The organism is Shinella zoogloeoides (genome assembly GCF_030733845.1).
GTDB lineage: Bacteria > Pseudomonadota > Alphaproteobacteria > Rhizobiales > Rhizobiaceae > Shinella > Shinella zoogloeoides_C.
Window position 1 is genome coordinate 3,702,501 of sequence record NZ_CP132311.1, and the last position, 57,148, is coordinate 3,759,648.

General features: G+C 64.9%; 46 protein-coding genes, 1 tRNA gene and 2 rRNA genes (1 of these 49 running past the window's edge). 30 read left to right on the plus strand and 19 right to left on the minus strand.

Translation table 11 applies throughout. The features are described 5' to 3' along the window. The first annotated feature begins 16 nt into the window (after nt 1-16). The 3 genes from Q9316_RS19140 (at nt 17) to Q9316_RS19150 (ending at nt 3,389) form a co-directional block, all read left to right on the plus strand. Nucleotides 17-2,812 (plus strand): 23S ribosomal RNA (locus Q9316_RS19140). Nucleotides 2,813-2,998: 186 nt separating this feature from the next. Continuing rightward, a 5S ribosomal RNA gene (gene rrf, locus Q9316_RS19145) occupies nt 2,999-3,113 on the plus strand. 199 nt (nt 3,114-3,312) lie between these two features. After that, nucleotides 3,313-3,389 (plus strand) — tRNA-Met (locus Q9316_RS19150). Nucleotides 3,390-3,479: 90 nt separating this feature from the next. Here Q9316_RS19150 and Q9316_RS19155 read toward each other — a convergent pair. Further along, on the minus strand, nt 3,480-4,424 hold the full coding sequence (locus Q9316_RS19155) for a LysR family transcriptional regulator (RefSeq protein WP_306033145.1): 945 nt from the start codon (nt 4,422-4,424) through the stop codon (nt 3,480-3,482). 170 nt (nt 4,425-4,594) lie between these two features. Here Q9316_RS19155 and araD point away from each other — a divergent pair, with 170 nt between their 5' ends. Further along, entirely contained in the window at nt 4,595-6,337 is a 1,743-nt protein-coding gene (gene araD, locus Q9316_RS19160; protein WP_306033146.1) for an L-arabinonate dehydratase, read from the plus strand. A 92-nt stretch (nt 6,338-6,429) separates the two neighbouring features. On the opposite strand, the gene Q9316_RS19165 is transcribed toward araD, so the two are convergent. Then, entirely contained in the window at nt 6,430-8,448 is a 2,019-nt protein-coding gene (locus tag Q9316_RS19165; protein ID WP_306033147.1) for a methyl-accepting chemotaxis protein, read from the minus strand. A gap of 607 nt (nt 8,449-9,055) precedes the next feature. Between Q9316_RS19165 and Q9316_RS19170 the strand changes: the two genes are divergently transcribed. The 3 genes from Q9316_RS19170 to Q9316_RS19180 all read left to right on the plus strand — a co-directional run bounded on the left by Q9316_RS19170 (nt 9,056) and on the right by Q9316_RS19180 (nt 12,504). Continuing rightward, the gene (locus tag Q9316_RS19170; RefSeq protein ID WP_306033148.1) at nt 9,056-10,453 is read left to right on the plus strand and encodes a DUF2793 domain-containing protein; all 1,398 of its coding nucleotides are present in this window, start codon (nt 9,056-9,058) and stop codon (nt 10,451-10,453) included. Between the two features lie 67 nt (nt 10,454-10,520). Next, the gene (locus Q9316_RS19175; protein ID WP_306033149.1) at nt 10,521-10,979 is read left to right on the plus strand and encodes a YbaK/EbsC family protein; all 459 of its coding nucleotides are present in this window, start codon (nt 10,521-10,523) and stop codon (nt 10,977-10,979) included. Between the two features lie 232 nt (nt 10,980-11,211). Then, nucleotides 11,212-12,504, plus strand: a complete 1,293-nt coding sequence (locus Q9316_RS19180) for an NCS2 family permease (RefSeq protein WP_306033150.1) — start codon at nt 11,212-11,214, stop codon at nt 12,502-12,504. A 55-nt stretch (nt 12,505-12,559) separates the two neighbouring features. Here the strand turns inward: Q9316_RS19180 and Q9316_RS19185 are convergent, their stop codons facing one another. From Q9316_RS19185 to puuE, 4 genes are all read right to left on the minus strand, one after another. Beyond that, nucleotides 12,560-13,357, minus strand: a complete 798-nt coding sequence (locus Q9316_RS19185) for an SRPBCC family protein (protein WP_306033151.1) — start codon at nt 13,355-13,357, stop codon at nt 12,560-12,562. 158 nt (nt 13,358-13,515) lie between these two features. Then, nucleotides 13,516-14,001, minus strand: a complete 486-nt coding sequence (locus tag Q9316_RS19190; RefSeq protein ID WP_306033152.1) for an ureidoglycolate lyase — start codon at nt 13,999-14,001, stop codon at nt 13,516-13,518. After that, a complete protein-coding gene (gene alc / locus Q9316_RS19195) occupies nt 13,998-15,005 on the minus strand; it encodes an allantoicase (protein ID WP_306033153.1) in 1,008 nt (335 codons plus the stop codon). Before alc ends, Q9316_RS19190 begins: the two co-directional genes overlap by 4 nt. Nucleotides 15,006-15,014: 9 nt before the next feature. Further along, entirely contained in the window at nt 15,015-16,433 is a 1,419-nt protein-coding gene (gene puuE, locus Q9316_RS19200) for an allantoinase PuuE (protein WP_306033154.1), read from the minus strand. Between the two features lie 160 nt (nt 16,434-16,593). Between puuE and uraH the strand changes: the two genes are divergently transcribed. From uraH to xdhC, 4 genes are read left to right on the plus strand one after another with little or no spacing between them, the layout of a single operon-like run. Further along, nucleotides 16,594-16,959, plus strand: a complete 366-nt coding sequence (gene uraH, locus Q9316_RS19205) for a hydroxyisourate hydrolase (protein ID WP_306033155.1) — start codon at nt 16,594-16,596, stop codon at nt 16,957-16,959. A 4-nt stretch (nt 16,960-16,963) separates the two neighbouring features. Next, nucleotides 16,964-18,448, plus strand: a complete 1,485-nt coding sequence (gene xdhA / locus Q9316_RS19210) for a xanthine dehydrogenase small subunit (protein ID WP_306033156.1) — start codon at nt 16,964-16,966, stop codon at nt 18,446-18,448. Nucleotides 18,449-18,451: 3 nt separating this feature from the next. After that, on the plus strand, nt 18,452-20,818 hold the full coding sequence (xdhB, locus tag Q9316_RS19215) for a xanthine dehydrogenase molybdopterin binding subunit (RefSeq protein WP_306033157.1): 2,367 nt from the start codon (nt 18,452-18,454) through the stop codon (nt 20,816-20,818). 4 nt (nt 20,819-20,822) lie between these two features. Further along, entirely contained in the window at nt 20,823-21,671 is an 849-nt protein-coding gene (xdhC, locus tag Q9316_RS19220; protein WP_306033158.1) for a xanthine dehydrogenase accessory protein XdhC, read from the plus strand. Here xdhC and Q9316_RS19225 read toward each other — a convergent pair. Further along, entirely contained in the window at nt 21,661-22,605 is a 945-nt protein-coding gene (locus Q9316_RS19225; RefSeq protein ID WP_306033159.1) for a LysR family transcriptional regulator, read from the minus strand. The genes xdhC and Q9316_RS19225 overlap by 11 nt on opposite strands. Nucleotides 22,606-22,747: 142 nt before the next feature. Between Q9316_RS19225 and Q9316_RS19230 the strand changes: the two genes are divergently transcribed. Both Q9316_RS19230 and guaD read left to right on the plus strand, forming a co-directional pair. After that, nucleotides 22,748-23,989: a urate hydroxylase PuuD gene (locus tag Q9316_RS19230; RefSeq protein WP_306033160.1), complete on the plus strand. Its 1,242-nt coding sequence runs from the start codon at nt 22,748-22,750 to the stop codon at nt 23,987-23,989. After that, entirely contained in the window at nt 23,986-25,329 is a 1,344-nt protein-coding gene (guaD, locus tag Q9316_RS19235; protein ID WP_306033161.1) for a guanine deaminase, read from the plus strand. Before Q9316_RS19230 ends, guaD begins: the two co-directional genes overlap by 4 nt. On the opposite strand, the gene Q9316_RS19240 is transcribed toward guaD, so the two are convergent. Together Q9316_RS19240 and bhcR are read right to left on the minus strand one after the other, a co-directional pair. After that, the gene (locus Q9316_RS19240) at nt 25,330-25,620 is read right to left on the minus strand and encodes a hypothetical protein (RefSeq protein ID WP_306033162.1); all 291 of its coding nucleotides are present in this window, start codon (nt 25,618-25,620) and stop codon (nt 25,330-25,332) included. A gap of 52 nt (nt 25,621-25,672) precedes the next feature. Beyond that, entirely contained in the window at nt 25,673-26,500 is an 828-nt protein-coding gene (gene bhcR, locus Q9316_RS19245; protein WP_306033163.1) for an HTH-type transcriptional regulator BhcR, read from the minus strand. A 165-nt stretch (nt 26,501-26,665) separates the two neighbouring features. On the opposite strand from bhcR, the gene gcl reads away from it, so the two are divergent. From gcl to Q9316_RS19265, 4 genes are all read left to right on the plus strand, one after another. Beyond that, nucleotides 26,666-28,453 (plus strand): glyoxylate carboligase, encoded by a 1,788-nt coding sequence (gene gcl, locus Q9316_RS19250; protein ID WP_306033164.1) that lies wholly within the window; start codon nt 26,666-26,668, stop codon nt 28,451-28,453. A 17-nt stretch (nt 28,454-28,470) separates the two neighbouring features. After that, nucleotides 28,471-29,250, plus strand: coding sequence for a hydroxypyruvate isomerase (gene hyi, locus Q9316_RS19255; protein WP_306033165.1), 780 nt, complete (start codon nt 28,471-28,473; stop codon nt 29,248-29,250). A gap of 33 nt (nt 29,251-29,283) precedes the next feature. Then, on the plus strand, nt 29,284-30,168 hold the full coding sequence (locus Q9316_RS19260; RefSeq protein WP_306033166.1) for a 2-hydroxy-3-oxopropionate reductase: 885 nt from the start codon (nt 29,284-29,286) through the stop codon (nt 30,166-30,168). A 162-nt stretch (nt 30,169-30,330) separates the two neighbouring features. After that, nucleotides 30,331-31,599, plus strand: a complete 1,269-nt coding sequence (locus Q9316_RS19265; RefSeq protein ID WP_306033167.1) for a glycerate kinase type-2 family protein — start codon at nt 30,331-30,333, stop codon at nt 31,597-31,599. 59 nt (nt 31,600-31,658) lie between these two features. On the opposite strand, the gene dnaJ is transcribed toward Q9316_RS19265, so the two are convergent. Both dnaJ and dnaK read right to left on the minus strand, forming a co-directional pair. Beyond that, nucleotides 31,659-32,783 (minus strand): molecular chaperone DnaJ, encoded by a 1,125-nt coding sequence (gene dnaJ, locus Q9316_RS19270; protein WP_306033168.1) that lies wholly within the window; start codon nt 32,781-32,783, stop codon nt 31,659-31,661. 240 nt (nt 32,784-33,023) lie between these two features. Beyond that, entirely contained in the window at nt 33,024-34,934 is a 1,911-nt protein-coding gene (dnaK, locus tag Q9316_RS19275; protein WP_306033169.1) for a molecular chaperone DnaK, read from the minus strand. 485 nt (nt 34,935-35,419) lie between these two features. Between dnaK and Q9316_RS19280 the strand changes: the two genes are divergently transcribed. The 3 genes from Q9316_RS19280 to Q9316_RS19290 are packed head-to-tail and all read left to right on the plus strand — an operon-like array spanning nt 35,420 to nt 36,921. Further along, nucleotides 35,420-36,133: a hypothetical protein gene (locus Q9316_RS19280; RefSeq protein WP_306033170.1), complete on the plus strand. Its 714-nt coding sequence runs from the start codon at nt 35,420-35,422 to the stop codon at nt 36,131-36,133. A 3-nt stretch (nt 36,134-36,136) separates the two neighbouring features. Further along, complete coding sequence (locus tag Q9316_RS19285; protein ID WP_306033171.1) at nt 36,137-36,505, plus strand: hypothetical protein; 369 nt, start codon at nt 36,137-36,139, stop codon at nt 36,503-36,505. Between the two features lie 47 nt (nt 36,506-36,552). Then, the gene (locus Q9316_RS19290) at nt 36,553-36,921 is read left to right on the plus strand and encodes a hypothetical protein (RefSeq protein WP_306033172.1); all 369 of its coding nucleotides are present in this window, start codon (nt 36,553-36,555) and stop codon (nt 36,919-36,921) included. Nucleotides 36,922-36,995: 74 nt separating this feature from the next. On the opposite strand, the gene Q9316_RS19295 is transcribed toward Q9316_RS19290, so the two are convergent. The 5 genes from Q9316_RS19295 to Q9316_RS19315 form a co-directional block, all read right to left on the minus strand. After that, a complete protein-coding gene (locus Q9316_RS19295) occupies nt 36,996-39,224 on the minus strand; it encodes a transglycosylase domain-containing protein (protein ID WP_306033173.1) in 2,229 nt (742 codons plus the stop codon). A 165-nt stretch (nt 39,225-39,389) separates the two neighbouring features. Next, nucleotides 39,390-39,830, minus strand: a complete 441-nt coding sequence (locus tag Q9316_RS19300) for a BA14K family protein (RefSeq protein WP_306033174.1) — start codon at nt 39,828-39,830, stop codon at nt 39,390-39,392. Between the two features lie 101 nt (nt 39,831-39,931). Then, nucleotides 39,932-40,879 carry a lysylphosphatidylglycerol synthase domain-containing protein gene (locus Q9316_RS19305; protein WP_306033175.1) on the minus strand — a complete coding sequence of 316 codons (948 nt, stop codon included), beginning with the start codon at nt 40,877-40,879 and terminating at the stop codon, nt 39,932-39,934. 200 nt (nt 40,880-41,079) lie between these two features. Continuing rightward, the gene (locus tag Q9316_RS19310; protein WP_306033176.1) at nt 41,080-42,471 is read right to left on the minus strand and encodes a dipeptidase; all 1,392 of its coding nucleotides are present in this window, start codon (nt 42,469-42,471) and stop codon (nt 41,080-41,082) included. A gap of 81 nt (nt 42,472-42,552) precedes the next feature. Beyond that, nucleotides 42,553-42,993, minus strand: coding sequence for a MarR family winged helix-turn-helix transcriptional regulator (locus Q9316_RS19315; protein ID WP_306033177.1), 441 nt, complete (start codon nt 42,991-42,993; stop codon nt 42,553-42,555). Between the two features lie 410 nt (nt 42,994-43,403). On the opposite strand from Q9316_RS19315, the gene polA reads away from it, so the two are divergent. From polA to Q9316_RS19350, 7 genes are all read left to right on the plus strand, one after another. Then, the gene (gene polA, locus Q9316_RS19320; protein WP_306033178.1) at nt 43,404-46,391 is read left to right on the plus strand and encodes a DNA polymerase I; all 2,988 of its coding nucleotides are present in this window, start codon (nt 43,404-43,406) and stop codon (nt 46,389-46,391) included. 95 nt (nt 46,392-46,486) lie between these two features. Next, the gene (locus tag Q9316_RS19325; RefSeq protein WP_306033179.1) at nt 46,487-47,536 is read left to right on the plus strand and encodes a glycoside hydrolase family 5 protein; all 1,050 of its coding nucleotides are present in this window, start codon (nt 46,487-46,489) and stop codon (nt 47,534-47,536) included. Nucleotides 47,537-47,849: 313 nt separating this feature from the next. Then, complete coding sequence (locus Q9316_RS19330; protein ID WP_306033180.1) at nt 47,850-48,104, plus strand: acyl carrier protein; 255 nt, start codon at nt 47,850-47,852, stop codon at nt 48,102-48,104. Continuing rightward, the gene (locus Q9316_RS19335; protein ID WP_306033181.1) at nt 48,101-49,273 is read left to right on the plus strand and encodes an acyl-CoA dehydrogenase family protein; all 1,173 of its coding nucleotides are present in this window, start codon (nt 48,101-48,103) and stop codon (nt 49,271-49,273) included. Before Q9316_RS19330 ends, Q9316_RS19335 begins: the two co-directional genes overlap by 4 nt. 4 nt (nt 49,274-49,277) lie before the next feature. Then, nucleotides 49,278-50,192 (plus strand): amino acid--[acyl-carrier-protein] ligase, encoded by a 915-nt coding sequence (locus tag Q9316_RS19340; RefSeq protein WP_306033182.1) that lies wholly within the window; start codon nt 49,278-49,280, stop codon nt 50,190-50,192. 1 nt (nt 50,193) lies between these two features. Further along, on the plus strand, nt 50,194-51,162 hold the full coding sequence (locus tag Q9316_RS19345) for a DUF1839 family protein (protein ID WP_306033183.1): 969 nt from the start codon (nt 50,194-50,196) through the stop codon (nt 51,160-51,162). A 50-nt stretch (nt 51,163-51,212) separates the two neighbouring features. After that, nucleotides 51,213-53,621 carry a glycosyl hydrolase 2 galactose-binding domain-containing protein gene (locus Q9316_RS19350; protein WP_306035361.1) on the plus strand — a complete coding sequence of 803 codons (2,409 nt, stop codon included), beginning with the start codon at nt 51,213-51,215 and terminating at the stop codon, nt 53,619-53,621. Nucleotides 53,622-53,681: 60 nt separating this feature from the next. On the opposite strand, the gene Q9316_RS19355 is transcribed toward Q9316_RS19350, so the two are convergent. Beyond that, complete coding sequence (locus tag Q9316_RS19355) at nt 53,682-53,870, minus strand: hypothetical protein (RefSeq protein WP_306033184.1); 189 nt, start codon at nt 53,868-53,870, stop codon at nt 53,682-53,684. A 163-nt stretch (nt 53,871-54,033) separates the two neighbouring features. Here Q9316_RS19355 and Q9316_RS19360 point away from each other — a divergent pair, with 163 nt between their 5' ends. Together Q9316_RS19360 and Q9316_RS19365 are read left to right on the plus strand one after the other, a co-directional pair. Continuing rightward, nucleotides 54,034-54,615 carry an IMPACT family protein gene (locus Q9316_RS19360; protein WP_306033185.1) on the plus strand — a complete coding sequence of 194 codons (582 nt, stop codon included), beginning with the start codon at nt 54,034-54,036 and terminating at the stop codon, nt 54,613-54,615. 259 nt (nt 54,616-54,874) lie between these two features. Beyond that, on the plus strand, nt 54,875-55,534 hold the full coding sequence (locus tag Q9316_RS19365) for a peroxiredoxin (protein WP_306033186.1): 660 nt from the start codon (nt 54,875-54,877) through the stop codon (nt 55,532-55,534). Nucleotides 55,535-55,584: 50 nt separating this feature from the next. Here the strand turns inward: Q9316_RS19365 and Q9316_RS19370 are convergent, their stop codons facing one another. Continuing rightward, nucleotides 55,585-55,821, minus strand: coding sequence for a hypothetical protein (locus tag Q9316_RS19370; protein ID WP_306033187.1), 237 nt, complete (start codon nt 55,819-55,821; stop codon nt 55,585-55,587). Between the two features lie 98 nt (nt 55,822-55,919). On the opposite strand from Q9316_RS19370, the gene Q9316_RS19375 reads away from it, so the two are divergent. After that, nucleotides 55,920-56,528 (plus strand): TetR/AcrR family transcriptional regulator, encoded by a 609-nt coding sequence (locus tag Q9316_RS19375; protein ID WP_306033188.1) that lies wholly within the window; start codon nt 55,920-55,922, stop codon nt 56,526-56,528. A 4-nt stretch (nt 56,529-56,532) separates the two neighbouring features. On the opposite strand, the gene Q9316_RS19380 is transcribed toward Q9316_RS19375, so the two are convergent. Next, a protein-coding gene (locus Q9316_RS19380; protein ID WP_306033189.1) for an HAD-IA family hydrolase crosses the window boundary here: on the minus strand, nt 56,533-57,148 show its 3' portion. 62 nt of this gene lie beyond the right edge of the window; only the last 616 of its 678 coding nucleotides appear in the window; its start codon lies off the right edge, out of view; it ends in the stop codon at nt 56,533-56,535.

Sequence of the window (57,148 nt, forward strand, 5' to 3'; positions counted from 1 at the left end):
CATAGACAATGAGAACGATTAAGTGTCGTAAGGGCAATTGGTGGATGCCTTGGCATGCACAGGCGATGAAGGACGTGATACGCTGCGATAAGCCGTGGGGAGCTGCGAATGAGCTTTGATCCATGGATCTCCGAATGGGGAAACCCACCTTAAATGCTTGGAGAATCCAGACTGTTCGCAAGAACGGCCTGGGTTTCCAAGCATTGAAATAAGGTATCTTATTCTGAATACATAGGGGTAAGAAGCGAACGCAGGGAACTGAAACATCTAAGTACCTGCAGGAAAGGACATCAACCGAGACTCCGCAAGTAGTGGCGAGCGAACGCGGACCAGGCCAGTGGCAACGGTGAATAAAGTGGAACGGAATGGAAAGTCCGGCCTTAGCGGGTGATAGCCCCGTACACGTAGAACAACCGTTGTCCTTGAGTAAGGCGGGACACGTGAAATCCTGTCTGAACATGGGGAGACCACTCTCCAAGCCTAAGTACTCGTGCATGACCGATAGCGAACAAGTACCGTGAGGGAAAGGTGAAAAGCACCCCGACAAGGGGAGTGAAATAGAACCTGAAACCGGTTGCCTACAAGCAGTCGGAGGCCGCAAGGCTGACGGCGTACCTTTTGTATAATGGGTCAACGACTTAGTGTAACTAGCAAGCTTAAGCCGGTAGGTGTAGGCGCAGCGAAAGCGAGTCTGAACAGGGCGTTCAGTTAGTTGCATTAGACCCGAAACCGAGTGATCTAGCCATGAGCAGGTTGAAGGTTGGGTAACACCAACTGGAGGACCGAACCCGCATCTGTTGCAATAGATTGGGATGACTTGTGGCTAGGGGTGAAAGGCCAATCAAACTCGGAGATAGCTGGTTCTCCGCGAAATCTATTTAGGTAGAGCGTCGACCGAATACCCTCGGGGGTAGAGCACTGGATGGGCTATGGGGACTCACCGTCTTACTGATCCTAACCAAACTCCGAATACCGAGGAGTACTAGTCGGCAGACACACGGCGGGTGCTAACGTCCGTCGTGAAAAGGGCAACAACCCTGACCTCCAGCTAAGGTCCCCAAGTCATGGCTAAGTGGGAAAGGATGTGAGGATCCCAAAACAACCAGGATGTTGGCTTAGAAGCAGCCATCATTTAAAGAAAGCGTAACAGCTCACTGGTCTAAATAAGGGTCTTTGCGCCGAAAATGTAACGGGGCTAAAGCCATGCACCGAAGCTGAGGATTGGACGCAAGTCCAGTGGTAGCGGAGCGTTCCGTAAGCCTGTGAAGGAGGACCCGTGAGGGCCTCTGGAGGTATCGGAAGTGCGAATGTTGACATGAGTAACGATAAAGAGGGTGAGAGACCCTCTCGCCGAAAGACCAAGGGTTCCTGCTTAAAGTTAATCTGAGCAGGGTTAGCCGGCCCCTAAGACGAGGCGGACACGCGTAGTCGATGGGAACCACGTTAATATTCGTGGGCCTGGTGGTAGTGACGGATTGCGTAACTTGTTCAGACTTATTGGATTGTCTGGGCGGGGAAGCGGTTCCAGGAAATAGCTCCACCGTATAGACCGTACCCGAAACCGACACAGGTGGTCAGGTAGAGCATACCAAGGCGCTTGAGAGAACTCTGCTGAAGGAACTCGGCAAATTGCACGCGTAACTTCGGAAGAAGCGTGACCCCATGCTACGCAAGTATTGTGGGGTGGCACAGACCAGGGGGTAGCGACTGTTTATCAAAAACACAGGGCTCTGCGAAGTCGCAAGACGACGTATAGGGTCTGACGCCTGCCCGGTGCTGGAAGGTTAAGAGGAGAGGTGCAAGCTTTGAATCGAAGCCCCAGTAAACGGCGGCCGTAACTATAACGGTCCTAAGGTAGCGAAATTCCTTGTCGGGTAAGTTCCGACCTGCACGAATGGCGTAACGACTTCCCCGCTGTCTCCAGCAGAGACTCAGTGAAATTGAATTCCCCGTGAAGATGCGGGGTTCCTGCGGTTAGACGGAAAGACCCCGTGCACCTTTACTATAGCTTTACACTGGCATTCGTGTCGGCATGTGTAGGATAGGTGGTAGGCTTTGAAGCGCGGACGCCAGTTTGCGTGGAGCCATCCTTGAAATACCACCCTTATCGTCATGGATGTCTAACCGCGGCCCGTCATCCGGGTCCGGGACAGTGTATGGTGGGTAGTTTGACTGGGGCGGTCGCCTCCGAAAGAGTAACGGAGGCGCGCGATGGTGGGCTCAGACCGGTCGGAAATCGGTCGTCGAGTGCAATGGCATAAGCCCGCCTGACTGCGAGACTGACAAGTCGAGCAGAGACGAAAGTCGGTCATAGTGATCCGGTGGTCCCGCGTGGAAGGGCCATCGCTCAACGGATAAAAGGTACGCCGGGGATAACAGGCTGATGACCCCCAAGAGTCCATATCGACGGGGTTGTTTGGCACCTCGATGTCGGCTCATCGCATCCTGGGGCTGGAGCAGGTCCCAAGGGTTTGGCTGTTCGCCAATTAAAGCGGTACGTGAGCTGGGTTCAGAACGTCGTGAGACAGTTCGGTCCCTATCTGCCGTGGGTGTAGGAATATTGACAGGATCTGTCCCTAGTACGAGAGGACCGGGATGGACATATCTCTGGTGGACCTGTTGTCCTGCCAAGGGCATAGCAGGGTAGCTATATATGGAATGGATAACCGCTGAAGGCATCTAAGCGGGAAACCAACCTGAAAACGAGTATTCCCTTGAGAGCCGTGGAAGACGACCACGTTGATAGGCCGGGTGTGGAAGCGCAGCAATGTGTGAAGCTTACCGGTACTAATCGCTCGATTGGCTTGATCGTTCTCATTGAATATGCTCATCTCAGGGCAAACGCGGAGCGTTTGTCCCGACAAGACGAAGGCGAAAGCATTCGTCCGGTTGACGTCCAAAGACGTGTTCACAGACTAAACAAACGAAGGCATCCGGTTATTGCGCACGCAAAACACCGACCCTTCTACCAGCTTCTCAATTGATTGCCCTTAGCCGACCTGGTGGTTATGGCGGGGTGGCCGCACCCGTTCCCATTCCGAACACGGCCGTGAAACGCCCCAGCGCCAATGGTACTTCGTCTCAAGACGCGGGAGAGTAGGTCGCTGCCAGGTCTGCTAAAGGCAATCAACGTTCCTGCAACGCAGGATACATCTTCTCGACACACCTTCGGCCCCGCCGAAACTCAAGGGCCGCTCAAAGCGGTCCTTTCTGTTTTGAAAACCTCGACAAATGTCAGGGCCGAGCACAACAACGGTATTTTGCCAAAGGCAAAAACCGGCGGTATTTTGCCAAAGGGCAAAAACCTGGTAACGCGGGGTGGAGCAGCCCGGTAGCTCGTCAGGCTCATAACCTGAAGGCCGCAGGTTCAAATCCTGCCCCCGCAACCAAACCAAAAAGCCCCTGTCGCAGAAATGCGCGGGGGCTTTTGGCGTTCAAAGAGGCAGAAGGACGCCAAACGCACTCCGCCGTCGCCCACCTCACGCGGCGCCTCCAGACCCCTTGGCCTGCCCGATCTCAACCTCGATCAGCGACAGAAAACGTTGCGCCAAAGGCGAAAGCAGTGCATCCCGGTGGAGGATGATGTTGTACGCGGGAACGCTGACCCGGCGCGCCATGTCCAGCGTCACGATGTGCGCGCTGAGATCCTCCGCCATCAGCAGGTTGGCGACCTCGCGCGCGAAGGGGGCGATGGCGTCGCTGCGCGAAACCGTCGTCAGCGTCAGAAGCACCGAGGCGGAATAGGTGATCCGTTCCGGGAAATCCGCCCGGTCCGCCCGGAAGGCGTCCGCCACCGTCGACCAGATCGGCGATCCCGCCGGCTGGATCACCCAGTCATAGGGCGAAAGATCGCGGAAACCGAGCTGCGCGCGCCCGGCAAGCGGATGCTGCTCGCGCACCGCAAAGCTCAGCACCTCCTCGCCGATCGGCCGCACGTCGTAGGCCGCGGGATCGTCAGCCGCGCTCATCCGCGCCAGCACGAAATCGTATTCGCCCGCGCGCATGCGCTGCATCAGCGTCAGGCTCGGCTCGACGTCGATCTGAAGCTGCGCATGCGGAGCCTGCGCGCGCAGCGCCATCGACGCCGGCAGCGCATAGGCGACGGCCGCCGCCGTCACCGCACCGATCCTCACCCGGCCGCGCAGGCCGTCCGCGACCTCCCGCATGTCGCGGCCGATATTCTCCACCTCCGCGACGACACGGCTCGCGCGCGCCGCCAGCACGTTGCCGAATTCGTTGAAGACAAAGCCGCGCGCATTGCGAGTGCAGACCTGCTGGCCGACAAGCGCCTCGATATCGGCAAGCGTGCGCGAGGCGGCCGGCTGTGAGATGTTCATCTCCTCGGCGGCAAGGCTCAGCTTTCCCCGGCGCTTCAGCGCATCGATGAACCGAAGCTGGTTGAGCTTGAGATAGTGCGCTTTCATGCCGGCAATCTAGCCAGGGCGATATCATGACGCAATTGATATGCAACGATATCGATTGATGATTTGACTGTTATGTGAGTTCCGCGTTCCCTGTGGCGGACAGGGAGGATGGCGATTTGCGCCCGCAGGCGCGCGCACCGCATCGCCCGCACAACAGAGAGCACCACGACATGACATTCAAACCCTCCCCCTGGCCACGCAAGCTGCGTTCGCAGGAATGGTACGGCGGCACCTCGCGCGACAACATCTATCATCGCGGCTGGCTGAAGAACCAGGGATATCCGCACGACCTGTTCGACGGGCGCCCGGTGATCGGCATCCTCAACACCTGGTCGGACCTGACGCCCTGCAACGGCCATCTGCGCGAGCTGGCGGAAAAGGTGAAGGCTGGCGTCTGGGAGGCGGGCGGTTTCCCGCTGGAGGTTCCGGTGTTCTCCGCCTCGGAAAACACTTACCGGCCGACGGCCATGATGTACCGCAACCTCGCCGCGCTCGCGGTCGAGGAGACGATGCGCGCCCAGCCGATCGACGGCGCGGTCCTGCTGGTCGGCTGTGACAAGACGACGCCCTCGCTTTTGATGGGCGCGGCCTCCACCGACATCCCCTCCATCGTCGTCACCGGCGGGCCGATGCTGAACGGCTGGTTCCGCGGCGAGCGCGTCGGCTCTGGCACGGCGCTCTGGCAGATGTCCGAAGCCATCAAGGCCGGCACGATGAGCAAGGAGGACTTCCTCGAGGCCGAGCAGGCGATGAGCCGCTCGTCCGGCACCTGCAACACGATGGGCACGGCCTCCACCATGGCGTCGATGGCCGAGGCGCTCGGCATGGCGCTCTCCGGCAATGCGGCGATCCCCGCCGTCGACAGCCGCCGCCGCGTCATGGCGCAGCTCACCGGCCGGCGCATCGTCCAGATGGTCAAGGACGACCTGAAGCCTTCCGACATCATGACCCGCGAAGCCTTCGAGAACGCCATCCGCACCAACGGCGCCATCGGCGGCTCGACCAATGCGGTGGTGCACCTCCTGGCGATGGCCGGCCGTGTCGGCATCGACCTCACGCTCGACGACTGGGACCGCCTCGGCCGTGATGTGCCGACGATCGTCAACCTCATGCCGTCGGGCAAATACCTGATGGAGGAGTTCTTCTATGCCGGCGGCCTGCCGGTGGTGCTGAAGCGCCTCGGCGAAGCCGGGCTTCTCAACAAGGATGCGCTGACGGTTTCCGGCGAGACGATCTGGGACGAGGTCAAGGACGTCACTAACTGGAACGAGGATGTCATCCTGCCGACGGAGAAGGCGCTGGCGCAGGCCGGCGGCATCGCCGTGCTCAAGGGCAACCTCGCGCCGAAGGGTGCGGTGCTGAAGCCGTCGGCCGCCACGGCCTCGCTGATGGTGCATCGCGGCCGCGCCGTCGTCTTCGAGGACATCGACGACTACAAGCGCAAGATCAACGATCCCGATCTCGACATCGACGAAACCTGCATAATGGTGCTGAAGAACTGTGGTCCGCGCGGTTATCCCGGCATGGCCGAGGTCGGCAATATGGGCCTGCCGCCCAAAGTGCTGAAGAAGGGCATCACCGACATGGTGCGCATTTCGGATGCCCGCATGTCCGGCACCGCCTATGGCACCGTCGTGCTGCATACCAGCCCTGAAGCCGCCGCCGGCGGGCCACTCGCCATCGTGCGCGACGGCGATTTCATCGAGCTCGACGTGCCGAACCGGCGTCTCCACCTCGATGTGCCGGAAGGCGAGATCGAACGGCGTCTTGCCGAATGGAAGAGCCCGGTCGCGCGGCCGGCGAGCGGCTACGGCATGCTCTACCACGACCATGTCGAGGGGGCCGATACCGGCGCCGATTTCGACTTCCTGCGCGGCGCGCGCGGCAATGCCGTGCCGAAGGATTCGCACTGACCGGCGGAGCGGAAACGCTCCGTTCCGACATAGGAAAAAGCCCATCCGCATATCCTGCGGATGGGCTTTTTTACTGAAGCTGGAGGCCTTCCTCAGAATTCCTCCCACTCGCCCTTCGTGTCGAGTGCCGCATTGCCGCTGAAGGCGGTGGCGACCTTGCGGCCGAGCGCGCGGGCGGGAGAGGCATGGCCGGTGTCTCCGGTGCGGACGGAGCGAACCATGCCGGCCGCGGGCGCACCCTCGAGACGGAACTGGCTGACGAGTTCGCGCAGGCGCACTGCCTCGTTTGCCAGCGTGTTGGAGGCGGCGTTGGACTGTTCCACCATCGCGGCGTTCTGCTGCGTCGTCTGGTCCATCGCATTGACTGCGGTGTTGACCTCGGCAAGCCCGACGGACTGTTCCTTGGCGGAGGTCGCGATCGATTCCATATGGGCGTTGATCTCGACGATGAAGCCGCTGATGGTCTTCAGCGCCGTGCCGGCATCGCGCACCAGCTTCACGCCGGTTCCCACTTCGGCCGAGGAGTTCTGGATCAGGCCCTTGATCTCCTTGGCGGCCTGGGCGGAGCGCTGGGCGAGCTCGCGCACTTCCTGCGCCACGACCGCAAAGCCCTTGCCGGCCTCGCCGGCGCGGGCGGCCTCGACGCCGGCATTCAGCGCCAGCAGGTTCGTCTGGAAGGCGATCTCGTCGATGACGCCGATGATGTTGGAAATCTGCTGCGAGCTTTCCTCGATCTTGCGCATCGCTTCTTCCGCGTGGGAGACCACCTCGGCGGATTCGGCAGCGGAGCGGTTGGCCCGGCTGGCGACGTCCTTGGCCTCCTCGGTGCGCTTGGAGGAATTGGCGACGTTGACGGTGATCTCGTCGAGCGCGGCGGCGGTCTCCTCCAGCGAGGCGGCCTGCTGCTCGGTGCGTTTCGACAGGTCGTCCGTGCCGGACGCGATCTCGCGGGTGCCCGTGTCTAGCGTCGAGATCGAGCCGGAAATCTCCGAGAGCGTGGAGCCGAGCTGGGCCACGGACTGGTTGAAGTCATGGCGCAGCGCCTCGAAATCCTGCGCGAAGGCTTCGTTGAGCTGGAAGGCGAGGTCGCCCGCCGACAGGCGCTTCAGGCCGGCGGCAAGGCCGGATGTGGCGATGCGCAGCCGCTCGGCAGCGTCGGCCTCGGCTTTCTCCTGCATGGCGATGCGCTCGGCTTCGGCGCGCTTGCGCGCCTCCACCGCTTCCTGTTCCAGCCGCCGGTTGGCGATGGCGCCCTGGCGGAAGACTTCGAGCGCCTTGGCCATGTCGCCGATCTCGTCCTTGTTCCTGGCGAGGGCGATCTCGGTATCGAGCTGGCCGCCTGCGACCTCGCCCATCGAACTGGCGAGCTTATCCATGCCTCCGATGATGCGTTTGAAGGTGACGAAGCCGACGATGGCAAGCATCAGCGCCAGCATCGACATGGCTGCGATGGTCAGCATCCAGTAGAAGGAGGCGCGGGTGTTCGCTTCGTCCACGGCGCCCTGCGTGCGTGCTTCGAGCTTCACGAAGAAGGCGTCGACCGGCTTCATGATCTCCGCCTTGAACTTGTGGTAGTCCGGCGAATTCAGCATCAGGGCCGCCTTGTCCCGGGCCTGCGGCCCGAGAGTGGCGGCGCCATCGACGAGCGCCATCGCCTCGGTCTCGATCTTGACGAGGGCGTCGGAGCGCTTGCCGGCCTCGTCCAGGAGGGCGAATTCCTCGTCGGTGAAACCGGCCTGCTTCATCAGGTCGTGAAGCGGAACGGCGGCGCCGTCGGGACGGGGCCTGGCCTCGCCGCCCGCGACGAAGTCCCAGTAGATGCGGTGGTAGTCTTCCGGGCGCGGGCGCGTGCCGTTGCGGATCTCGATGACGGCGTTGTACTGGTCCTTGAAGGAGGCGTCGCCCGTCTCGGCATAGGTCCGCACCATGCGCGTCAGGTCGTCGGAAGACTGGCGGAAGCCGTCGGCCAGCAGGTAGGACTTGTATTTCTGGTCATAGGCATTGGTGACGTCGCCGGCCGCGCCGGCATAGCCCCACAGGCTGCCGATGAGCCCCGCAATCGCCACGCCGGTGACCGATGCGAGCACGATGAACTGCGTCTTTATTCTCATGATGAATCCTGGCGTGCCCATGCTTCTTCTGCCGCGCCGAACTCATTTCTGACGTCATGAAGCCATGCCGCACCTGAGTGCCCTGTCCGACCGCATCGTCGGAGTGCTCATGAGATTTGCTTGCATTGGTTATGAAATCGATAATTTTATCCGGTGCGGGCGCGAGTTTTACTGAGCTATCGTAACTATTCTTGATCAATCGCAACTCTGCGTAATCCTGCGGAAGGAATAACACTCAGGATGATCGTCTCAACGCAAGATAACGTTACGGAAGTTGTTGTTTACGCCCGATATAATACTTGCACAATCAACGGTAGAAGGGTGGAAATTTCAAGGATGATCTCCGGCAGGAGGCTTATGTGAAATTATCGCGCTCCATGCGTGAATGTATCATTACACGACGCCAGCCTGTTCGACCGCCGCCCATCCTGTATGTGCCTGGCGGATCGTGTGTGCCGGGCCATCCCGTCCTGGCCGCGGGCCTTCGCCGCCGTGAAGCGCAGGGGAGGCCTGCAGGCTGAGCGGGCGGAAAAAAGGGCTTCGTTTTCCCCGCCCCTTGCCGCGCCCCTATACTTGTCCGGACCCTTTTCGACAGGAGCCGGACGACATGGACACGACTGAAAACCTGAACCTTCCCTATATCCTGCCCGCGCAGGCGCAAAAGCACGTCACCCACAACGAGGCGATCCGGGCGCTGGATGCGCTGACGCAGCTTGCCGTGCTGAGCCGGACGGTCGCAAGCCCGCCGGCCAGCCCCGCGGGCGGCGCGCGCTATATCGTTCCCGCCGGCGCGACCGGCGCCTGGGCCGGTGAGGCCAAGGCGCTGGCCGCCTGGCAGGATGGCGTCTGGAGCTTCTATGCACCGCGCGAAGGCTGGCTTGCCTTCGTGCTGGACGAGAACCGCCTCCTCGCCTTCAAGGCCGGCGACTGGGCGGCGGCGGCCTTCGATGTCGCCATTCCGAACGAGGTCGGCATCAATGCGACGGCGGACGCGACCAACCGGCTGGCGGTCGCCGCGCCCGCCTCGCTTTTCACCAATGAGGGGGCAGGCCACCAGATCAAGGTCAACAAGGCGAATGCGGGCGATACCGCATCGCTGCTGTTCCAGACCGGCTGGTCCGGGCGGGCCGAGATGGGCCTTGCCGGCAGCGACGCCTTTCGCGTCAAGGTGAGCGCGGACGGTTCCGCCTTCAACGACGCGATGGTGGCCGACCCGGCGACCGGGCGCGTCTCCTTTCCGGCTGGCGTCGACGGGCTGCGCGTGCAGCTTGCGGCAAACCGCACCTACCATGTCGCCACGAGCGGCAATGACGGCAATAGCGGCCTGACCGCGGGCGCTCCCTTCGCGACCCTCCAGAAGGCGGTGGACGAGGCGCACAGGCTGGATTGCGCGGGCTACGATGTCACGATCGAGCTGGCGGCCGGCACCTATGCCGGGGCGACTGTCGGCCGGCCGCTGCTCGGCGGCGGCACGCTTTTCATCAAGGGCAACGAGACGACGCCGTCCTCCGTCGTGCTCTCCTCGGGGCTCGCCTTCGGCAACGGCGCGCAGGTGCGTGTCTCCGGCGTGCGCATCGCGATCGCGACGGACCTCATCCACGCGCTGCTGGTCGGCAACGGCGTTTCGCTGCGCCTCGGCAAGGTGGAGTTCGGCGCGGTGGGGGCGAATGCCGACCATATCCATGCCGACAATCCCTGCCACATCCTGCTGGAGAGCGACTACACCATTTCCGGCGGCGCACGCCGGCACATCGATATCGGCGCCGGCCTGCTGACGGCGACGAACCGCACCTTCACGCTCACCGGCACGCCTGCCTTCACGGTTTTCGTGGCAGTGCGCAACGGCGGGGCCGTCTCGCTGTCGAACCCCACCATCGTCGGCAGCGCCACCGGCAGCCGCTACCTCGCCGAGACCAACGGCGTCATCGACACCTTCGGCAAGGCGACGACCTTCCTGCCCGGCTCGACCGCCGGCACCACGCCCTCGGGCGGCATCTACGCCTAGAAAACATCGCACACGATCCTTTTCGGCGGCTCTTGCCTGGGAGCCGCCGGACTGGTTATGAAATGCGATGTCTCTCGAATCCGTCCGCACCTTCTTCGCCGCAAACGCTCCCGATATCGACGTTCTCGTCACCGAGCAGAGTTCGGCGACCGTAACGCTGGCCGCCGAGGCCCATGGTGTGGCGCCCGAGCAGATCGCCAAGACGATCTGCCTGCGCGTCGGCGAGGAGATCGTCCTCCTGGTCGCCGCTGGCACGGCGCGGCTCAGCAACCGGAAATTCAAGGACCGGTTCTCGGCAAAGCCGCGCATGCTGGATGCCGAACAGGTGGTGGCGGCGACGTCCCATCCGGTCGGCGGCGTCTGCCCCTTCGGCCTGCCCTCGGCGCTCCCCGTCTATTGCGATATCTCCCTGCGGCCCTTCGAGGAAGTCGTGCCGGCCGCCGGCGCGACCAATGCCGCCGTGCGCATCGCGCCCGACCGTATGGCCGCGCTCGTTTCGGCCGAATGGATCGACGTCTGCGAGTGACGGACGGCCGATTTCGGCTTGTCGTGAAAGAGTTTCGCTAAAAACCGGGGAAATGACCGGCTGGCGCGAACGCCTTGGAAAAAGCAATATAACGAAACTGTGATCACGGTGGTCTGGCCTTTTGGGGACCGCCGCGCACAGGCGCGGAACGATCCGCGACGGGCCTGCTGGAGGAGCATTCGGCCCGAACTATCGCACGGCGCGCCATCGGCGTTCGCCAGGGGGAGAAAATATGTTTGAACGGCTTTTCAAGCTGAGTGAGCACGGCACCACCGTGCGCACCGAAGTGATCGCGGGTCTCACGACCTTCCTCACCATGTCCTATATCATCTTCGTCAATCCGGACATCCTGTCGACGACGGGCATGGACCGGGATGCCGTCTTCGTGGCGACCTGTCTTGCCGCCGCGCTCGGCTCCATGGTCATGGCGACCATGGCCAACTGGCCTATCGGCATGGCGCCCGGCATGGGCCTCAACGCCTTCTTCGCCTTCACCGTAGTGGCGGCGCTGGGCTTCACCTGGCAGCAGGCGCTCGGTGCGGTCTTCATCTCCGGCATCATCTTCGTCATCCTGACGGTGACGGGCGTGCGAAGCTGGCTGATCCAGGGCATTCCGCATTCGCTCAGAAGCGCTATCGCCACCGGTATCGGCCTCTTCCTCGGCATCATCGCGCTCAAGAGCTCCGGTATCGTCGTCGACAACCCGGCGACCCTCGTCGGCCTCGGCGACCTGAAGCAGACCGGCCCGCTGCTCGCGATCCTCGGCTTCTTCGTCATCGCCGTGCTCGACGCGCTGCGCGTCAAGGGCGCGATCCTGATCGGCATCCTCGTCGTCACGGTCCTGTCGTGGATCCTCGGCGTCAGCGAATTCCGCGGTCTGGTCTCGGCCCCGCCGTCCATCCTGCCGACCTTCCTGCAGCTCGACATCATGGGCGCGCTGCACGGCGGCCTGCTGCACGTCATCCTCGTCTTCGTGCTCGTCGAGGTCTTCGACGCCACGGGCACGCTGATCGGCGTCGCCAAGCGCGCCAACCTCATCCAGGAAGGCAAGCCGAACCGCCTCGGCCGCGCGCTTCTGGCCGACAGCACGGCCATCGTCGCCGGCTCGCTGATGGGCACGAGCAGCACCACGGCCTATGTCGAAAGCGCCTCGGGCGTGCAGGCGGGCGGGCGCACCGGCCTCACCGCGCTCACCGTCGCCGTGCTCTTCCTCGCCGCCCTCTTCATCTCGCCGCTTGCCGGCTCGGTGCCGAGCTACGCGACGGCCCCGGCCCTGCTATACGTCGCCGGCCTGATGATGCGCGAAATGACGGAAGTCGACTGGGAAGACCTGACGGAAGCGGCACCCGCCGCGCTCACCGCGCTCGCCATGCCCTTCACCTATTCCATCGCCAACGGCCTTGCCTTCGGCTTCATCACCTATGTCGTGCTGAAGCTTTTCACCGGCAAGTGGAAGCAGATCCACCCGGCAACGGCGATCGTCGCCGCGCTCTTCGTCATCCGCTTCGCCTTCTTCGCGGAATAAGCGGACGAGCACACATCTGGAACGGGCCGCGCGATGAGCGCGGCCCGTTTGCGTTTCAGGCCTTTGCCACCGCGTCGAGCCAGGTCTGCCATTTCGGCTGCGCGGCGGCGGCGGCCGCGCCAGCCTCCGAGCCGTAGAAGAAGCGGCAGAGGCTGAGGCGGACCGTATCGCCCATGCCGTAGAGGCCGAACAGGCCGACGCCCGGCACGTCGCCGTCGATGCGCAGGATCACATAGCGCTGCACGGCATCCTGGCGCACGACGACGACCTCGCCGAACAGCGTTTCGCCGGCCTCCACGGTCCAGTTCTCGCCGACATCGGCCGTCTCGTGGCCGAGGCCGTCCAGGAGGTTGCGCCAGACGACGAGGGCTTCGCCCTTCGCTTCCGCGGCGAGCTGGAAGGAGGCGGCGGCCTGGCCGGCATGGTGGGCGAGATAGAGCCGCAGCGCGTCGATGAAGCCCGGCCATCCGGATTCGAAGCCTTCCATCTGGCCGTCCCACTGCGTGGAGGTGCTGACGATGGAATGCACCATGTGCACGCGGCATCCACCGCCCGAGCGGGCAGCGATGGTGATGTCGGTGACGATGGGTGGGGCGCTTTCAGCCCAGTCGGCCTCCACATAGCCGAAGCGGTGCGGCGGCTCCCAGCAGGTCACCGTGCCGCTGCCGGTGACACCGGCCATGAAGTGGAAGGTGATCCGGCCGCCGATCTGCCCGTCGATCTCGGCCGTGGTGAACCAGGCGGCATTGCCGGGGCCGGTCGCCATGGCATGCCAGACGTCTTCCGGCGTGCCCGGCACCAGGAAGTCCAACTCCACCCAGCGCTTTCCGCTCGCGTCGAATCTTATCGTCATCGTTCCTCTCCCTCGTCAGGGGAGCGGCCATGCGAAGAGGCCGCCCCGATAGCGCGCAAGGTAGCATGCGGTATCGGGGGCGGCCGTCAATCATCCGTGAAGACAGAAATGCCGGCCCGTGGAGGCGGGCCGGCGGATCCGCATCCCCGGTGGATGGATCAGCGGATCAGGAAGGATTCGGCGTAGAAATGCTCTTCGAGATTCACGCCCTCGCCGCCGCGGTCGACCACGGCGAAATCGGAAACCGCATCGAGCGGCGTCAGGATGCCGTGCCAGACATTGCGGCCGATATTGACGCCCTGTCCTGGCGCGGTGCGGAAGGCGATCGGCTCGGCCGGGCCGCTCTCCGTCTCTTCGGCGACGACGACGAGGAAGGAGGCGTCGCCGAGCGGAATGAAGGCCTGGCTGCCGAGCGGGTGGCGCTCGACCATGTTCAGTTCCAGCGGCAGCGGATAGGGCTCGCCGCGCAGCAGGCTGATCATCGGCCTTGCCTTCTCGCCGGTCGTCTCGATGTTGGCTAGATCGTGGAAGCGCGTGCACTTGCCCGCATTGATCGGGAAATTGTGGGCGCCGTCCTGCTCGATGACCTGGCCGAAGGGCGCGAAGGCCTCGCGGGTGAGCGGTCTGATGTCGATTGTCTTCATGTCTTTCCTCCCTCGGCCACACGGCCAAAAACACGCAGACGGCTGATGCCGCCGTCCGGATGGATGTTCAGGCGGATATGCGTCACGGCACCCGCCCGCTTCACGCGATCGCCGTCGAACGTATGGATACGGTCGGCGGCAAGCTTCTGCTCGGGCAGGATTTCCTGCCAGAACATCGACGCGGCGGTGACAAGGGTGGGGAGGTCCCCTGTCGTGCCCGTCAGGTCGGCGGCCTGCACGGAGCAGGCATCCGGGTAGTTGCCCTTGAAGTGGGCGGTATCGACGACGATGCTCTCCACCGTCGCCCGTGCGGCGAGCCTGACCACGATCCACTCGTGGCCCGGCTCGCGGCGGCGGCTGGTCTCCCAGCCGTCACCCATATTGACGCCACGGCCGGGCGCGAGCAAGCGCTGATGGCCGTAATGTCCGTTCGACAGCGCGACGACCTGCCCGCCGGAAAGGGCGGAGGCGAGATCGATCGGCCCTTCGGCCGGCGCGAGCGCCGGGATTCCGTAGACGCGCAGCCGCGCCACCCCGCCATCGGGGTAGATCCTGAGCCGCACATGGCTGAACAGCCCGTCCGCGGCGCAGTCAAAGAAATGCTGGGCGCTCGGCCCGAGCGGGCTTGCCGCAATCAGCGTCACCCAGTCCGTCGCCTCGTCCGGGCCACCCGGCGCATGACATCCCTCGATGGCGCAGGCCGTCGGGTAGTTGCCGGTAAAATAGGCGGTGTCCACGTCGAAGCCGCGGATGCGGCCGGGCGTCGCGAGCGCGACGATGGCGTGGTCGTGGCCCGGGCCGCGCCGCCGCCGCGTCTCCCAGCCGTCCATCCACTTGCCGTTCTCGTCGTAGCGGCCGGGATGATAGGCGGCGGGTTCGTCGGCCAGCATGCGCGACAGCGGGCCGAAGAATTCGTCCGTCGCGGATATGCCCCTTGCCCCGAGGCTCGCCGAGGCAAGGTTGATCGTTCCGCGCGCGAAGGCAGGCAGGGCGCCGGTCGACATGGTCCGCTCTCAGGCCGGCAGCAGCGCTTTGAGCCGCAGCAGGCCGATCCGCTCGACCTGCTTGCAGGCGGTGGCGAATTCGCTCTCGCGGTCGTTCGCGACGCGCTTTTCGAAGGCCGCGAGGATGCTCGCCTTCGTGTTGTCGCGCACCGCGATGATGAACGGGAAGCCGAATTTCGCCACGTAGCGGTCGTTGAGGTCGGTGAAGCGCTCGCGTTCCTCGTCCGTCAGCGCGTCGAGGCCGGCGGAGGCCTGCTCCTCGGTCGAGCTTGCCGTCAGGCGCTTTGCCTGCGCCAGCTTGCCGGCAAGGTCCGGGTGGGCGACGAGCACGCCGAGCCGTTCCTCGTCGCTTGCCGCGCGGAACTGGAAGGTGAGCGCGGCGGCAAGGCCGACGGCGGTATCGTTAGCCGGCGAAAGTTCTCCGTCCCAGGCGCGCTGCGCCACCCAGGGCGAATGCTCGAAAATGTCGCCGAAGCGCTTGACGAAGGCTTCCTCCGACATCTGCGAGGGGCGTTCGGCGGCCGGCTGCGGCGGATTAGTCCTCGCCCAATGCTCGGCGATATCGACGCGCCGGGCGATCCACACCTTCTCGTGGCTCTGCACATAGTCGATGAAGCGGGCGAGCGCCATGACGCGGCCCGGACGGCCGATCAGGCGGCAATGCAGGCCGATGCTCATCATCTTCGGGCTACCGGCCGCGCCTTCGGCATAGAGCGCGTCGAACGAGTCCTTCAGGTAGCTGAAGAACTGGTCGCCGCTGTTGAAGCCCTGCGGCGTGGCGAAGCGCATGTCGTTGGCGTCGAGTGTGTAGGGAATGATGAGCTGCTGGCGGCCGCCGTGCTCGGACCAGTAGGGCAGGTCGTCCGCATAGGTATCGGAAACGTAGTCGAAGCCGCCGGCCTCCGCGACGAGATCGACCGTGTTGACGGAACAGCGGCCCGTATACCAGCCGCGCGGCCGCTCGCCGGTGACGAGCGTGTGCAGGCGGACCGCCTCGGCGATCGCCGCGCGCTCGTCTTCCGCGCTCATGTCCTTGTGCTCGACCCATTTGAGGCCGTGCGAGGCGATTTCCCAGCCGGCCTCGATCATCGCGGCGACCTGGGCGGGCGAGCGCTGCAGGGCGGTAGCCACACCATAGACTGTGACGGGCACGGCCTTTTCGGTCAGCAGCCGGTGCAGACGCCAGAAGCCGGCGCGCGCGCCGTATTCGTAGATGGATTCCATGTTCCAGTGGCGCTGGCCCGGCCATTGCGCGGCGCCGACGATCTCGGAGAGGAACGCTTCGGAGGCCGCATCGCCGTGCAGCACGCAGTTCTCCCCGCCTTCCTCGTAGTTCAGGACGAATTGTACGGCGACGCGCGCCTCGCCCGGCCACCGGGCGGCGGGCGGGTTCTGCCCATATCCGTGCATGTCACGGCAATATCGCATGGAACGCTCCTCCAAACGCTTTTCGATGACAAATATCTAACCCGGAATCGCACAGGTCATTTCTCAGGAAATTTTGAAAGTCTCGAACGATCTCACCGCTTTTCAGTGGAAAGAGGGTGACGGATAGTGATTGCAGGCGCACTATGCCCGGGAGGAAAACATGCAGTCTCATTCGCACGGAGCCGGCCGGCTCACGACCCACGTTCTGGACACCGCGCGCGGCAAGCCGGCGGAAGGCCTGCGCATCGATCTCTATCGGGTCGAGGGCGACGCGTTCCACCTGATCAAGACGACGGAGACGAACGACGACGGCCGTTGCGACGCGCCGCTCCTGTCGGGCGAGACCATGAAGAGCGGCACCTACGAGCTGCGCTTCCATGCCGGCGATTATCTCGGCCGCACCGGCGATGGCCCGCTGTTCCTCGACATCATCCCGATCCGCTTCGGCCTTGCGGATGAAGGCGCGCACTACCATGTGCCGCTTCTCGTCTCGCCCTTCAGCTATTCCACCTATCGCGGGAGCTAACATCATGGCGGCTGCAACCATCCGCTCGGAACTGCGCTTCATTCTCAACGGCCAGGACGTCTGCCTTCGCGACGTGGCGCCCGACCTCACGCTGCTCGACTGGCTGCGCCTTTCCCGCTCGCTCAAGGGCACCAAGGAAGGCTGCGCCGAGGGCGACTGCGGCGCCTGCACGGTGCTGGTCGGCCGGCTCACCCCGCAAGGCGGTCTCGTCTATGAAGGCGTCAATGCCTGCATCCGCTTCATGGGTTCGCTCGACGGCTGTCATGTCGTGACGGTCGAGCACGTTGCCGGCGCAGGCGATCGCCTGCATCCGGTGCAGCAGGCCATGGTTGACTATCACGGCTCGCAGTGCGGCTTCTGCACGCCCGGCTTCGTCATGTCGCTCTATGCGCTCTGGATGCAGACGCCGAACCCGAACGACCAGCAGATCGAGACGGCGCTGCAAGGCAATCTCTGTCGCTGCACCGGCTACGAGCCGATCCTGCGCGCCGCCCGCGCCATCTCCGAATATGGCGGCACGGACAAGGATCCGCTGCTGGCTGAGCGCGCGGGCATGATCGCGCGCCTCCAGGCGCTGAAGGACGGCGCCCGCGTCGAAATCGGCGAGGGCAAGCGCCGCTTCGTCGTGCCGGCCGGCCTCGACGATTTCGCCGCCGTGCTCGACGCCTCGCCGGCCGCCACGGTCGTCGCCGGCTCCACCGATGTGGGCCTCTGGGTCACCAAGCACATGCGCGACATCTCGCCGGTGGTCTTCATCGCCGGCCTCGACGAACTGAAATCCCTCTCGGTGAAGGACGGCACGATCTCCATCGGCGCCGGCGTCACCTATACGGAAGCGCTTTCCACACTCGCGCAGCATATCCCGGCGCTCGGCCCGCTCATCGAGCGCATCGGCGGCCAGCAGGTGCGCAACATGGGCACGATTGGCGGCAACATCGCCAACGGCTCACCCATCGGCGACACCCCGCCGGCGCTGATCGCGCTGGGCTCGACGCTTACCTTGCGTAAGGGCGCGGAACGGCGCACCATCTCCCTGCAGGACTTCTTCATCGCCTACGGCAAGCAGGATCGCCAGCCGGGCGAGTTCGTGGAAGCCGTGCATGTGCCGATACCGGCGGCGGCGGAAAAGTTCGCCGTCTACAAGGTGACCAAGCGCCGCGACGAGGACATCACGGCAACGCTCGGCGCCTTCCGCTTGGCGCTTGCCGCCGACGGCACGGTGGCGGACGTCACCATCGCCTATGGCGGCATGGCGGCAACGCCCAAGCGCGCCTTCGCGGTGGAAAAGGCGCTTCTCGGCCAGCCCTGGAGCGAAGCGACGGTGGAAGCGGCCATGGAAAAGTACGCGGAGGACTACGCGCCGCTGACCGATATGCGCGCCACCGCCGAATACCGCGCCCTGGTGGCGAAGAACCTTCTCCTGCGTTTCCACATGGAAACGACGTCCAGCGATACACCGGTCCAGGTGTCCAGATACGAGGCTGCGTGAGCCATGAACAAGCACACTTCGCACCTTCCGGGCGATCTCAAGGCTGAAAAGATCATCGGCGGCGTTCATGCCAGCATCCGCCACGATTCCGCGCACAAGCATGTCGCCGGAACGGCTGTCTATATCGACGACATTACCGAGCCCGCCGGCACGCTGCATGCCGGCTTCGGCCTCTCGACCGTCGCGCACGGCATCCTGAAATCGGTCGATCTCTCGGCGGTGCGCGCCGCGCCCGGCGTCGTCGACGTGCTGACCTGTGCGGACGTGCCCGGCGTCAACGACATCTCGCCGTCCAACATGCACGACGATCCGGTGCTTGCCGACGGCAAGGTGGAATTCCACGGCCAGCCGATCTTCTGCGTGCTCGCCGAAACGCGCGACGAGGCCCGCCGCGCCGCGCGGCTGGCGAAGATCGAATATGAGGAACTGCCGGCCGATATCGATATCTGGGATCTCGATGTCGCCACGCACAAGCAGGTCGTGACCCCGCTGACGCTGAAGCGCGGCGATGCGGCGGCAGCGCTCGAAAGCGCCCCGCGCCGCGTGAAGGGCCGCATGCGGCTCGGCGGCCAGGACCATTTCTACCTGGAAGGCCAAGTTTCGCTCGCCGTGCCGGGCGAGGACGACGAGGTCGTCGTCTATTGCTCGACGCAGGGCCCGAGCGAGACGCAGCACATGATCGCCCATGCGCTCGGCGTGCCGAGCAATGCCGTGACGGTCGAGGTGCGCCGCATGGGCGGCGGCTTCGGCGGCAAGGAAACCCAGGCGAACCAGTGCGCGGCCATCGCCGCCATCGCGGCCAAGAAGCTGAACCGCGCCGTCAAGGTGCGCCTCGACCGCGACGAGGACATGGTCGCCACCGGCAAGCGGCACGACTTCGCCATCGACTACGATGTCGGCTTCGACGACGAGGGCCGCATCCTCGGCATCGACTACACGTTCGCGCTGCGCGCGGGTTTTTCGGCGGACCTTTCCGGCCCGGTGGGCGACCGCGCGCTGTTCCACTGCGACAACGCCTATTTCTTCCCGCATGTGCATGCGAAATCCGCGCCGCTCTACACCAACACGGTGTCCAACACCGCCTTCCGCGGCTTCGGCGGCCCGCAGGGCATGGTGGGCGCGGAGCGCGTCATCGACGAGGTGGCCTTTGCCGTCGGCAAGGATCCGCTCGAGATCCGCAAGCTGAACTTCTACGACGAAATGGGCGTTGCGGGTGATCGCAACCTCACGCCGTACCACCAGAAGGTCGAGGACTGCATCATCCAGCGCATCGTCGCCGAGCTGGAGGAAAGCGCCGACTATGCCGGCCGCCGCAAGGCGATCGCCGAGTTCAACGCGAAGAGCCGCGTCGTCAAGCGCGGCCTGGCGCTGACGCCGGTGAAGTTCGGCATTTCCTTCACCAAGACGGAATCCAACCAGGCCGGCGCGCTGGTGCATGTCTATACCGACGGCTCCGTGCACATGAACCACGGCGGCACGGAAATGGGCCAGGGCCTGCACCTGAAGGTGGCGCAGGTGGTGGCGGAAGAGTTCCAGATCGACCTCGACCGGGTGAAGATCACCGCGACGACGACCGCCAAGGTGCCGAACACCTCGCCGACCGCCGCCTCCTCCGGCGCCGACCTCAACGGCATGGCCGCGCAGGACGCCGCGCGCCAGATCAAGGACCGGCTCATCGATTTCGCCGCCGAAAGCCATCAGGTGCCGCGCGATCAGGTGGTCTTCCTGCCCAACCGCGTGCGCATCGGCAATGCCGAGGTCTCCTTCAATGATCTCGTCAAGCAGGCCTACATGGCCCGCGTCCAGCTCTCGGCGGCCGGCTTCTACAAGACGCCGAAGATTCACTGGGACCGCTCCAAGGGCCGCGGCCACGCCTTCTACTACTATGCCTATGGCGCGGCCTGCTCCGAAGTCTCCGTCGATACGCTGACCGGCGAATATGTCGTCGAACGCACCGACATCCTGCACGATACCGGTCGTTCGCTGAACAAGATCATCGATATCGGCCAGATCGAGGGCGGCTTCATCCAGGGCATGGGCTGGCTGACGACGGAGGAACTGTGGTGGGACGGCAAGGGGCGGCTTCGCACCCATGCGCCCTCCACCTACAAGATCCCGCTCGCTTCCGATCGGCCGAAGATCTTCAACGTGGCGCTGACCGACTGGTCGGAGGCCTACGAGCCGACGGTCCACCGCTCCAAGGCGGTCGGCGAGCCGCCGCTGCCGCTCGGCCTCGCCGTGCTGCATGCGCTGTCGGACGCGGTGGCGAGCGTGGCGGACCACAAGATCTGCCCACGCCTCGATGCCCCGGCCACGCCCGAATGCGTGCTGATGGCCATCGAGCGCCTCAAGGCTGCGAAGAAGGGGTGAAACGATGCCCGCCGCGCGCGAAGACATCCGGGATTTCCTGCGCCGTGAACAGGCCGTGGTGCTGGTCGAGGTGACCGGTGCCGCGGGCTCCACGCCGCGCGACACCGATGCCTGGATGCTGGTATCGGAGCGGGCGATCTATGCGACGATCGGCGGCGGGCAGCTCGAATATATGGCGATCGACCATGCGCGGCGGGCGCTGCGCTCCGGCCGTGACGCCGAGCCGATGAACGTGCCGCTCGGCCCGGAGATCGGCCAGTGCTGCGGCGGCCGGGTCGGGCTCTCCTTCGCAGAGGTCACGCCGGTGCTCGCACGGGACCTCGTGACGCGCTGCGACCGCGAGATGGCATCGCGCCCGCATGTCTACGTCTTCGGCGCCGGCCATGTCGGTGATGCGCTCGCCATGGCACTCTCGCTCGCGCCGCTGCGCGTCATCCTGGTGGATACGCGCGAGGACGAGCTGACCGCCTCAACGGTGCCGCATGTCGAGACCTGCCTGACGGCGATGCCCGAGGCGGTGGTGCGCGACGCGCCGGCCGGCAGCAGCTTCGTGGTCCTGACGCACGACCACGCGCTCGATTTCCTGATCACCGCCGAAGCGCTCAAGCGGGACGATGCCGCCTATGTCGGCATGATCGGCTCGAAGACCAAGCGCACGACCTTCCGCAACTGGCTGTCGCGTGAAATCGGCAACCCGGAGCTTTTCGAGAACCTCGTCTGCCCCATCGGGGGCACGGCCATCAGGGACAAGCGCCCCACCGTCATCGCAGCCCTCGCCGCCGCGGAGATCATGACGGCGGCGCTATCGTGGACGGCAAGTCACGTCAATCGGGCGGAGACCGTCAGTCGGTAGCCTCCTCGGCGAGCATCTCCTCCCCCAGGAGCTTGCCGATCAGCCGCTGACATCGCTCCGCCATGAAGTCGATCATCAGGCGGACCTTGGGGTCCTGGAAGCGCTTGTGCGGATAGATCGCGGCGAGCTGCACGGGGGCGGGCGGCGAGTCTTTGAGGACCTCCACCAGCCGGCCCTCGGCGAGATGGGCCTTTACCTCGAAGAGCGGCTTGTTGATGATGCCGCGGTCCTCCAGCGCCCACTGGGTCAGCACGTCGCCGTCGTCGCTGTCATAGGGGCCGGCGACCTCGAATTTGCGCGTGCCCTCGGGCGTCACCAGCGTCCAGAAATATTCCTTGGAGCCGGGATAGCGCAAAAGCAGACAGTCGTGCTTGTCGGCGATCAGCGCATCGGCGGTCTTCGGCGTGCCGCGGCGGGCGAGATAGGCGGGGGAGGCGCAGAGCACGCGCTCGCATTTGAGGATGCCGCGCATGCGCAGGTTCGAATCCTCCAGCACGCCGAGCTTGAAGGCGACGTCGACGCCTTCGGCGAGGATATCGACATTGTGGTCCGACAGGCGCACGCGCACCTCGATATCGGGATACTTGTCGTGGAATTCGGGAATGCCGGAGGCGATGAGGCGGCGGCCGATGCCGAGCGGGGCGGTGATGCGGAGCGAACCCTTCGGGTTGCGGGAAAGGTCGGCGATCGCGGCTTCCGCCTCGTTCACCGCCTCGATGATCTTCACCGCGCCGTCGTAGAACACGCGGCCATGCTCGGTCGGCGAAAGCTTTCGCGTGGTGCGGTTGAAGAGCCGGACGCCGAGGTGGCGTTCCAGCTCCTTGATGCGGTTGCTGGCGACCGCCGGGGTGACGCGCTGGTCACGCCCCGCTGCCGAGAGAGTACCGAGTTCGACCACGCGAACAAAGACGCGCACATTATCGAGATAGGACATGGATTCCTTCTACCACATTGGCGTGCAGAGCAAAGTGGGGAGGCATCTTTTAGTTTTTTTTGAAAGTGTTGGGGATTTGCCGGGATTTCCGAGATAATAACTTGATGGCAAACATTTCCGTGAAGATCGGAGGAGGTCCCCCATGTATGAATACGCAATCGCCTGGGATTGGCTCATGTTTGCCGTCCGATGGCTGCACGTCATCACAGCCATCGCCTGGATCGGCTCGTCGTTTTATTTCGTCGCGCTCGACCTGGGCCTGAAGAAGCACCCTGACCTGCCGGCAGGCGCCCATGGCGAGGAATGGCAGGTCCACGGCGGCGGCTTCTACCACATCCAGAAATACCTCGTGGCGCCGGCCAAGATGCCCGAGCACCTCGTCTGGTTCAAATGGGAAAGCTACGTCACCTGGCTCTCCGGTTTCGGCATGCTCTGTCTCGTCTACTATGCGGGCGCCGACCTCTACCTCATCGACCCGAGCGTGCTCGACGTCTCCAAGCCGGTGGCCATTGCCATCTCGCTGGCTTCGCTCGCCTTCGGCTGGATCATCTACGACCTCATCTGCAAGTCGCCCTTCGGCAACGACAACACGCGCCTGATGGTGGCGCTCTACTTCATCCTGGTCGCCGTCGCCTGGGGCTATACGCAGCTCTTCACGGGCCGGGCCGCCTTCCTGCATCTCGGCGCCTTCACGGCAACGATCATGTCGGCGAACGTGTTCTTCATCATCATGCCGAACCAGCGCATCGTCGTCGCCGACCTCATCGCCGGCCGCACGCCCGATCCGAAATACGGCAAGATCGCCAAGCAGCGCTCCACGCACAACAACTACCTGACGCTGCCGGTGCTGTTCCTCATGCTGTCGAACCACTATCCGCTGGCCTTCGGCACGGAGTTCAACTGGATCATCGCCTCGCTGGTCTTCCTGATGGGCGTCACCATCCGCCACTACTTCAACACCACCCACGCCAATGCCGGCAACCCGACCTGGACCTGGCTTGCGACCGCGCTGCTCTTCGTGCTGATCATGTGGCTCTCCACGGTGCCGAAGGTCCTGACGGGTGAAACCGCCGACGCCAAGGTCTCCTCCACGCAGCAGACCTTCATGACGGCGGAAGCCTTCCCGAAGGTCCGCGACACGGTGCTCGGCCGCTGTGCCATGTGCCATGCGCAGGAGCCGGGCTGGGAAGGCATCGTCACGCCGCCGAAAGGCGTGATGCTGGAAACGGACGCGCAGATAGCGGCCCATGCCCGTGAGATCTACCTGCAGGCCGGCCGCTCGCACGCCATGCCGCCCGCCAACGTCACCCAGGTTTCGGACGAGGAGCGCAAGCTCTTCGTCGCCTGGTACGAGAGCGCGGTCAGCGGGGAGAAGACCCAATGAGCGAGCGCCTGATCCGCGGACGGGTGCTGACCTTCGTCGCCGAGCCCCAGGGCATCGACGACACGGCCTCCTATCGCTACTTCGAGGACGGTGCCGTCTTCGTGCGTGGCGGCAAGGTGGTGGACGCAGGCGATTATGCTGACATCAGCAAGCTTGCTGGCGCGGATGTCGAGGTGGCCGATCACCGGCCGAACCTCGTTCTGCCGGGCCTTATCGATACGCATTTGCATTTCCCGCAGACTCAGGCGATCGCCTCCTACGGTGCGCAGCTTCTCGAATGGCTGAACACCTATATCTTCGTCGAAGAGCAGAAGTTCGCCAACACCGTCCATGCGGCGGCCGTGGCGGATCGTTTCATGGACGAACTCCTGTCGAACGGCACGACCACCGCCGTCGCCTATTGCTCGGTGCATCCCGAAAGCGTCGACGCCTATTTCTCGGCGGCCGAGGCGCGCGGCATGCGCATGATCGGCGGCAAGGTGATGATGGACCGCAACGCGCCCGACGCGCTGCGCGACACGCCGCAGCAGGGCTATGACGAGACGAAGGCGCTGATCGAGAAGTGGCACGGCCGCGGCCGGGCGCTCTATGCGATCAGCCCGCGTTTCGCCATCACCTCGACGCCCGAGCAGATGGAGATGAGCCAGGCGCTCGTCGCCGAGCATCCTTCCTGCTACGTCCAGACCCACCTTTCGGAAAACCAGGACGAGATCGCTTTTGCGACCTCGCTCTACCCCGAGGCCAAGGACTATACGGACATCTATGCCCGCTATGGCCTGCTCAACGAGCGCATGCTGCTCGGCCATTGCATCCATCTGAGCGACCGGGAGATTTCCGTGCTGGCCGAGACGGGCAGCGTCGGCGTCTTCTGCCCGACCTCGAACCTCTTCCTCGGCTCGGGCCTCTTCGACCGCGACCGGTTCGACAAGCTCGGCGCACGATGGTCGGTGGCGACCGATGTCGGCGGGGGCACCAGCTTCTCCATGCTGGAGACGATGGACGAGGCCTACAAGGTGCTGCATCTCAGAGGCCAGAAGCTGACGCCGTTCAACTCCTTCTACCGCATGACGCTGGGCAATGCCCGGGCACTCGGCTTGGAGGAAAAGATCGGTTCGCTCCATGCGGGAGCGGATGCGGACATCGTCGTGCTGGATTCCAGCGCAAAGCCGGCGATGGAATACCGCATGCGCGTGGCGAAGTCGCTGATGGAGGAACTGTTCATCCTCCAGACCATGGGCGACGATCGCTGCGTCGCCGAAGTCTATGTCGCCGGTAAGGCGATGAAGGCAAAAGGCGTTAAGCGTGCGGCGGCGCCCAGCCGCTCGCCCGAACCAGCCTGATCATTTGACGGTGCATATACCATTCGCGCCGCCGTGCCCGGTATAGGACACGGCGGCCGAGCCATCCGGGTTGATGCTCAGCGAGATCGTCACGCCGTGGCCCTTGGCCTCGTAGTAGTTGTCGTTGAAGACGTGCAGCTTGGCTTCCTTGCCGTTGATGTAGATCGGGCCGCCCTCATCGGCATGCACTTCGATCTTGCCGGGGCAGGTCGCGTTGACGAGCGGGATCTTCGCGAAGGCCGGGCTCGCAACGAGGAGTGCGAAGGCGGCGGCGAGGCGGACTGGAGACATCGGCAAATCCTTTCGTGATCTGCCGGCCAGATTGCCAGCGCCGCGTTCCCAGTCAAGGGTGCTTGAGGCGCCCGCCCATCGCCTTTGTCAATCCCTCCGCCGCCGCCCGGATGACGGGCCCGAAGGCGTCGACCTTGCTGTCGGGCAGGCGCACCGCCGGACCCGATACCGAAATCCCCGCGATGGCCTCGCCATATTCGTCGAAGATCGGCGCCGCCACGCAGCGCATGCCGAGCGTGTGCTCCTCGTCGTCGATAGACCAGCCGCGGGTGCGGATTCTCGCGATGTCCTCGAGCAGCGTCGGAAGGGTGTCGCGGGTCTTGTCGGTGAAATGCTGCAGCGTGCGGCCGGCAAGCAGCGCCTCGATGCGCGCATCGGGCCAGGTCGACAGGATCGCCTTGCCGATGCCGGAGGCATGGATCGGCCCGCGCCGGCCGGGGCGGAAGAAGGCGCGCATCGGCGCATGGCTTTCCACCTGGGAAATGAACACCACGTCGCCGTCGTCCTCGATGGCGATATTGGCGGTCTCGCCGCAACCTTCCATCAACTGCTTCAGGAACGGCCGGCTGATCGTGCCGAGCTTGCGGAAGCGCAGGTAGGCGGTGCCGATCTCGAAGGCCTTGACGCCGATCGTCCAGGCGCCGGTCTCGCCGTCATGCGCCACCATGCCGTGCTGGGAAAGCGAGGTCAGCAGCCGGTGCACGGTGGACGGCGCCATGCCGGACTGGTCGGCAAGGTCGGTCAGCGCCGCGCCGTCGGCGCGCGCCACCAAGTCCAGCAGCTTCAGGCTGCGGTCCAGCACCTGCACGGAGGAGGGAGCCGCGTTCTCCGCCGGTTTGCGGCCGGGCCGTCCGCGTGTCTTTTCCTGATGCTCCGCCATGGTGCTTTCTCCTCGTCGCCGCATCATGACATAGCCGGCCTTGCCCGATTGTTCCAGATTCGTTGAAAATGTTTATTTCCATCTGATGGGATAGATTTCCATTTTTGTATTGCGTGGAATGCGGAATGCGCTACCTTCCCCTTCGAGAGACGGAGGAAAATCCCCATGGCTAAAATGCGTGCTGTCGATGCAGCGGTTCTGGTTCTGGAAAAGGAAGGCATCGATTGTGCCTTCGGCGTACCGGGCGCAGCGATCAATCCCTTCTATTCGGCGCTGAAGGCGCGCGGCTCGGTCCGCCACGTCCTGGCCCGCCACGTCGAGGGCGCAAGCCACATGGCGGAAGGCTACACCCGTGCCCGCGCCGGCAATATCGGCCTGTGCATCGGTACGTCCGGCCCTGCCGGCACCGACATGATCACCGGCCTCTATTCGGCCCAGGCCGACTCGATCCCGATCCTCTGCGTTACCGGCCAGGCGCCCCGCGCCCGCCTCGACAAGGAAGACTTCCAGGCGGTCGACATCGCCAAGATCGCGGCACCCGTTACCAAGTGGGCCGTCACCGTCATGGAGCCGGGCCTCGTTCCCTACGTCTTCCAGAAAGCATTCCACACCATGCGTTCGGGCCGTCCGGGCCCCGTCCTGGTCGACCTGCCGATCGACGTCCAGCTCGCCGAGATCGAATTCGACATCGACGCCTACGAGCCCCTCGAGCCCTACAAGCCGGCTGCGACCCGCGCCCAGGCCGAGAAGGCGCTCACCATGCTCAACGAGGCCGAGCGCCCGCTGATCGTCGCCGGCGGCGGCATCATCAACGCGGAAGCCTCGGACCTCCTCGTCGAATTCGCCGAGATCGTCGGCGTTCCCGTCATCCCGACCCTGATGGGCTGGGGCACGATCCCCGACGACCATCCGCTGATGGCCGGCATGTGCGGCCTGCAGACCTCGCACCGCTACGGCAACGCCACGCTGCTCGCCTCGGACTTCGTCTTCGGCATCGGCAACCGCTGGGCAAACCGCCATACGGGCAACATCCCGACCTATACGGAAGGCCGCAAGTTCATCCACGTCGACATCGAGCCGACCCAGATCGGCCGCGTCTTCACGCCTGATTTCGGCATCGTCTCCGACGCCGGCGCCGCCCTCCAGGTCTTCCTGGAAGTCGCCACGGAATGGAAGACGGCCGGCAAGCTGCGCGACTGGTCGAACTGGGCGGGCGAATGCCGCGAGCGCAAGCGCACCATGCTGCGCAAGACGCACTTCGACCAGATGCCGCTGAAGCCGCAGCGCGTCTACGAAGAGATGAACAAGGCCTTCGACCGCGATACCTGCTACGTCTCGACCATCGGCCTCAGCCAGATCGCCGGCGCGCAGTTCCTGCACGTCTACAAGCCGCGCAACTGGATCAACTGCGGCCAGGCAGGCCCGCTCGGCTGGACGCTGCCGGCAGCACTCGGTGTGCGCGCCGCCGATCCGGACCGCCAGATCGTCGCGCTGTCCGGTGACTACGACTTCCAGTTCATGATCGAGGAACTGGCCGTCGGTGCCCAGCACAAGCTGCCCTACCTGCATGTGGTCGTGAACAATTCCTATCTCGGCCTCATCCGCCAGGCCCAGCGCGGCTTCAACATGGACTTCGAGGTCTCGCTCGCCTTCGACAACATCAACGCGAATGCCGACTCGGAAGCCGGCTACGGCGTCGACCATGTCGCGGTCGCCGAAGGCCTCGGCTGCAAGGCCATCCGGGTGCGCAGCGCAAACGAGTTCCAGGAAGCCTTCAACACGGCGCAGAAGCTGATGAAGGAACACCAGGTCCCCGTCGTCATCGAGTTCATCCTCGAGCGCGTCACGAACATCGCCATGGGTGCCGACATCAACGCCGTTGTCGAGTTCGAAGAACTGGCGGAGCGCGGCGAAGATGCACCGACGGCGACGCTCGCCGCCCTGCTGGATTGAGTTAGAGGGAGAACGAAATGCCGAAATTTGCGGCCAACCTGACCATGCTCTTCAACGAGGCGCCCTTCATGGAGCGCTTCGCCCTGGCCGCCAAGGCCGGTTTCGAAGGGGTCGAATATCTCTTCCCCTACGATTTCGACAAGGATGCGATCCGCGCCGAGCTCGACAAGCACGGCCTGACCCAGGTCCTGCACAACCTGCCGGCCGGCAACTGGGCCGGCGGCGAGCGCGGCATCGCGGTCCTGCCGGACCGCGTGGACGAATTCCGCGAGGGCGTGGCCAAGGCCATCGACTACGCCACGACGCTCGGCTGCAAGCAGATCAACTGCCTGTCGGGCATCGCTCCTGCCGGCGTGCCGGACAGCGTGCTGCGGTCCACCTTCGTCGCCAACCTCAAGCTGGCGGCAGGCGAACTCGCCAAGCACGGCATCAAGCTCCTGATCGAGCCGATCAACCATTTCGACATTCCGGGCTTCTACCTCAACACCCCGGACCAGGCGGCCTCGATCATCGCGGAAGTCGGCAGCGACAACCTCTACATCCAGTACGACCTCTACCACCAGCAGCGCACCGAGGGCGAGCTGATCGGCACCTTCAAGAAGCACCAGGCGCAGATCACCCACGTCCAGCTCGCCGACAATCCGGGCCGCAACGAACCGGGCACCGGCGAGATCGCCTATCCCTTCGTGTTCAAGACGCTCGATGCGCTCGGCTACGACGGCTGGATCGGCTGCGAATACAAGCCGCGCACCACGACGCAGGAAGGCCTCGGCTGGCTGACCGAAATCGGTCGCTGAGCAGACATCATTTCAAGATTGGGAGTATAGATCATGGCAAATATCGGTTTCATCGGCCTCGGCATCATGGGCACCCCCATGGCGCGCCACCTGCAGAATGCCGGCCACACCGTCATCACCTCGAAATTTTTCATCCCGCCGCACAAGGACCTGGTCGACAACGGCCTCCAGATCGTCGACAGCCCGAAGGCGCTGGCCGAGACGGTCGACACGATCATCCTCATGCTGCCCGACACGCCTGAAGTCGAGGACGTGCTGTTCGGCGAGAACGGCGTTTCCTACGGCCTCAAGGCCGGCAAGCTCGTCATCGACATGAGCTCGATCTCGCCGATCGCCACCAAGGAATTCGCCAAGAAGATCCGCGAAACCGGCGCCGAGTATGTCGACGGTCCGGTCTCGGGCGGTGAAGTCGGCGCCAAGAACGCCTCGCTCTCCATCATGGCCGGCGGCTCGCAGGAAAGCTTCGACCGCGCGCTTCCGCTCTTCCAGCTCATGGGCAAGAACATCACGCTCGTCGGCGACTGCGGCGATGGCCAGGTCACCAAGGTGGCCAACCAGATCATCGTGGCGCTCACCATCGAAGCGGTTGCCGAAGCCCTCGTCTTCGCCTCCAAGGCCGGTGCCGATCCGGCGCGCGTTCGTGAGGCGCTGATGGGCGGCTTTGCCTCCTCGCGCATTCTCGAAGTGCACGGCGATCGCATGGTCAAGCGTACTTTCGATCCGGGCTTCCGCATCTCGCTGCACCAGAAGGACCTCAACCTGGCCCTCCAGGGCGCCAAGGCGCTGGGCGTTTCGCTGCCCAACACCGCCTCGACGCAGGAACTCTTCAACCAGTGCGCCGCCCATGGCGATGCAGGCCTCGATCACTCAGGTCTCGTCACGGCGCTGGAGCGCATGGCGAACCACGCCGTCGCATGACGGCCTGACCGGGCGGGGAGGGGAGCCCCGCCCGGTCACCCTTCTTCTGGAGGAGGAGAACAGCCCCTCATCCCGCCCGCGCCATTTCCGAAAGGATGGGCTCTGGCGTGCGGATGGGGGGCTGTGCTTAATAGAGCCACCCGCATGACCCGGAGGAATTTCATGCCGCCCATCGCCGATCCGCGCGCCTTTCTCGAACAGCTTTTCTCCGTCGCGGTCGCCGCCGCCGATCCGGACGAGGTCCTGGTCGCCAACCTGCCGGAAAAGCCCAAGGGGCGAACGGTGGTGATCGGCGCCGGCAAGGGCGCCGCGCAGATGGCGCGCGCCTTCGAGCGCCTGTGGGACGGCCCGCTCACCGGCGTCGTCGTCACGCGCTACGGCTATGCCGTTGCCTGCGAGCGCATCGAGGTTCTGGAAGCCGCCCATCCGGTGCCTGACGATAGCGGCCTGCTCGCCTCCGGCCGGCTGATGGCCGCCGTACGGGGCCTTACGGAAGACGACCTCGTCGTCGCCCTCGTCTGCGGTGGCGGCTCGGCGCTCCTGCCGGCGCCTGCCGGCGACCTGACGCTTGCCGACGAGATCGCCGTCAACAAGGCCCTGCTCGCCTCCGGCGCGCCGATCAGCGCCATGAACGCCGTGCGCAAGCAGGTCTCGCGCATCAAGGGCGGTCGGCTTGCCGCGCTCGCCCACCCGGCCCGCGTCGTTTCGCTGGTCGTTTCCGATATTCCCGGCGACAATCCCGCCCTCGTCGCCTCCGGCCCGACCATCGCCGACGCGACGACCCGCGCGGATGCGCTGCGCCTCATCGAGCGCTATCGCCTCGACCTGCCCGAAGCCGTCATGCGCCATATCGAGGGCGGCAAGGACGAGCCGCCGCTGCCGTCCGATCCGCGCTTCGCCCGCAATGAGGTGAGGCTCGTCGCCTCCGCCGCCGTCTCGCTGGAAGCCGCCGCCGCGGCGGCGAAGAAGGCCGGCGTCGAGGCCGTTATCCTGTCCGACGCGATCGAGGGCGAAGCCTCGGAAGTCGGCCGCGTGCATGCCGCCATCGCCGCCGAGGTCGTCCGCCGCGACCGGCCGTTCCGGAAACCCGTCGTCATCCTTTCGGGCGGAGAAACCACCGTCACCATCAAGGGCAAAGGCAAGGGCGGCCGCAACGGCGAGTTTCTGCTGTCCTTCGCCTGCGCCACCGACGGCCTGGAAGGCCTTTCCGCGCTCGCTGCCGATACGGACGGCATCGACGGTTCGGAGGACAATGCCGGCGCCTTCGCCGACGGCACCACCGTCGCGCGCCTTGCCGACAAGGGCAAGGATGCCGCCGAGTTCTTGGCGCGCAACGATAGCTGGACCGTCTTCGACGCGCTCGGCGACCTGTTCGTCCCCGGCCCGACCGGGACCAACGTCAACGACTTCCGGGCCATCCTGATCCAGTAGCCCAAAGCAAAAAGCCCCGGCACTGCCGGGGCTTTTCGTTTGTCTCTCCCGAGCGACGGTCAGCCCTCGAAGAATTCCTTCATCCGCGCGAAGAAACCGGCCGATTCCGGGTTGTTCTCCTTCGAGGAGATTTCTTCGAATTCCTTCAGCAGCTCGCGCTGGCGCTTGGTCAGCTTCTGCGGCGTCTCGATCTGGATCTGGATGTAGAGATCGCCGACCTGGTTGGAGCGCAGCACCGGCATGCCCTTGCTCTTCAGGCGGAACTGCTTGCCGGCCTGCGTGCCCTCGGGCACCGAGACGCGCGACTTCGTACCGTCGAGCGTGGCCACGTCGAAGGTGCCGCCGAGCGCGGCGGTGGTCATCGAGATCGGCACGGTGCAGTAGAGGTCCGCGCCGTCGCGCTGGAAGAATTCGTGCGGCTTCACCGACAGGAAGATGTAGAGGTCGCCCGCCGGCCCCCCGCGCACGCCCGCCTCGCCCTCGCCGGAAAGCCGGATGCGCGTGCCGTCCTCGATGCCCGCGGGGATGTTGACCGACAGCGAGCGCTCCTCGGTGACGCGGCCGTTGCCGTGGCACTTGGTGCAGGGATCGCTGATCGTCTGGCCGCGGCCGTGGCAGGTCGGGCAGGTGCGTTCGATGGAGAAGAACCCTTGCGCGGCGCGCACACGGCCGGAGCCCTGGCAGGTCGCGCAGGTCTTCGGGCTGGTGCCGGGCTTGGCGCCCGAACCGGAACAGACGTCACAGGTGATCGAGGTCGGCACGCGGATCTGCGCGGTCTTGCCGGCATAGGCCTCTTCCAGCGAGATCTCCATGTTGTAGCGCAGATCGCCGCCGCGCTCGCGCCCGCCGGAGGAGCGCCGCTGGCGCCCACCGCCCATCATCTCGCCGAAAATGTCCTCGAAGATGTCGGAGAAGCCGCCGCCCTGGAAGCCGCCGCCTCCGCCGCCCATGCCGCCCTGCTCGAAGGCCGCATGGCCGTAGCGATCATAGGCCGCGCGCTTCTGCGGGTCCTTCAGGGTCTCATAGGCTTCGTTGACGTTCTTGAACGTCTGCTCGGCAGCGGCATCGCCCGGATTCTTGTCCGGGTGATACTTCATCGCCATCTTGCGGAAGGCGCTCTTCAGCTCCTTCTCGTCGGCGGTCTTGGAGACACCCAGCGTCTCGTAAAAATCAGCTTTTGCCATTCTGGTTCACGTCCGTTTCGCGGGCACGGTCTTCTTGTTATGGATGAGCAAGCTTGCCTTCAGCCTGCGCCTGAAAACGCGCATGCAAAAAGGCGGAAGCCGGGGCGAAGGAAAGGTCAAGACATCGTCGCCGCCGAGAACGGGAGTGATCATCTTGCCTGGTTCCCTTCGCGCTGACTTCCGCCTTATTGCTATCCGTTCCTACCGGCCGCGCGTGGCGCGGCCGGCAAATCTGGAGGCTCAGGCCGACTTCTTGCGATCATCGTCGTCCTTGACTTCCTCGTAGTCGGCATCGACGACGTTGTCGCCGGCATCAGCCGAGGCGGCACCCTCTTCGGCCTGCTGGGCCTCGTAGATCGCCTGACCGAGCTTCATGGAGACTTCCATGAGCGTGTTGGTCTTGGCCTTGATGTCCTCGGCGTCCGGTTCGGAGGCTTCCACCGCGGTCTTGAGGGCGGCGATCGCGTCCTCGATGGCCTTGCGGTCGGCTTCCGTGACCTTGTCGCCATATTCCTTCAGCGACTTCTCCGAGGAGTGGATCAGGCTTTCGGCCTGGTTCTTCGCCTCGACGCCCTCGCGGCGCTTCTTGTCGGCCTCGGCATTGGCCTCGGCGTCCTTGACCATCTTCTCGATGTCGGCGTCGGAGAGACCACCGGAAGCCTGGATGCGGATCTGGTGCTCCTTGCCGGTGCCCTTGTCCTTGGCCGAGACCTGCACGATGCCGTTGGCGTCGATGTCGAAGGTGACTTCGATCTGCGGCATGCCGCGCGGTGCCGGCGGAATGCCGACGAGGTCGAACTGGCCGAGCAGCTTGTTGTCCGCGGCCATTTCGCGCTCGCCCTGGCTGACGCGGATGGTTACGGCCGACTGGTTGTCCTCGGCGGTCGAGAAGGTCTGGCTCTTCTTCGTCGGGATCGTCGTGTTGCGCTCGATCAGACGGGTGAAGACGCCGCCCAGCGTTTCGATGCCGAGAGACAGCGGGGTCACGTCGAGGAGGAGAACGTCCTTGACGTCGCCCTGCAGGACGCCGGCCTGGATGGCGGCGCCCATGGCGACCACCTCATCCGGGTTCACGCCCTTGTGCGGCTCCTTGCCGAACAGCTGCTTGACGGTCTCCTGCACCTTCGGCATGCGGCTCATGCCGCCGACGAGAACGACTTCGTCGATCTCGGCCGCCGTGACGCCGGCATCCTTGAGGGCTGCCTTGCACGGTGCGACAGTGCGCTGGATGAGGTCGTCGACGAGCGCTTCGAACTTGGCGCGGGTCAACTTCATCGTCAGGTGCTTCGGGCCGGAAGCGTCCGCCGTGATGAACGGCAGGTTGATTTCGGTCTGCTGCGAGGACGACAGCTCGATCTTGGCCTTTTCGGCAGCTTCCTTGAGGCGCTGCAGGGCGAGCTTGTCGTTCTTCAGGTCGATGCCCTGGTCCTTCTTGAACTCGGCTGCGAGATATTCGACGAGACGCATGTCGAAGTCTTCACCGCCGAGGAAGGTGTCGCCGTTCGTCGACTTCACTTCGAAGACGCCGTCGCCGATTTCCAGCACCGAGATGTCGAACGTGCCGCCGCCAAGGTCGTAGACGGCGATCGTCTTGCCGTCCTTCTTGTCGAGGCCGTAGGCGAGCGCGGCAGCCGTCGGCTCGTTGATGATGCGCAGCACTTCAAGGCCGGCGATCTTGCCGGCATCCTTGGTCGCCTGGCGCTGGGCGTCGTTGAAATAGGCCGGAACCGTGATGACGGCCTGCGTGACCTTCTCGCCAAGGTAGGATTCGGCGGTTTCCTTCATCTTCTGAAGGATCATCGCGGAGATCTGCGAGGGGGAATAGCCGGTGCCCTGGGCCTGGACCCAGGCGTCGCCATTGTCGCCCTTGACGATCTTGTAGGGAACGAGACCCTTGTCCTTCTCGACGAGCTTGTCGTCGTAGCGGCGGCCGATGAGGCGCTTGACGGCGAACAGGGTGTTTTCCGGGTTGGTGACGGCCTGGCGCTTGGCCGGCTGGCCGGTCAGGCGCTCACCATCATCATTGAAGGCGACGATCGAAGGGGTCGTACGCGCGCCTTCGGCATTTTCGATAACTTTCGCGTCCTTGCCGTCCATGACGGAAACGCAGGAATTGGTCGTTCCGAGGTCGATACCGATTACTTTAGCCATGTCATTCTCTCCTTCAAGCGAACTGCCGGAACCCATTCAGGCATTCTTTTGGCAGCCCCTAATGGTATGGTCTTGTCGAAAGCATCGGCCTGAACCGAAGCTTTGCGGGGTATATAAGGACCCCTCCAGACGACTGCAAGACATCCGCGAGCCGCAAAGCGCGCGAAATCAGCGTGTCCCGGAGGAATTCGTGCACTGCCGCCCCGATGTGCAATCAACCCCAATCGCCCGCGCGATTCAAGGGATTGCTCGAAGTTCCTGCCGTGCTTGCGCGAAGACGGCAGGCACGGCCTGGAAAACGGCAGGCCCGCGTCCGCCGCTATAGGACGAACAGCCGCGTTTCGGCGATCCTCGCCTGAGAAAACATCCAGCATAGTCAGCAGCTTGACAAGGCCCGCCTCATTTTCCCGGCGTCGGTTTATCCCCGCTGCCTCCCGTCACGCACACAATCGTCCGGCTGAACTGAAAAACGGACTATGTGGAAAATGACGGAACCGACTGACGCAAGCATCTTGCAACTGAGTTACCGATATGCGGCGATCGCCGTCGAAATCCGGGCGCTGGCGCTGTTCCTCCGACTGAAGGCCGGCTTTCGTCCCGAACAGCCACGCGTGCCCGCGGGCAGTCCTGATGGCGGGCAGTGGGTCGCGGAAGGCGACGACGGCCGGCCGATCCTCGTCAGCCGTCGCGGCCCGCGCGGCGCAGGACAGGTTCGCATCCTCGGCCGTTGGCAGGCCGTCACGCCGGCGCAGGAGGCGCGGCTGGTGGTCAGTGTCGGCCGGATGCGGGAGGCCTTGCGCGCCGTTCAGAAGCGCGAACCGAACTGGAAGCCGACGCCGCAGGTCTATGAAACGGTCGAAGGGCTGATCCGCGCGAACGAAGCAACGGCACAGGAGGCTCTGCTCCGCGCGCTCCAGTTGAGATTACCGCGCACCGGGATTGGGCCGTATGCAACGGAGTGGATAGCTTCACCGGCAGCCAACAAGCGGCTTAATAGGGCGCAGCAGGCGGAAATCGACCGCATTGGCCGCACATACGGATGCCATTGGTGTGGTATAAAGACACCGGGAACCAGGAAGGGCCATTTTATCGGCGACCATCAGGTGCCAAAATCGCTTGGCAAGCCAAGTCGAATTTATCCGCATTGCGCGTGGTGCAGTAAATCTCAGGGTGGACTAATCTCTCAAGGAGGGCGCTAATCGATGCCAGTAGAAACACTTACGATCGCGCTCGAATATCTCAGTATATATGTTGCTGGGCATCGGAAGGTGCAAATCCCCCTTCATATGGATAAGCAAGGAATATTCGCGTCACCTGACTGTATCAACATTCCCGCGCTCTATTGGAACGACGGAGACACCCGTGTGGATTTTGGCCCGGTTTCCGAGATTCCGGAGATAAGGGAGCCCGATTTCGATGGCATTATAAATACCCCGAACAAAGAGCTTATCCTGTTTGATGCCAACGAGCCTCAGTATGCCATAGCGTATGTACCATCCGTGGAAACTCGTATCCGGGTCTGGATCGATCATCCTACTGAGCCGGAGAATGTCGTTGTCGCGTGGGGATAGTTGTACAGTTTTATCAAGGGAATTTTTCGAAGATGAGGTTCCATGCGATGACCGTGCAACGCATTTCAATCGCTCCGGAATATATAAGCTTTTATGTTGCGGGTCGCCGGGACGTCGATATCCCGGTTCATATGGATCGGCAAGGAATCTTCGTTTCCGATGATTGCGTCAACATCCCGGCATACTACTGGAGTGACGGAGACACGAATGTGACGCTCGGGCCGTATTCCGAGATCGTAGAGGCTCGGAAGCCGGATTGCGACACTATTTTGAATACGCCAAACAGAGAGATCATTCTGTTTGACGCGAATGAGCCTCAATATGCGATTTTGCAGGTGCCTTCTGCAAAAACCCGCATCCGGGTCTGGATGGATCATCCGGTCGAACCGTCAAACGTCACCATCGCTTGGGGATAGAGACGGTGCGACCAGCGCTGTCACTCGTTACCGGTGGTCGTGCCATGCATCGACGGCGCAAGGGGCGTTCGGCATCACCCGCCGAGGAGGACGTCGAGGAGTGTCGTGCGCCGGGTGCCGGTCTGCCGCTCGCCGCCGACATCGGCGGGCGGGATGAGGCCGTCGTCGAGGGGGACGGCGCCCGTCCCGTCGCTCGCCACGGCCGCGCCGTGGTCAGCCGGCCGCTCGTCGGTGCCGAGCGTGCGGGAGATGATGTCGAAGAGCTCGTCGCCGCCTTCCTGCGGCACCGGCTGGGTGCCGCCCTGCAGCGGATCGCCGTTCGCCGTGCCGAACAGCGGGGAGGGCGACAGGCCGGCATGGGCGGCGGTCATGAACTCGCTCCAGGCCTTGGCCGGAAGCCCGCCGCCCGTCACCTTCTTCATCGACTTGCCGTCGTCGTTGCCGAACCACACGCCGGTGGTCAGGTTGGCCGTGTAGCCGACGAAGAGCGCGTCGCGGAAGGACTGCGTCGTGCCGGACTTGCCGGCGGCCTGCCAGCCGGGAATGCGGGCGTTCTTGCCGGTTCCCTCGGTGATGACGCGCATCATCATGCCGTTCATCTGGGAGACGATGGTCGGCTCCAGCACCCGGGGCGGATTGTCGTAGGTGTTCTCGTAGAGCACCTTGCCGTCGGCGGTGGAGATGCGCCGGATGATGTGCGGCGTCGCCTTGTAGCCGCCGTTCATGAAGGGCGCATAGGCGGCGGTCAGCTCGACCAGCGTCACTTCCGAGGTGCCGAGCGCGATCGAGGCGTTCGACTGCAGCTCGGATTCGATGCCGAGCCGGCGGGCGAGTTTGATTACCTCGTCCGGGCCGACTTCCATGACCAGCTGCGCCGCGATGGTGTTCAGCGAATTGGCGAGCGCCGAGGCGAGCGTCACCTCGCCGCGATATTTCTGGTCGTAGTTCTCAGGCGTCCACTTGCCGATCTTCACCGGCGCGTCGTTGCGCACCGAAAGCGGCGAGCGGCCGGCTTCCAGCGCCGCCGCATAGACGAAGGGCTTGAAGGCCGAGCCCGGCTGGCGCTTGGCTTTCGAGGCGCGGTCGAACTGGCTTTCCGCATAGTCGCGCCCGCCGACCAGCGCGCGTATCGCGCCCGTGCCGTCGATGGAAACGAGCGCGGCCTGCGAGGCGTTCGACTTGGTACCGTCCTTTTCGAGTTGCGCGGTGATCGCCTCGTCGGCCTTCTTCTCGAGGTCGAGGTCGATCGTCGTGTCGATGACGAGGTCTTCCTTGATGTCGCCGATCATGCCCGGTAGCTGCGCCATCACCATGTCGGCGGCATAGTGCTGGGCGCCCGACCAGTAGCTCTTGGCGCGCGCCGGGGTCTGCGACATCGCGGTCTTGATCTCGTTGTCGGTGACGTAGCCTTCCTCGCGCATGGCGCCGAGAACGACCTGGGCGCGTGCCTCGGCCGCCTCCGGATCGCGCGCCGGAGAGAGGCGCGAGGGCGCCTTGAGCAGGCCGGCGAGCAGCGCGGCCTCGCCGAGATTCACGTCGCGCGCCGACTTGTTGAAGTAGCGCCGCGAGGCGGCCTCCACGCCATAGGAATTGGAGCCGAAGAACACGCGGTTGAGATACATCGCGATGATCTGGTCCTTGGAATATTTGTGCTCGAGCCAGAAGGCGAGCAGCACTTCCTGCACCTTGCGCTCCAGCGTGCGCTCGGGCGAGAGGAACATGTTCTTGGCGAGCTGCTGCGTGAGCGTCGAGCCGCCCTGCACCATGCGGCCGGTCGTGATGTTGGTGAACATCGCGCGGGCAAGGCCGAGCGGATCGACGCCGAAATGCGAATAGAAGCGGCGGTCCTCGATGGCGATGACGGCCTGCGGAATATAGGGCGACATGTTTTCCAGCGACAGCGCCTCGCCGCCCGTCAGGCCGCGATTGGCGATCGTGTCGCCGCTGACGGCGAGGATCTTGATGTTCGGCGGCCGGTCGGGGATGGACCAGCTCGTGGCGCTCGGCATGCGCGCGCCGTAGTAGAGCACCAGCCCGCCGACACCGATGGCGCCCCAGATGCCGAGCACGACGCACCAGTAGAAGAGCTTGCGGAACAGCCCGAACAGGCCGCCCGAAGCGCCCCGCTGCCGGCCGGAGCCGCGCCGCGGCCGCTCGGCCTTTGGCGGCTTGCCGCGCCCCTTGCGGCCACCCGTGCCGCCCGCCACGCGATCGCCCGCGCCGACGTGGAAATCATCGTCGTCGCGGCCTGCCGATCCCTGGAAGGACGGTTCGATGCGCTGGGATTTTCGGTTGCCTGCCATAAGCGGTCGGATATGCCCTCGGAAACGTTGCCGTCCGTTGGACTTTAAATGCGGCGATTTAAGGGGTGGTTAAGGAGCGGTGAACGCGCGCGTGTCACTTTGGCGACAAGGCATTCTTCGTCCGGAAGGGATCGGGCGGCCCGAAGGCCGCCCGCAATAAAGGCCTCAATAGTAGGGCGAAAGGCACTCGCGGCGACCGCCGTAGTTCGGCTGGTACGAGTTGTCGTATTCGCGATACGAGCGGTAGCGCGCATAGCACCAGTCGATGTGGCGCGGATTGACACTGCCTTCGTAGCGCTCGCGAGGACGGGAATAACCGTCGTTGGCGATCGCGCCGCCGATGATCGCGCCCGCGCCGAAGGCTGCCAGCGGATACCACCAGCCGTCCGAGTGCCGGCGATAGCCGCGACGCTCGTAGCGATAGCCGCGATGGCCGCCGTACCAGCCGCGACGTTCGCGGCGGTACTGCACCTGCTCGACGTCGGAGGACTGAGAAATGCCGATTTTCGACATCGGCACGGCAAGGGCCGGTGTGGATACGAAGGCCGTGGCGAACATGGCGACCGCCATGGCGGCGGAAAGGCCGGTCTTGATCGTTGACTTCATGTCGGTCTCCCTTGGATAGTCACTGTTTCACAGTGATCTAGACGGATCATAGCATGAAAGAATTCGACTGAACGCAGGATGAACCAAAACTATCCATGGTTTCAGTCCTCGCCGTCGCTCGCCCGTGCAAGGAAACGCGACCGCTCGAAGATCAGGATGACGACCAGCGCGATGATGAAGGGGATGATGAGGTAGAAGAGCCGGAACACGGCGAGCGCCGCCAGCACCGCCGCGGGGTCCATGTCCGGCAGGCCCGCGATGAAGACGAGTTCCAGGACGCCGATGCCGCCCGGCGCGTGCGACAGCAGCGCGACCGAGAAGGAGGCGAGGAAGATGCCGAGCACGACGAAGAAGCCCGGATTGCCCTCCGCCGGCAGCACGAAATAGATGATCGCGGCAGCACCAATCAGCTCGATCGGCGCGATGATCAGCTGGCGGAAGACAAGAGAGGGCTTTGGATATTCCAGCTTCAGCCAGCGTGTGTTGACCGGCCGGAAGCCGACGAGGCTGCCGACGACGTAGAGCGCGACCAGCATGAGGATGATGATGCCCGTCGAGAACGCCGCCTCTATGGGCAGGAAATCGGCGAAACGCCCGATGATCTCCGGCTCCAGCACCAGGACGAGGCCGAACAGCATGATGGTGCCGAGCGCGAAGGTGAAGGAGCAGAAGGCGACGAGGACGCCCACCTCCGACCCGGTCAGCCCTTTCGACGTATAGGCGCGGTAGCGCACCAGCGCCCCGGAAAAGACCGAGGCGCCGATATTGTGCGACAGCGCATAGGTGGTGAAGGACGTTATGGTGATGAACCACAAGGAGATGCGGTGGCCGAGATGCTCCAGCGCCAGATGGTCGTAGGCGGCAAGCGCGGCATAGGCGACGAGCGTCGCCAGCGAGGCGAGGATCCAGCCTGACATCGGAATGGCGTGGATGCTCGCCATGAACTCGTCGAGCGAAAGGCCGCGCAGGTCCTTGTAGAGGATATAGATCGACAGGACGATGGCGGCGGTGCTGACGAGCGGCCAGAAGAATTTCTTCAGCCGCTTCATCCTGCCTTGCCCCCGGTTTCCGTTGCCCTGTTGCCCGAGCAGCAAAGGTCCTTCGCGATCCGTGCTGGCGCCATCCTCACCCCTTCCCCATCGTGCGGGCCTGTCATCGCCTGCCGGCGTGCGGCTCTTGTCGTTTTTCAGTTGGCCAGCATTTCCGTGCGCTCGGGTTAACGCCGGCCAACTTTGTCATCACATCTGCGTCAACGCGCGGCGAGTGCCGCCAGGATGCGCACCCAGGAGCGGATGCCCTTCTCGAAGGACCGCAGTTCGTACTTCTCGTTCGGCGAATGGATGCGGTCGTCCGACAGCGCAAAACCGACGAGCAAGGATTCCATGCCGAGCATCTTCTGGAAATCGCCAACGATAGGGATGGAGCCGCCCATGCCGATAACGACGGCGGGCTTGGGCCATTCGTCGGAAAGCGCCGACTTGGCCTTGCCGAGCAGGGACGAATCGTAGGGAAGCTGGATTGCCGGCGAGCCGCCATGGGCGTGGAACGTCACGGAGCAGTCGGCCGGGATCTTCGCACGCACATAGGCGCGGAACGCATCGCGGATCTTCGCCGGGTCCTGCTTGCCGACGAGGCGGAAGGAGACCTTGGCCGAGGCCTCGGCCGCGATCACCGTCTTGAAGCCCTCGCCGGTATAGCCGCCGGTGATGCCGTTGACCTCGGCCGTCGGGCGCGCCCAGGTGAGTTCCAACACGGAACGGCCCTTCTCGCCGGAGGGGATCGACAGGCCGATCTCGCCCAGGAAGCTCTCCGCCGAGCTGCCGAGCTTCTCCCATGCGGCCTTGATCTGCGTCGGGGTCTCCTCGACGCCGTCGTAGAAGCCTTCGAGCGTCACGCGGCCGGTCTCGTCGTGCAGGCCCGCGAGGATCGTCGTGAGGATGTGGATCGGGTTTGCCGCCGCGCCGCCGAAATAGCCCGAATGCAGGTCGCGGTCGGCCGCCTTGACGACGATCTCTTCCCCGACGAGGCCGCGCAGGCCCGCCGAGATCGCCGGTGTATCGGCGTCCCACATGCTGGTGTCGCAGACGAGGGCGAAGTCCGCCGTCAATTCCGCCGCATTGGCTTCGAGGAAGGGTTTCAGCGACGGCGAGCCGGATTCCTCCTCGCCTTCGAAGAGGATGGTGACACGGCAGGGCAGCGCGCCCGCCGTTTCCTTGTAGGCGCGGCAGGCTTCGACGAAGGTGAGGAGCTGGCCCTTGTCGTCGGAGGTGCCGCGGCCGGTGATGATGCGCCGGCCGCCCTCGACCTCGCGCACCGCCGGCTCGAAGGGATCGTGGTCCCAGAGGTTCAGCGGATCGACCGGCTGGACGTCGTAGTGACCGTAGAACAGCACATGCGGCGCATCCGGCCTCGCGCCGTCGTGATGGGCGACGACCATCGGATGGCCGGGCGTGTCGCGCACCGTCGCATCGAAGCCGAGCGTGCGCAGTTCCGTGACCAGCCATTCGGCCGCCCGCCGGCATTCCGTCTTGAAGGCCGGATCGGTGGAGATGGACTTGATGCGCACGAGTTCGAACAGGCGTTCGAGGCTGGCGGGAATGCCGGCGCTGGCGCGGTCGAGGACGGGCAGGATATTTGTCATGGTCGAATCCCTTGCGAATTGCGCGGCGACATTAGACCGATCGTGTCGGGGAGGGCAAATCCTCTGACGGCTTTGCGACGGTCAGACGCGCGGCTCGCGGCCGAGATTGGCCAGCACCATGCGCATATACTCGAGAAGAAGCTCCCGCTCGAAGCGCCGGAAGCCCTGGAAAAGCGCTTCTTCCGTCGCGCTGGCCGCGGCGAGCGCCGTCTCCTGCAGCGCCTTGCCCTCGGTGGTGAGAAAGACGAGCTGGGCCCGCCTGTCCTTCGGGTGGCGGCGGCGGGAGATCAGGCCGTCGCGCTCCATGCGCGAGAGCGTGTTGGCCATGGTCGCCTGCTCGATGTCGAGCCGGTCGAGAAGTTCGCGCTGGGTCAGGCCGTCGCCGTTCCACAGTTCGAGCAGGACCGGGAACTGGCCGGGCGCAAAGCCGGCCCCGTCCGCCCGCGCATGGAGCGCGCGGGACGCCGCCTTCGCCAGGAGATTGGCGAGATAGGTCGCCGACGCCGTCCGGTCAAAGTCCATGAAGCGGAAGCTATGCCGGTTCGCGGCCGATGACAATGGATTGAGGCGATGGGGGATTGAGGCGATGGGGATTGCAGACGGTGGAGTTTGCCCCAAATGCGGGAAGCCGCCGACGACAGGAGGCTTGTCGCGGCGGCTTCGCTCGAATTATGGACAAAGGCCCGGAGAGGGGGATGAGGCCTTTGTCCTTGTCTGGCGCGGCGGGGGACAGGCCGGGATGCCAGACAGCGGCTTGATCAGGTGCCGATGAGTAGTATTTGTGTGTCCGAATGTGGCTTTTCAAGGGATTCGAACGCCCGCGAAAATTACAAATTGGTAACGTTCGTGTGAGGCTTCGACACCCCTTTGAAAGGGCCCTGGAGCGCAATGAAAGATAGACGCCGCAAGCGGCCCGCGCTATCCATTCCCCCATGAAAAAAGGTGATCATCTCTTCCTCGTCGACGGCTCGGGCTTCATCTTCCGCGCCTTCCATGCCATCCCGCCGCTCAACCGCAAGTCGGACGGGCTGCCGGTCAATGCCGTCTCGGGTTTCTGCAACATGCTGTGGAAGCTCCTGAAGGATGCGCGCAACACCGACGTGGGCGTGACGCCGACCCATTTCGCCGTGATCTTCGACTATTCCTCGAAGACCTTCCGCAACGAGCTCTACGACCAGTACAAGGCGAACCGCACCGCGCCGCCGGAAGACCTGATCCCGCAATTCGGCCTCATCCGCCATGCGACGCGCGCCTTCAACCTGCCCTGCATCGAGAAGGAAGGCTTCGAGGCCGACGACCTGATCGCCACCTATGCCCGCCTTGCCGAAGCCGACGGCGCGGGCGTCACCATCGTCTCCTCCGACAAGGACCTCATGCAGCTCGTGACCGAGAACGTCTCGATGTATGACGGCATGAAGGACAAGCAGATCTCCATTCCCGAAGTGATCGAGAAATGGGGTGTGCCGCCGGAAAAGATGATCGACCTCCAGTCGCTGACGGGCGATTCGACCGACAACGTGCCCGGCGTTCCCGGCATCGGCCCGAAGACCGCCGCCCAGCTTCTCGAGGAATATGGCGACCTCGACACGCTGCTGGCCCGCGCCGAGGAGATCAAGCAGGTCAAGCGGCGCGAGAATATCGTCGCCAATCGTGAGCTCGTGCTGCTTTCCAGGCAGCTCGTTACGCTGAAGACCGACACGCCGCTCGACATGCCGCTGGACGATCTGGTCCTTCATCCGCAGGACGGCCCCAAGCTGATCGGCTTCCTGAAGGCGATGGAATTCACGACCCTGACGCGCCGCGTCGCGGAAGCCTGCGACTGCGACGCCGGCGCCATCGAGGCGGCGAACGTGCCGGTCGAATGGGGCGCCGAGGCGCATGGCCCGGACCTCGACAAGGGCGACGTCGCCGGCCCGGCCCTGGTTCTCGACGGCAACGAGACGGCGGCCGAGGCGGCCGCGACCCTGCTGCCGACCGCCAAGCCCGGCGAAGCGACGCCCTCGGCGCTCGCGAAGGCACGGGCCGAGCGCTTCTCCGCCGCGCCCATCGACCATTCCACCTATGAGACGGTGCGCGATCTCGACAGCCTCGACCGCTGGATCGCCGCCGCGCGCGAAACCGGCCTTGTCGGCTTCGACACGGAAACCACCTCGCTCGACGCCATGCAGGCCGAGCTGTGCGGCTTCTCGCTGGCCATCGCCGACAATGCCAAGGACCCCTCCGGCACGGTGATCCGCGCCTGCTACGTGCCGCTGAACCACAAGACCGGCGTCGGGGACCTGCTCGGCGGCGGGCTCGCCGAGGGGCAGATCCCGGTCCGCGCCGCGCTGGAGCGGCTGAAGGCGCTGCTGGAGGACCCGTCCGTCCTGAAGGTCGCGCAGAACCTCAAATACGACTACCTCGTCATGCGTCGGCACGGCATTACCGTCGAGGGTTTCGACGACACGATGCTGATGTCCTATGCGCTCGATGCGGGCGCCGGCAACCATGGCATGGACACGCTCTCGGAACGCTGGCTCGGCCACAAGCCGATCGCCTACAAGGATGTCGCGGGCTCCGGCAAGGGCGCGCAGACCTTCGACATGGTCGATATTTCCCGCGCCACGGCCTATGCCGCCGAGGATGCCGACGTGACGCTACGGCTCTGGCATGTGCTCAAGCCGCGGCTTTCGGCCGATCACATGACCGCCGTCTACGAGCGGCTTGAGCGCCCGCTGGTGCCCGTGCTCGCCCGCATGGAGGAGCGCGGCATCACCATCGACCGGCAGGTGCTCTCGCGCCTTTCCGGCGAGCTGGCGCAGGGCGCGGCGGCGTTCGAGGACGAGATTTACGAACTGGCCGGCGAACGCTTCAATATCGGCTCGCCCAAGCAGCTCGGCGACATCCTGTTCGGCAAGATGGGCCTGCCCGGCGCGTCCAAGACCAAGACGGGCCAGTGGTCGACCTCCGCGCAGGTTCTGGAAGACCTCGCCGCCCAGGGCATTCCCCTGCCGCGCAAGATCGTCGACTGGCGCCAGCTCACCAAGCTGAAATCCACCTATACCGACGCGTTGCCCGGCTTCGTGCATCCCGAGACGAAGCGCGTGCACACGTCCTATGCGCTCGCCGCCACGACGACCGGCCGTCTTTCCTCCTCCGATCCGAACCTGCAGAACATTCCGGTGCGCACCGCCGAGGGCCGCAAGATCCGCACGGCCTTCATCTCGACGCCCGGCCACAAGCTGGTCTCGGCCGACTACAGCCAGATCGAGCTGCGCGTGCTCGCCCATGTCGCCGATATCCCGCAGCTCAAGCAGGCGTTCGCCGACGGCGTCGACATCCATGCGATGACGGCTTCCGAAATGTTCGGCGTGCCGGTCGAGGGCATGCCGTCGGAAGTCCGCCGCCGCGCCAAGGCGATCAATTTCGGCATCATCTACGGCATTTCGGCCTTCGGCCTTGCCAACCAGCTCTCCATCGAGCGCTCGGAGGCCGGCGACTACATCAAGAAGTATTTCGAGCGCTTCCCGGGCATCAAGGACTACATGGACAGCACCAAGGCCTTCGCCCGCGAGAACGGCTATGTCGAGACGATCTTCGGCCGCCGGGCGCATTATCCGGAGATCAAGTCGTCCAACCCCTCGGTTCGCGCCTTCAATGAGCGCGCCTCGATCAATGCGCCGATCCAGGGCTCGGCCGCCGACATCATCCGCCGCGCCATGGTGAAGATGGAGCCGGCGCTGACGGCCGCCGGCCTTTCCGCCCGCATGCTGCTGCAGGTGCACGACGAACTGATCTTCGAGGTCGAGGACGGCGAGGTCGACAAGGCGATCCCCGTCATCGTCGATGTCATGGAGAACGCGTCCATGCCGGCGGTGTCGATGAAGGTGCCGCTGAAGGTGGATGCGCGCGCGGCCGTCAACTGGGACGAGGCGCACTGAGCGGCGCCCGGCTTAACGTGGCCTTAACGCCGGTTGCCGCTTGATCGGCGCAAACCAAGGCGGACCGGTGCCTCAGCCGGAACGGAGGCAAAGGCATGCGATCCTCGACCGGCGCGAAGGCGCTCTTTCGGCTGGTGGCGACCATGGCGGCAATCGCTATTCCGCTTGAGGCGGGCGCGGCCTGCCTGAAGGGCATCAATCTGGCCGGCGCCGAATTCGGCGAGGGCCGCGGCACCTACGGCAAGGACTATACTTATCCGTCCGCCGAGACGATCGCCTATTTCGCCGGCAAGGGCTTCAACGCCGTGCGGCTTCCCTTCAAGTGGGAGCGCCTGCAGCCGCGCCTTGGCCGCGGCTTCGACAAGGCGGAGCGCACGCGGCTTTCCGATGCGGTGAAGGCGCTGCGCAAGGCCGGCATGACCGTCATCCTCGACCCGCACAACTACGCCTATTACGGCAAGGACCGGATCGGCTCGGACGCGGTGCCGGACGGCGCCTTCGCCGATTTCTGGCAGCGGCTGGCCGAGGATTACAAGGATGACCAGGGCGTGCAGTTCGGCCTGATGAACGAGCCCTACGACGTGACGGCGACGCAATGGCTCGCCTCCGCCAATGCCGCCATCGCCGCCATCCGAAAGACCGGCGCGACGAACCTCGTTCTCGTCCCCGGCACGATCTGGACCGGCGCGCATAGCTGGGAGGAGGAGCGCGACGGCGGCGCCAACGGCACCGTGATGCTCGCCGTCGAGGACCCGGCGAACAATCATGCCTACGAGGTGCACCAGTATCTCGACGCGGACTTTTCCGGCAAGGCGAAGACCTGCGAGCGGGCGGACGACGCGGTGAAGGCGCTAGAGCGCTTTACCGACTGGCTGAAGCGCAACGGCAAGCGCGGTTTCCTCGGCGAGTTCGGCGCCTCCGCCGATCCCGCCTGCCTCGACGGGCTCGCCCGCATGACGGCGCTCGTCGGCAGGGAGACCGGGGTCTGGACCGGCTGGACCTATTGGGCGGCAGGCGACTGGTGGCCGGCGGACGAGCCGCTCAACATCCAGCCGACCGCCGAAGGGGACCGCCCGCAGATGGCCGCGCTCGTTGCCGGCGCGAACCCGTCCGAGGCGGCGGGAAGCTGCCCCGCGCTGCCCTGACGGTTTTTCAAAGCCCGAATTTGCGGTTTTCCTGCACGCTCTGCGTTTATGGCTAACGGACCCTCAACGGGGCTGAATCGTTCCGCCGTGATACACCTGGCGATTCGCGCAACAGCCTGGGAAACCGGGCCTATTCGGCCTTTTTTCACGAAGTTCCACAATGGGTCGTCTCATGCTGGAGCGCCCTCCCAAGGGGCTTCACGAATTCTTATCCATGTCCCTTCAGCCGATCTTATCAACCGCCGGTTATGCCTTTCGGGAACGATAAGCAAAGGCCTGCTGTCCGGCCGACGAAGAAACGATGGAGAAAGACATGAAGCAGAAGATCCGTGACATCCTGGGCAAACACGGCGCTCTCCCGGTGCCGGTCGATCAGCTGGCGGACGATGCCGATCTCTATGCGGCGGGTCTTTCTTCCTTCGCCTCGGTCCAGGTGATGCTGGGCATCGAGGAAGCCTTCGACGTCGAATTCCCCGACAACCTGCTCAACCGCAAGTCCTTCCAGAGCGTCGATGCCATCACGCGGGCGGTCGCAAGCCTGGTCGGCAATGCGGAGGCCGCCGAATGACCCTCACCGTCGGTTCCAGCCTCACGGAGCGCGCCGAGCGCGTCTCCGCGGTGGCCGCAGCCCATGCCGACGACGTGGACGCCAAGGGCCGTTTCCCCCGGGAAGCGGTCGACGCCATGATCGCCGAACGGCTGCTGTCCATCCAGATCCCCGCCGCGCTCGGCGGCGAGGATTCCTCGCTTTCCGAGATCGCCGAGGTCTGTTCGCTGATCGGCCAGAGCTGCTCGGCCGCCGCCATGGTCTTCGCCATGCACCACATCAAGCTGTCGAGCCTCGTCACGCACGGGCAGGAAAGCGTCTGGCACGCCGCCTTCATGCGGCGCGTGGCGGACGGCCAGCTGCTGCTCGGCTCGGCGACGACCGAGGGCGGCATCGGCGGCAACCTGCGCAACAGCATCTGCGCCGTCGAGATCGAGGGTGACCTCTGCCGCCTCACCAAGGATGCGACGGTGATCTCCTACGGCGCCAATGCGGACGCCATTCTCATCACCTCCCGCGCCCATGCGGATGCCGCCTCGACCGACCAGGTCATGACCGTCTTCACCAGGGACCAGTACACGCTGGAGCAGACCCACGTCTGGGATACGCTCGGCATGCGCGGCACCTGCTCGGACGGCTGGCTCTTCAAGGGCGAGGCGCCGAAGGAGCAGATCTTCCCGAAGCCCTTCGCCGAGATCGCCGCCCAGTCGATGCTCGCCACCTCGCATCTCCTGTGGAGCGCGGTCTGGTACGGCATCGCCGTCAACGCGGTCTCCCGCGCGCAGGCCTTCGTGCGCGCCGCGGCCCGCAAGAGCCCCGGCGTCGCGCCGCCCGGCGCGCTGCGCCTTGCGGAAGCCTCGAACCTGCTCCAGCTCGTGAAGTCCAGCACCGTCGCCGGTCTTCGCGAATACGAGGCGGCCAAGGCGGATCCGGACCGGCTCTCCTCCATGGGCTTTGCCGTCGCGATGAACAACGTGAAGATCGCCTCCTCCGAGACGATCCTGACGATCATCAACCAGGCCATGCTGATCTGCGGCATCATGGGCTACAAGAACGGCACGCCCTTCAGCCTCGGCCGGCACCTGCGCGACGCGCATTCCGCCCAACTCATGATCTCCAACGACCGCATCCTCGGCAACACGTCGAACCTCCTGCTTGTGCACAAGCAGGACACCAGCCTGATCGGGTGACACAATGGATATGCAAACCTCTCTTCTCGACCGGCTCTTCGATACGGGCCTGCTCATCGACACCGGCGTCGAAGGCCTCTACGGCCGCAGCGGCGCTTTCGAGGACGTCATCGCCCGCTTCGAGCGGCTGATCGACGCCTATGGCGGCGCCGACGGCGCGGAAGCCATGCGCTTCCCGCCGGGCATGAACCGGGCGCATTTCGAGTCTTCGGGCTACATGAAGAGCTTCCCGCAGCTTGCCGGCACGGTGCACAGCTTCTGCGGCGGCGACCTCGACCATATGAGCCTGCTGCAATGCATGGAGGTGGGCGGCGACTGGACGAAGGACCAGAAGGCGACGGACATCGTGCTGACACCGGCGGCCTGCTATCCGCTCTACCCGACGATCGCCAAGCGCGGCCGCCTGCCGGCGGGCGGCGGGCTCTACGACCTGCAGTCCTACTGCTTCCGCCATGAGCCCTCGAACGACCCGGCCCGCCAGCAGCTCTTCCGCATGCGCGAATATGTCTGCATGGGCACGCAGGAGCATGTGACGACGTTCCGCCAGACCTGGATGGACCGCGGCCTGGAGATGATGGCCAAGGTCGGCCTCGACGTGACGATGGACGTGGCGAACGACCCGTTCTTCGGCCGCGCCGGCCGCATGATGGCCAACAACCAGCGCGACCAGAACCTGAAGTTCGAGCTCTTGATCCCGGTGACGTCGGCCGCCAAGCCGACGGCCTGCATGAGCTTCAACTACCATCAGGACGCCTTCGGCGCGAAATGGGGCCTCAACCTCGAGAACGGCGATGTCGCGCACACCGCTTGCGTCGGCTTCGGCCTGGAGCGCATCGCGCTCGCGCTCTTCGCCCGTCACGGCCTCGACATCGCCGCCTGGCCGGCGGACGTGCGCAAGGTGCTGGGATACCAGGACTGACATGGCTGCCATCTTCGCCGGGCTTGACCCCGAGACCTACCAGCCACATGCGCTACACGATCCCGAGCGCATGTGGCCGGAGACGAACTGCTATGTCGACCTCTGGATCGAGGTGCTGAACGCATTCGGCACCCGGCCCGAGGCGATGCTCGGCTTCTCGCTGACGCAGGATTTCGAGGGCGACCAGTTCACCTTCTTCAAGGTGCCGCTGGAGGACCTCGAAACCCTCTACGGCATCCGCTGCACGGAGCTTGCCATCTTCGACCGGGTGGAGAGCCATGTCGCGACCCAGATCGCGCGCGGTCGTCTCTGCCTCATCGAGATGGATAGCTTCTACATGCCCGATACGCGCGGCGTCGCCTACGGGCAGGAGCACGGCAAGACGACGGTGGCGGTCAACCGGCTGGACCTTGCGAACAAACGGCTCGACTATTTCCACAATGCCGGCTTCTTCCGGCTGGAGGGCGAGGATTTCGACGGCCTGTTCCACCTGAACGACGGCCCCGAGGACCTGCCCTTCCTGCCCTATACGGAATTCGCGAAATTCCCGGCGGAGCAGCCCGGTGAGGCGCATCTGCGCCGCGAGGCAAATCGCCTCGCCGCCTTCCATTTCGCCCGGCGTCCGGCGGAAAATCCGGTGGCGGCCTTCGCCAGCGTGTTTCCGCAGCAGGTGGAGGCGGTGGCGGAGCGGCCCTTCGGCTTCTTCCACAAATATGCCTTCAACACGCTGCGCCAGCTCGGCGCCAATTTCGAGCTGGCCGGCAGCCATCTCGACTGGCTCGCGCCGGATGGCGGCCTGGCGGACGCCGCCGACGCTGCGCGGAAGATTTCCGAGACGGCGAAGTCCGTGCAGTTCCAGCTTGCCCGCGCCGTGACGCGCCGCAAATTCGCGCCGCTGGCGACCGCGCTCGACCCGGCCGCCGAGGCCTGGGACAGGCTGATGGCGACACTCGCCGCCCGCCTCGGCTGAAGGAGGGAAGGGTGTCTTCCACCGGAAAAGAGCTGGCCGCCGGCTGGCGCATGATCCTGACGCCGGCCGGCGCGGCCGCCGACCCGGCGGCGCTCGCTGACTTTTCCGGCGCCATCGACGCTCCCGTGCCCGGCACGGTCGCCGGCGCGCTGGAGCGTGCCGGCCGTTTCGACCGGACGGCGCCCGAACCACTCGACCATCTCGACGCTTGGTATACGCTCGACCTTTCCGACGAGGCGCCGGGTGATGCGGTGCTGCATTTCGACGGCCTCGCGACGATGGCCGAGATCTGGTGGAACGGCACGCTGCTGCTGACGTCCGATAGCATGTTCGTGCGCCACGGCCTGCCGGTCACGCTCTCCGGCCATGACCGTCTCGTCCTCTGCTTCCGCGCGCTAAAGCCGCATCTGGAAAAGCGCGGTCCCCGCGCCCGCTGGCGTCCGCAGATGATCACGCCGCAGGGCCTGCGCCTCGTGCGCACCACGCTGCTCGGCCGCATGCCGGGCTGGTGCCCCGAGGTTCACGCCGCCGGTCCCTGGCGGCCGGTGCGGCTATCGCGCCCGGCCCCGGCGCTTCCGTCCGGCATCCTGCTCTCTGCGGCCCTCGACCCCGATGGCACCGGCCGGCTTGCCATCCGCTTCGCGCTGGACGGCGCGACGGCCGCGACCGTCGAATGCGCCGGTATCTCGGCAGATGCCGTGCCGGATGGAAACGGCTCCTTCGGCGCAACCCTCGCTATCCCCGGTGCCGAAGCGTGGTGGCCGCGCACCCATGGCATTCCGGCACTGCATGACGTCCACATTGTCGTGGATGGCGAGCGCCATAAGGCCGGCCGCACCGGTTTCCGCCGCATCGAGATCGACCGCGGCGCGGATGGCAGGGATTTTGCGCTGCGGGTCAACGGCACGAAAATCTTCTGCCGCGGTGCTGTCTGGACCAATGCCGACATCGTCGACCTGCCGGGTGAGCGCACGCGCTACGAAGCGCTGCTGAAGCTCGCCGCCGAAGCGAACATGAACATCCTGCGCATCGGCGGCACCATGGCCTACGAGACGCCGGAATTCTTCGCACTCTGCGACGAGCTTGGCCTGATGGTCTGGCAGGACTTCCAGTTCGCCAATTTCGATTACCCGGCTAATGACGCGGCCTTTATCGAGAACGTGCGCCGGGAAATCGCGCAGTTCCTCGATCTCAATGCCGCCTCGCCGTCGCTCGCGGTGCTGTGCGGCGGCAGCGAGATCGACCAGCAGGCGGCGATGCTCGGCCTGCCGGAAAACGCCTGGGCCGGCCCGCTGACCCGCGAGATCCTGCCCGCGCTCGCCGCCGCGAACCGGCCGGATGTGCCCTATGTCGAGAATTCGCCGAGTGGCGGCGCCATGCCCTTCGCGCCGAATGCGGGCGTGACGCACTATTACGGCGTCGGCGCCTATTGCCGGCCGCTGGAGGATGCGCGCCGCGCCGGGGTGCGCTTTGCCGCCGAAAGCCTCGCCTTCGCCAATGTGCCGGAACAGGTGACGCTCGACGCGCACCTGCCGGTGCCGGCCGTGCACGATCCGCGCTGGAAGGCGCGTGTGCCGCGCGATCGCAACGCCTCCTGGGATTTCGAGGACGTGCGCGACCACTATCTCGGCCTCCTCTACGGCGAGGATCCGGCCCGCCTGCGCCGCGAGGACCCGGCCCGCTATCTCGATCTCTCCCGCGCCGCCGTCGGCGAGGTGATGGAGGCGACCTTCGCCGAATGGCGCCGCCCGCACGCCACCTGCAACGGCGCGCTGGTCTGGGCCTTCCAGGATCTTCTGCCCGGTGCCGGCTGGGGCGTGGTCGATGCGACCGGCCTGCCGAAATCCGCCTGGCACGCGCTGCGCCGCGCCTTCCGCCCGATGCAGATCGTGCTCACCGACGAGGGCACGAACGGGCTCGACGTGCATGTCCTCAATGACGGCGCGACCGAACGGCGCGTGACGCTGGAACTTTCCTGCCTGCGCCATGGCCGCCAGCCGGTGGTTTCCGGCCGGAGGGAGTTTGCGCTCGGCCCGCATGCGGCGCTGACGCTGCCGGCGACCGATCTCTTCGGCGCCTTCTTCGACACGACCTATGCCTTCCGCTTCGGCCCGCCCGCCCATGACGTGACGGTCGGCAGGCTTGCTGAGGCGGATGGGACGGTGATGGCAGAAGCCTTCCATTTCCCGCGCGGCCGCCCCGCGGCGATGGTCCCCGCCGTCGTGACGGCAGGACTTCGCCAGGTCGGGGAGGATTGGTTGCTGGACCTGTCGGCCGACCGCCTCGCCCAGTCCGTCGTCATCGAGGCCGAGGGCTTCGTGCCGTCGGACAACTGGTTCCATCTTGCGCCGGGCGGGGTGAAGACCGTCGGCCTTGCCCCACGGCCGGGCACCGATCCGGCCGCAAGACCCAAGGGCGAAATCCGCGGCCTCGGCGTCGACGCCATTATCTCGTTCTGAGCTTTCCGCCGGTGAAAGCCGGCGGATTGCAAGAAATCATCGGTGATTTTCGGTAGAGCGTCAGAAGAAGACGTGCAGCGGCCATTGCACCGGGCGGCGGGAGGAGGAGAGCCGGCTGCCTTCGAGCGGGAGCCTGTCTTCCGTGGCAGTGCCCCGCGCCTCGTCGCGGTCCGTGTCCTCGGTCTTCGGCTGGAAGCCGACCGGATAGAGGTTGAAGTAGCCGAGCGTCACGCCACCGAGATACATCATGCCACCGTCTCCGTCGTTGTTGGTTCCGGTCAACATCATGGCGAAATCGTGGCATGTGTCAATAGTCTATAAAATTGGTGTTCTATTCGTCTCTTGAAGCGCCGGGGGCCGAAAGGGTACGAGACGGGTTAGATCCACCCGCAAACCGCCTTGGAAATGAGCCTTGTACACGCTGGACCGCACCGAACAGTTCGAGCAGGAGATCCGCAAGAGCCGGTTCCGCGCGATCGCCTGCCCGGTCGACAGCGAGGCGGAGGCGAGGGCCCGGCTGGCGGAGGTGTCGGATGCCGCCGCGAACCACAATTGCTGGGCCTGGCGCATCGGCCAGGCCTATCGCTTCAACGATGACGGCGAGCCGAGCGGCACCGCGGGCAAGCCGATCCTCCAGGCCATCGACGGCCAGGCGCTCGACCGCACGCTGGTCGTCGTCACCCGCTGGTTCGGCGGAATTCTTCTGGGCAGCGGCGGGCTCATCCGCGCCTATGGCGGCACGGCCGCGCTTTGCCTGCGCGCCGCCGCGAAAACCGAATATGTCGAGCGGGTCGCGCTCACCGTCTCGCTCGGGTTTTCCGATCTGGCGCTCGTCAAGGCGCGGCTCGGCGCTGCCGCCGGGCTGGTAATGGACGACGAGACCTATCACGATACGGGCGCCCGCCTGTCCTTCCGCGTGCCCTCGGAAAAGGCGGAGGAAATCGGCCGGCTGATCGTGGATCTCACCAGCGGGCGCGCCGAAATCGACGGCTGACGGCCGTTTTTGCCCACAGGAACAAATAAAATCGCCTTTCCGCCGCACGGCATCTTTGGAGAACGGTTTGGCGTGCCGGCGGAGAGAGGCCGAAAGCCGTCTTCCTGCGGACGGAATCGGCGCAAAGTTGCGCTCGTCCCCGGCCTCGCGCCGGCAGCGCACGGCTATATGCAAGGTGGATTTTTCGGTTTATCTACCGGCCGGACCATTTCCCGCGGGCGGCTTGCCCGCGATCCCGCACGACAAAGAGGACGATACCATGAGCCTGCGTATCAACGACATCGCTCCGGACTTCAGCGCCGAAACCACCGCCGGCACGATCGATTTCCATGACTGGATCGGCGACGGCTGGGCCGTGCTCTTCTCGCACCCCAAGAACTTCACCCCGGTCTGCACCACCGAGCTCGGCGCCATGGCCGGCATCGAGGGTGAGTTCCGCAAGCGCGGCGTCAAGATCATCGGAATTTCGGTCGATCCGGTCGACAGCCACACCAAGTGGAAGGCCGACATCCGCACCGCCACGGGCTTCGACGTCGACTATCCGCTGATCGGCGACAAGGACCTGAAGGTCGCCAAGCTCTACGACATGCTGCCGGCCGCTGCCGGTGAAAGCTCCGAGGGCCGCACGCCGGCCGACAACGCCACCGTGCGCTCGGTCTTCGTCATCGGCCCGGACAAGAAGATCAAGCTGATCCTCACCTATCCGATGACGACGGGCCGCAACTTCGCGGAGATCCTGCGGGCGATCGATTCGATCCAGCTCACCAGCAAGCATCAGGTGGCGACGCCCGCCAACTGGCAGCAGGGCGACGACGTCATCATCACCGCCGCCGTTTCCAACGAGGACGCCATCGCGCGCTTCGGCGCCTTCGATACGGTCCTGCCCTATCTGCGCAAGACGAAGCAGCCGGCCGCCTGAACGTCACCGCCGGAACGAAAACAGGCCGGGGTCGAAAGACCCCGGCTTTTTCATTTGGCGCGCAGGATGAAGCCCGAGAACCGCTTCTGCACGAAGGGCGAGACGACGAAGACCATGGCGAAAACCATGACCGGCGTGATGACGGCCGTCCGCTGCCAGATCGTCCAGCCCTCCGTCAGCGGCAGCACGACGTAGAGGATGGCGGTGATCAGGGGATAGACGGGCAGCAGCGTGACGAGGGCGAGATGCGGCTTGGAGAGCTTGCGGACGGGGGAGGTGTTGGTCATGGGAGGATCCTTTATAGAACGGAACGTTTCGTTTATATAGAAACGAAACGTTCCGTTCAAGTGCCGTTCGTGCTACAAGCGAAAAAAAGGAAGACGACATGTCAGAAGCAGACACCAGCCCCGCGCGTCGCTCGATCGGCGCGACGCGCAATCCGGCGAGCCAGGAGGCGATCCTTGCCGCGGCGGAAGCGGTGCTGCTGGAAAATGGGCTCGGCGGTTTTTCCATCGAGGCGGTGGCGCGCCGCGCGCGCGCCGGCAAGCCGACGATCTATCGCTGGTGGCCCTCGCAGGCCGCGCTGCTGCTCGATGTCTATCACAGCCGCAAGAAGGCCGGCTTCAACTACCCCGACAAGGGCAATGTGCGCGAGGATCTGCGCGCCTACGTGACCGGGCTGCTGGAGACCTGGGAGGGCACGAACGGCGCGATCTTCCGCAGCGTGGTGGCCAAGGCCCAAGGCGAGCCCGAGGCGCTTGCCGCGCTGTCCGCCTACATGGCCGACCGCCGCTGCCAGAGCGGCCGGATCATCGAGAAGGCGCAGGCGCGCGGCGAGGTGCGCGCCGATGTGCGGCCCGAGCTCGTCACGGAAATTCTGTCGAGCTTCGCCTGGGGGCGGCTCCTGACCGAGCGGCTGGACGTTTCCGACGCGGAGGTCGACGCCGTCGTCGATACGGTGCTGGCCGGCATCGTGGCGAAACCGGCCGGCTGATCGCTCAGCCTGCGCTCTGCACGAGGCTGAGTTTGCCGTCGGCGTCCACCACGGAAGAAACGCCCTCGTAATTTTCGAGGCGCGGATGGCTCGTCTCGATCGGCTGGTGGTGCGTCGCCGTGATCACGACCACATGCGCGCCTGCCCCTTCGCCGGCCAGGATGCCCGCCGGCACGTCCTCGAAGACGAGGCAATCGGCGGGATCGAAACCGAGACGCGCGGCGCCGAGCCGGTAGCCGTCCGGCGCCGGCTTGCCCTTGGTCACGTCCTCGGCCGTCACGATGACTTCAGGCAGCGGAATGCCTGCGGCGGCGAGGCGCCGATGTGCCAGCGCGGCCGGCGCCGACGTCACGATGCCCCAGCGGCCGGCCGGGAGCGCGGACAGGAAGGCGATCGCGCCGGGAATGGGAAGGATGCCGTCGACATCCTCCATCTCGCCCCGTTCCACTTCCTTCGCCTCGGCGACCGGATCGACGCCCGGCAGGCCGAGCCGGCCGATCGTGTCGATGCCGCGCTGGCCGTGCATGGTCGGCAGGAAGGTGGCGACGTCGAGCCCATGCTTCAGCGCCCACCGGCTCCACACCCGTTCCGTCGCCGGAATGGAATTGATGATCGTGCCG

Excerpts from the sequence above, each read along its gene's own strand:
- Q9316_RS19375 (WP_306033188.1), top strand. The coding sequence starts at position 55,920 with ATGTCAGAAGCAGACACCAGCCCCGCGCGTCGCTCGATCGGCGCGACG.
- Q9316_RS19325 (WP_306033179.1), top strand. The coding sequence starts at position 46,487 with ATGCGATCCTCGACCGGCGCGAAGGCGCTCTTTCGGCTGGTGGCGACC.
- Q9316_RS19340 (WP_306033182.1), top strand. The coding sequence starts at position 49,278 with ATGGATATGCAAACCTCTCTTCTCGACCGGCTCTTCGATACGGGCCTG.
- hyi (WP_306033165.1), top strand. The coding sequence starts at position 28,471 with ATGCCGAAATTTGCGGCCAACCTGACCATGCTCTTCAACGAGGCGCCC.
- Q9316_RS19170 (WP_306033148.1), top strand. The coding sequence starts at position 9,056 with ATGGACACGACTGAAAACCTGAACCTTCCCTATATCCTGCCCGCGCAG.
- xdhA (WP_306033156.1), top strand. The coding sequence starts at position 16,964 with ATGGCGGCTGCAACCATCCGCTCGGAACTGCGCTTCATTCTCAACGGC.
- Q9316_RS19365 (WP_306033186.1), top strand. The coding sequence starts at position 54,875 with ATGAGCCTGCGTATCAACGACATCGCTCCGGACTTCAGCGCCGAAACC.
- Q9316_RS19290 (WP_306033172.1), top strand. The coding sequence starts at position 36,553 with ATGACCGTGCAACGCATTTCAATCGCTCCGGAATATATAAGCTTTTAT.
- Q9316_RS19350 (WP_306035361.1), top strand. The coding sequence starts at position 51,213 with ATGATCCTGACGCCGGCCGGCGCGGCCGCCGACCCGGCGGCGCTCGCT.
- Q9316_RS19225 (WP_306033159.1), bottom strand. The coding sequence starts at position 22,605 with ATGTCCTATCTCGATAATGTGCGCGTCTTTGTTCGCGTGGTCGAACTC.
- Q9316_RS19355 (WP_306033184.1), bottom strand. The coding sequence starts at position 53,870 with ATGATGTATCTCGGTGGCGTGACGCTCGGCTACTTCAACCTCTATCCG.
- Q9316_RS19260 (WP_306033166.1), top strand. The coding sequence starts at position 29,284 with ATGGCAAATATCGGTTTCATCGGCCTCGGCATCATGGGCACCCCCATG.
- Q9316_RS19240 (WP_306033162.1), bottom strand. The coding sequence starts at position 25,620 with ATGTCTCCAGTCCGCCTCGCCGCCGCCTTCGCACTCCTCGTTGCGAGC.
- araD (WP_306033146.1), top strand. The coding sequence starts at position 4,595 with ATGACATTCAAACCCTCCCCCTGGCCACGCAAGCTGCGTTCGCAGGAA.
- Q9316_RS19280 (WP_306033170.1), top strand. The coding sequence starts at position 35,420 with ATGACGGAACCGACTGACGCAAGCATCTTGCAACTGAGTTACCGATAT.
- Q9316_RS19185 (WP_306033151.1), bottom strand. The coding sequence starts at position 13,357 with ATGACGATAAGATTCGACGCGAGCGGAAAGCGCTGGGTGGAGTTGGAC.
- Q9316_RS19190 (WP_306033152.1), bottom strand. The coding sequence starts at position 14,001 with ATGAAGACAATCGACATCAGACCGCTCACCCGCGAGGCCTTCGCGCCC.
- Q9316_RS19285 (WP_306033171.1), top strand. The coding sequence starts at position 36,137 with ATGCCAGTAGAAACACTTACGATCGCGCTCGAATATCTCAGTATATAT.
- puuE (WP_306033154.1), bottom strand. The coding sequence starts at position 16,433 with ATGCGATATTGCCGTGACATGCACGGATATGGGCAGAACCCGCCCGCC.
- xdhC (WP_306033158.1), top strand. The coding sequence starts at position 20,823 with ATGCCCGCCGCGCGCGAAGACATCCGGGATTTCCTGCGCCGTGAACAG.
- Q9316_RS19295 (WP_306033173.1), bottom strand. The coding sequence starts at position 39,224 with ATGGCAGGCAACCGAAAATCCCAGCGCATCGAACCGTCCTTCCAGGGA.
- Q9316_RS19335 (WP_306033181.1), top strand. The coding sequence starts at position 48,101 with ATGACCCTCACCGTCGGTTCCAGCCTCACGGAGCGCGCCGAGCGCGTC.
- dnaK (WP_306033169.1), bottom strand. The coding sequence starts at position 34,934 with ATGGCTAAAGTAATCGGTATCGACCTCGGAACGACCAATTCCTGCGTT.
- bhcR (WP_306033163.1), bottom strand. The coding sequence starts at position 26,500 with ATGGCGGAGCATCAGGAAAAGACACGCGGACGGCCCGGCCGCAAACCG.
- Q9316_RS19175 (WP_306033149.1), top strand. The coding sequence starts at position 10,521 with ATGTCTCTCGAATCCGTCCGCACCTTCTTCGCCGCAAACGCTCCCGAT.
- Q9316_RS19315 (WP_306033177.1), bottom strand. The coding sequence starts at position 42,993 with ATGGACTTTGACCGGACGGCGTCGGCGACCTATCTCGCCAATCTCCTG.
- Q9316_RS19180 (WP_306033150.1), top strand. The coding sequence starts at position 11,212 with ATGTTTGAACGGCTTTTCAAGCTGAGTGAGCACGGCACCACCGTGCGC.
- gcl (WP_306033164.1), top strand. The coding sequence starts at position 26,666 with ATGGCTAAAATGCGTGCTGTCGATGCAGCGGTTCTGGTTCTGGAAAAG.
- alc (WP_306033153.1), bottom strand. The coding sequence starts at position 15,005 with ATGTCGACCGGCGCCCTGCCTGCCTTCGCGCGCGGAACGATCAACCTT.
- polA (WP_306033178.1), top strand. The coding sequence starts at position 43,404 with ATGAAAAAAGGTGATCATCTCTTCCTCGTCGACGGCTCGGGCTTCATC.
- Q9316_RS19310 (WP_306033176.1), bottom strand. The coding sequence starts at position 42,471 with ATGACAAATATCCTGCCCGTCCTCGACCGCGCCAGCGCCGGCATTCCC.
- Q9316_RS19345 (WP_306033183.1), top strand. The coding sequence starts at position 50,194 with ATGGCTGCCATCTTCGCCGGGCTTGACCCCGAGACCTACCAGCCACAT.
- Q9316_RS19230 (WP_306033160.1), top strand. The coding sequence starts at position 22,748 with ATGTATGAATACGCAATCGCCTGGGATTGGCTCATGTTTGCCGTCCGA.
- uraH (WP_306033155.1), top strand. The coding sequence starts at position 16,594 with ATGCAGTCTCATTCGCACGGAGCCGGCCGGCTCACGACCCACGTTCTG.
- Q9316_RS19265 (WP_306033167.1), top strand. The coding sequence starts at position 30,331 with ATGCCGCCCATCGCCGATCCGCGCGCCTTTCTCGAACAGCTTTTCTCC.
- Q9316_RS19370 (WP_306033187.1), bottom strand. The coding sequence starts at position 55,821 with ATGACCAACACCTCCCCCGTCCGCAAGCTCTCCAAGCCGCATCTCGCC.
- Q9316_RS19155 (WP_306033145.1), bottom strand. The coding sequence starts at position 4,424 with ATGAAAGCGCACTATCTCAAGCTCAACCAGCTTCGGTTCATCGATGCG.
- xdhB (WP_306033157.1), top strand. The coding sequence starts at position 18,452 with ATGAACAAGCACACTTCGCACCTTCCGGGCGATCTCAAGGCTGAAAAG.
- dnaJ (WP_306033168.1), bottom strand. The coding sequence starts at position 32,783 with ATGGCAAAAGCTGATTTTTACGAGACGCTGGGTGTCTCCAAGACCGCC.
- guaD (WP_306033161.1), top strand. The coding sequence starts at position 23,986 with ATGAGCGAGCGCCTGATCCGCGGACGGGTGCTGACCTTCGTCGCCGAG.
- Q9316_RS19330 (WP_306033180.1), top strand. The coding sequence starts at position 47,850 with ATGAAGCAGAAGATCCGTGACATCCTGGGCAAACACGGCGCTCTCCCG.
- Q9316_RS19165 (WP_306033147.1), bottom strand. The coding sequence starts at position 8,448 with ATGAGAATAAAGACGCAGTTCATCGTGCTCGCATCGGTCACCGGCGTG.
- Q9316_RS19305 (WP_306033175.1), bottom strand. The coding sequence starts at position 40,879 with ATGAAGCGGCTGAAGAAATTCTTCTGGCCGCTCGTCAGCACCGCCGCC.
- Q9316_RS19300 (WP_306033174.1), bottom strand. The coding sequence starts at position 39,830 with ATGAAGTCAACGATCAAGACCGGCCTTTCCGCCGCCATGGCGGTCGCC.